The sequence below is a fragment of the Candidatus Odyssella thessalonicensis L13 genome (assembly GCF_000190415.1).
GTDB classification, from domain to species: domain Bacteria; phylum Pseudomonadota; class Alphaproteobacteria; order Paracaedibacterales; family Paracaedibacteraceae; genus Paracaedibacter; species Paracaedibacter thessalonicensis.
The window spans coordinates 345713-390080 of the sequence record NZ_AEWF01000002.1 but is presented as its reverse complement, the minus strand read 5'-3'; the positions used below and the strand labels follow the sequence as shown (position 1 = coordinate 390080).

The 44368-nt window shown below is 43.0% G+C and carries 41 protein-coding genes (1 of these 41 only partly in view); 18 read left to right on the top strand and 23 right to left on the bottom strand.

Annotation, left to right across the window (positions count from 1 at the left end; translation table 11 throughout):
- The 5 genes from HMO_RS0105345 to HMO_RS17220 all read right to left on the bottom strand — a co-directional run.
- The coding region (locus HMO_RS0105345) for a hypothetical protein (protein ID WP_010299714.1) at positions 1 to 1303 on the bottom strand (1303 nt) is incomplete at its 3' end.
- Between the two features lie 13 nt (positions 1304 to 1316).
- Positions 1317 to 2402 carry a hypothetical protein gene (locus HMO_RS0105340; protein ID WP_139016836.1) on the bottom strand — a complete coding sequence of 362 codons (1086 nt, stop codon included), beginning with the start codon at positions 2400 to 2402 and terminating at the stop codon, positions 1317 to 1319.
- Between the two features lie 52 nt (positions 2403 to 2454).
- A complete protein-coding gene (locus HMO_RS0105335) occupies positions 2455 to 4179 on the bottom strand; it encodes a hypothetical protein (protein ID WP_010299712.1) in 1725 nt (574 codons plus the stop codon).
- Between the two features lie 585 nt (positions 4180 to 4764).
- On the bottom strand, positions 4765 to 5187 hold the full coding sequence (locus tag HMO_RS17225) for a site-specific integrase (RefSeq protein ID WP_245528660.1): 423 nt from the start codon (positions 5185 to 5187) through the stop codon (positions 4765 to 4767).
- A 67-nt stretch (positions 5188 to 5254) separates the two neighbouring features.
- A complete protein-coding gene (locus tag HMO_RS17220) occupies positions 5255 to 5905 on the bottom strand; it encodes an Arm DNA-binding domain-containing protein (protein ID WP_217490986.1) in 651 nt (216 codons plus the stop codon).
- Positions 5906 to 6528: 623 nt separating this feature from the next.
- Between HMO_RS17220 and HMO_RS0105325 the strand changes: the two genes are divergently transcribed.
- Complete coding sequence (locus tag HMO_RS0105325) at positions 6529 to 7611, top strand: hypothetical protein (protein ID WP_139016835.1); 1083 nt, start codon at positions 6529 to 6531, stop codon at positions 7609 to 7611.
- 56 nt (positions 7612 to 7667) lie between these two features.
- On the opposite strand, the gene HMO_RS0105320 is transcribed toward HMO_RS0105325, so the two are convergent.
- Complete coding sequence (locus HMO_RS0105320; RefSeq protein WP_010299708.1) at positions 7668 to 8657, bottom strand: sodium-dependent bicarbonate transport family permease; 990 nt, start codon at positions 8655 to 8657, stop codon at positions 7668 to 7670.
- Between the two features lie 102 nt (positions 8658 to 8759).
- On the opposite strand from HMO_RS0105320, the gene HMO_RS0105315 reads away from it, so the two are divergent.
- Positions 8760 to 9614: a LysR substrate-binding domain-containing protein gene (locus HMO_RS0105315; RefSeq protein WP_010299706.1), complete on the top strand. Its 855-nt coding sequence runs from the start codon at positions 8760 to 8762 to the stop codon at positions 9612 to 9614.
- 274 nt (positions 9615 to 9888) lie between these two features.
- Here the strand turns inward: HMO_RS0105315 and HMO_RS13865 are convergent, their stop codons facing one another.
- A complete protein-coding gene (locus tag HMO_RS13865; RefSeq protein WP_010299703.1) occupies positions 9889 to 10287 on the bottom strand; it encodes a KGG domain-containing protein in 399 nt (132 codons plus the stop codon).
- A gap of 335 nt (positions 10288 to 10622) precedes the next feature.
- On the opposite strand from HMO_RS13865, the gene HMO_RS0105305 reads away from it, so the two are divergent.
- On the top strand, positions 10623 to 12119 hold the full coding sequence (locus HMO_RS0105305) for a protein adenylyltransferase SelO (protein ID WP_010299699.1): 1497 nt from the start codon (positions 10623 to 10625) through the stop codon (positions 12117 to 12119).
- 148 nt (positions 12120 to 12267) lie between these two features.
- On the opposite strand, the gene HMO_RS0105300 is transcribed toward HMO_RS0105305, so the two are convergent.
- The 3 genes from HMO_RS0105300 to HMO_RS13860 all read right to left on the bottom strand — a co-directional run bounded on the left by HMO_RS0105300 (position 12268) and on the right by HMO_RS13860 (position 14586).
- Positions 12268 to 12630, bottom strand: coding sequence for a hypothetical protein (locus HMO_RS0105300; RefSeq protein ID WP_010299696.1), 363 nt, complete (start codon positions 12628 to 12630; stop codon positions 12268 to 12270).
- 103 nt (positions 12631 to 12733) lie between these two features.
- Positions 12734 to 13465, bottom strand: a complete 732-nt coding sequence (locus HMO_RS0105295) for a hypothetical protein (RefSeq protein WP_010299694.1) — start codon at positions 13463 to 13465, stop codon at positions 12734 to 12736.
- Positions 13466 to 13728: 263 nt separating this feature from the next.
- Positions 13729 to 14586 (bottom strand): hydrolase, encoded by an 858-nt coding sequence (locus HMO_RS13860; protein ID WP_010299692.1) that lies wholly within the window; start codon positions 14584 to 14586, stop codon positions 13729 to 13731.
- A gap of 320 nt (positions 14587 to 14906) precedes the next feature.
- Between HMO_RS13860 and HMO_RS0105285 the strand changes: the two genes are divergently transcribed.
- Positions 14907 to 15899, top strand: coding sequence for a hypothetical protein (locus HMO_RS0105285; protein ID WP_010299687.1), 993 nt, complete (start codon positions 14907 to 14909; stop codon positions 15897 to 15899).
- 492 nt (positions 15900 to 16391) lie between these two features.
- Positions 16392 to 16559 (top strand): hypothetical protein, encoded by a 168-nt coding sequence (locus HMO_RS16995; protein ID WP_010299684.1) that lies wholly within the window; start codon positions 16392 to 16394, stop codon positions 16557 to 16559.
- A 57-nt stretch (positions 16560 to 16616) separates the two neighbouring features.
- Here the strand turns inward: HMO_RS16995 and HMO_RS0105275 are convergent, their stop codons facing one another.
- Positions 16617 to 17282 (bottom strand): hypothetical protein, encoded by a 666-nt coding sequence (locus HMO_RS0105275; protein WP_010299682.1) that lies wholly within the window; start codon positions 17280 to 17282, stop codon positions 16617 to 16619.
- Positions 17283 to 17702: 420 nt separating this feature from the next.
- Here HMO_RS0105275 and HMO_RS13855 point away from each other — a divergent pair, with 420 nt between their 5' ends.
- A complete protein-coding gene (locus tag HMO_RS13855; protein ID WP_010299681.1) occupies positions 17703 to 18200 on the top strand; it encodes a riboflavin kinase in 498 nt (165 codons plus the stop codon).
- A gap of 337 nt (positions 18201 to 18537) precedes the next feature.
- The gene (locus HMO_RS0105260) at positions 18538 to 19428 is read left to right on the top strand and encodes an SPFH domain-containing protein (RefSeq protein WP_010299662.1); all 891 of its coding nucleotides are present in this window, start codon (positions 18538 to 18540) and stop codon (positions 19426 to 19428) included.
- Positions 19429 to 19644: 216 nt separating this feature from the next.
- On the opposite strand, the gene HMO_RS0105255 is transcribed toward HMO_RS0105260, so the two are convergent.
- Positions 19645 to 21885 (bottom strand): hypothetical protein, encoded by a 2241-nt coding sequence (locus HMO_RS0105255; protein WP_010299661.1) that lies wholly within the window; start codon positions 21883 to 21885, stop codon positions 19645 to 19647.
- 820 nt (positions 21886 to 22705) lie between these two features.
- Here HMO_RS0105255 and HMO_RS0105245 point away from each other — a divergent pair.
- Positions 22706 to 23128 (top strand): hypothetical protein, encoded by a 423-nt coding sequence (locus HMO_RS0105245; protein ID WP_139016834.1) that lies wholly within the window; start codon positions 22706 to 22708, stop codon positions 23126 to 23128.
- Here the strand turns inward: HMO_RS0105245 and HMO_RS0105240 are convergent.
- From HMO_RS0105240 to groES, 3 genes are all read right to left on the bottom strand, one after another.
- Positions 23110 to 23403 carry a hypothetical protein gene (locus HMO_RS0105240; protein ID WP_010299658.1) on the bottom strand — a complete coding sequence of 98 codons (294 nt, stop codon included), beginning with the start codon at positions 23401 to 23403 and terminating at the stop codon, positions 23110 to 23112. The two genes, HMO_RS0105245 and HMO_RS0105240, sit on opposite strands and share 19 nt — an antisense overlap.
- Positions 23404 to 23995: 592 nt before the next feature.
- Positions 23996 to 25648 (bottom strand): chaperonin GroEL, encoded by a 1653-nt coding sequence (groL, locus tag HMO_RS0105235; RefSeq protein ID WP_010299656.1) that lies wholly within the window; start codon positions 25646 to 25648, stop codon positions 23996 to 23998.
- A 115-nt stretch (positions 25649 to 25763) separates the two neighbouring features.
- Complete coding sequence (gene groES / locus HMO_RS0105230; protein WP_010299654.1) at positions 25764 to 26054, bottom strand: co-chaperone GroES; 291 nt, start codon at positions 26052 to 26054, stop codon at positions 25764 to 25766.
- A gap of 198 nt (positions 26055 to 26252) precedes the next feature.
- Between groES and HMO_RS0105225 the strand changes: the two genes are divergently transcribed.
- Positions 26253 to 26450 (top strand): hypothetical protein, encoded by a 198-nt coding sequence (locus HMO_RS0105225; RefSeq protein WP_010299653.1) that lies wholly within the window; start codon positions 26253 to 26255, stop codon positions 26448 to 26450.
- 33 nt (positions 26451 to 26483) lie between these two features.
- Here the strand turns inward: HMO_RS0105225 and HMO_RS0105220 are convergent, their stop codons facing one another.
- Positions 26484 to 27569 (bottom strand): serine hydrolase domain-containing protein, encoded by a 1086-nt coding sequence (locus tag HMO_RS0105220; RefSeq protein ID WP_010299650.1) that lies wholly within the window; start codon positions 27567 to 27569, stop codon positions 26484 to 26486.
- Between the two features lie 311 nt (positions 27570 to 27880).
- Here HMO_RS0105220 and gltX point away from each other — a divergent pair, with 311 nt between their 5' ends.
- From gltX to HMO_RS0105205, 3 genes are all read left to right on the top strand, one after another.
- Entirely contained in the window at positions 27881 to 29278 is a 1398-nt protein-coding gene (gene gltX / locus HMO_RS0105215) for a glutamate--tRNA ligase (RefSeq protein WP_010299647.1), read from the top strand.
- A gap of 109 nt (positions 29279 to 29387) precedes the next feature.
- Positions 29388 to 30230: an SDR family oxidoreductase gene (locus HMO_RS0105210; protein WP_010299637.1), complete on the top strand. Its 843-nt coding sequence runs from the start codon at positions 29388 to 29390 to the stop codon at positions 30228 to 30230.
- The gene (locus HMO_RS0105205) at positions 30197 to 31228 is read left to right on the top strand and encodes a patatin-like phospholipase family protein (RefSeq protein WP_010299635.1); all 1032 of its coding nucleotides are present in this window, start codon (positions 30197 to 30199) and stop codon (positions 31226 to 31228) included. The genes HMO_RS0105210 and HMO_RS0105205 overlap by 34 nt, the downstream gene beginning before the upstream one ends.
- 39 nt (positions 31229 to 31267) lie before the next feature.
- Here HMO_RS0105205 and HMO_RS16990 read toward each other — a convergent pair whose 3' ends face one another.
- Positions 31268 to 31417: a hypothetical protein gene (locus tag HMO_RS16990; protein ID WP_175282089.1), complete on the bottom strand. Its 150-nt coding sequence runs from the start codon at positions 31415 to 31417 to the stop codon at positions 31268 to 31270.
- Positions 31418 to 31451: 34 nt separating this feature from the next.
- On the opposite strand from HMO_RS16990, the gene HMO_RS15495 reads away from it, so the two are divergent.
- The 6 genes from HMO_RS15495 to HMO_RS0105170 all read left to right on the top strand — a co-directional run bounded on the left by HMO_RS15495 (position 31452) and on the right by HMO_RS0105170 (position 38440).
- Positions 31452 to 32372, top strand: a complete 921-nt coding sequence (locus HMO_RS15495; protein WP_010299631.1) for a response regulator — start codon at positions 31452 to 31454, stop codon at positions 32370 to 32372.
- On the top strand, positions 32357 to 33703 hold the full coding sequence (locus HMO_RS15195) for a putative bifunctional diguanylate cyclase/phosphodiesterase (protein WP_280956247.1): 1347 nt from the start codon (positions 32357 to 32359) through the stop codon (positions 33701 to 33703). The genes HMO_RS15495 and HMO_RS15195 overlap by 16 nt, the downstream gene beginning before the upstream one ends.
- A 156-nt stretch (positions 33704 to 33859) precedes the next feature.
- Positions 33860 to 34747: a 50S ribosomal protein L11 methyltransferase gene (locus HMO_RS13850; protein WP_139016833.1), complete on the top strand. Its 888-nt coding sequence runs from the start codon at positions 33860 to 33862 to the stop codon at positions 34745 to 34747.
- Between the two features lie 45 nt (positions 34748 to 34792).
- Positions 34793 to 35305: a SixA phosphatase family protein gene (locus HMO_RS0105180; RefSeq protein WP_010299625.1), complete on the top strand. Its 513-nt coding sequence runs from the start codon at positions 34793 to 34795 to the stop codon at positions 35303 to 35305.
- A 225-nt stretch (positions 35306 to 35530) separates the two neighbouring features.
- On the top strand, positions 35531 to 36955 hold the full coding sequence (locus tag HMO_RS0105175; protein ID WP_010299622.1) for a hypothetical protein: 1425 nt from the start codon (positions 35531 to 35533) through the stop codon (positions 36953 to 36955).
- A 330-nt stretch (positions 36956 to 37285) separates the two neighbouring features.
- The gene (locus HMO_RS0105170) at positions 37286 to 38440 is read left to right on the top strand and encodes a serpin family protein (RefSeq protein WP_010299619.1); all 1155 of its coding nucleotides are present in this window, start codon (positions 37286 to 37288) and stop codon (positions 38438 to 38440) included.
- Between the two features lie 39 nt (positions 38441 to 38479).
- Here the strand turns inward: HMO_RS0105170 and HMO_RS0105165 are convergent, their stop codons facing one another.
- The 6 genes from HMO_RS0105165 to fliG all read right to left on the bottom strand — a co-directional run.
- Positions 38480 to 39214: an alpha/beta hydrolase gene (locus tag HMO_RS0105165; RefSeq protein ID WP_010299616.1), complete on the bottom strand. Its 735-nt coding sequence runs from the start codon at positions 39212 to 39214 to the stop codon at positions 38480 to 38482.
- 223 nt (positions 39215 to 39437) lie between these two features.
- Positions 39438 to 41537 (bottom strand): flagellar biosynthesis protein FlhA, encoded by a 2100-nt coding sequence (gene flhA, locus HMO_RS0105160; RefSeq protein ID WP_033444501.1) that lies wholly within the window; start codon positions 41535 to 41537, stop codon positions 39438 to 39440.
- Between the two features lie 3 nt (positions 41538 to 41540).
- Positions 41541 to 42869, bottom strand: coding sequence for a sigma-54 dependent transcriptional regulator (locus tag HMO_RS0105155; RefSeq protein ID WP_010299605.1), 1329 nt, complete (start codon positions 42867 to 42869; stop codon positions 41541 to 41543).
- 15 nt (positions 42870 to 42884) lie between these two features.
- Positions 42885 to 43259: a flagellar motor switch protein FliN gene (gene fliN, locus HMO_RS13845; RefSeq protein WP_010299586.1), complete on the bottom strand. Its 375-nt coding sequence runs from the start codon at positions 43257 to 43259 to the stop codon at positions 42885 to 42887.
- Positions 43249 to 43854: a FliH/SctL family protein gene (locus HMO_RS0105145; protein ID WP_010299585.1), complete on the bottom strand. Its 606-nt coding sequence runs from the start codon at positions 43852 to 43854 to the stop codon at positions 43249 to 43251. Before HMO_RS0105145 ends, fliN begins: the two co-directional genes overlap by 11 nt.
- A gap of 11 nt (positions 43855 to 43865) precedes the next feature.
- Positions 43866 to 44368 carry the 3' end of a flagellar motor switch protein FliG gene (gene fliG / locus HMO_RS0105140; protein WP_010299582.1) on the bottom strand. Its footprint extends 517 nt past the window's final position, so only the last 503 of its 1020 coding nucleotides appear in the window; its start codon lies off the right edge, out of view; the stop codon is at positions 43866 to 43868.

Here is a 44368-nt window from a genome sequence, read left to right as displayed (position 1 = left end):
GGGCAGCATAGTACTCGACATCGTTTTCCTTGGTGATGGTGGTGCAGCCTTGATTCTGGAGGGTGAAGTGAGTATTCTCTTCCGTTTTATTTTTCCCGTTCCATTTCTTCTTGCGCGTGATGGTTTGCTCGCGCATCCAGTTTTGGACGGTGGTCTCAATCAGCGCTCCACCCGAACGCTTGATTACGCCTTTTAAAGCCTGAGTTTGGAGCCCTTGATCGAAGGCATTGCCGCCTGAAGAGATATAGGCCTGCCCTTCCGCCGCTTTATGATCATAAAAACGGCTAAAGTCTTGCTGTTCATTTTCTGTTAAAAGCACATTAAAGTGATTGAGCTTAGTCTCAGTTTCTTCTTTAAGAACAGCATGACCGCCTTCAACGCCCGCTAAGGTATGCAATAGTGTAATGGGCTCGCCGTCGAAGTCATCTTCATGAATCAGCTCAAAGGCCCCGGTTTGTTTATTCTTAAACATAATCTGCAGCTTTTGCCCCAGTAAGCGAGTCAAGAGATCAAAGGCAGAGCTACTCCGTTTCCATACCCCTAGCCTGGCATCAAATTGATCGGGCTGATAGCCCATCATTTCATTCGTGCCAAGATACCGATAGAGATAACGTTCATAGACCTCGGGCAGCTCAGAAAAGGCCCGCAGTTCAGCATCAAAGTTTAGATAGTGATTAGCTTTTTCCATAAACTCTGGATACTGAGCTTGGAGGTTATGCCTTTGAATAACAGTGTAAGCATCTCTCCAGCTCTGATTTTCCGTCAAGCCCAGAGCTGACCGTAATTGCGTCTTAAATAGGTGGGTAAGGCTTTGAAATAAGCCTAGGTAAGCTTTTAAGCTTTGATAGGCCGGCATATTTGCAAAGCCAGGCAGTCGGTCAAGATCGCCCGCAATATACGCTAAGCGGATTTCCGGGGCCACGAGGCGTCGGGCTTCTTCATTATATTTTTGTTCTAAGAGGAGAACAACGGCTTCATTGCGAGAAATCCCCAGACAATTAAAAGCACAATCATTGCCCTCAGTCGAGACCGGATTCTCGTAATAATCAGTTAAGCTGTCACTGTCACGTGATAGACAGGGCAGGGCGCTGCCTAGTATCCGTGGGGCCGGATCGGCTGCCGTCTCTGTTGCTTGAGTTACCTCAAGGCGTGGAAGAAGATGGGTGCACCACTCGCGGATCGTAGTATCTTTTATCCCCACCTCCTCCGTGCGGCCATGCATGGGCGTCGCCCCGAATTCACGCGGCCCCTCCGCATGAAGATCAATAGAGGTTCCTCGAAACAAGGCACCGGTCGCTTTCATATCACCGGCCACATTAACAAAAAGTCCGGCATTTTGGCTGCGTATTAACGTTCATTTGCTCAGTAAAAGCGATCGCTTCAAGAGCATTATCGAGATAAAAAGGTACATTGGTTGGATAAGTTGTGGTAAAACGCTGAGCCCTTTCATCCCAAAATGGGGCTGTTTTTGTCTCTGTGGGCATAGCCCCTTGCGGATCCATGGTTAAGGTGCCACGCTCGGTGCGTTGAATCACCGGGTTATCCTTTGCTAAGCGCTCTGTAGTTTTATCAAGACCAACGGTGGGCAAGGCAGCTCTAGGCAAAGTAGCTCGCAGTGCTTCCAGATGCAACCTATTTAAATTAACATCAATAAGCTGAGCAGTGACCCCTCCTCCCACGCAGATCAGATCATCCCGGGTTAAGGATAACCCTTGACCACACATCAGCGTTCCTCCGGAAGTGCCCTGTAAGCAGCGCCACTCATTCCTACGGGCCACCACAGCTCTGAAGAGTACTGCTCTTTGTAAATCTGAAGAATTACAGGTTAAGTTCATCTGGTAGCCATCCCGCAATCTGCAGCAATGTTCTAGAGCAGCAACCTTATGATGGCGCTTAATTTCTTCTCCTGAAGTATAATGCTGCCCGTTAAGGCATATACCACCAGCTATCAAGATATCAGCCCCGATTACTTCAAAGGCGGGCGTTGTTGAGGTACAATTTCCCATAATCAAGAGACGGGTAACCTCGGAAGTTTGAAGAGCATATTTATATACATCCCCCTCAATCACGTGACTTGGGGTACGATGATAGAGGACTTTCTGGCTTTGATCTTGCCACTCGCCTAATACGATCCCATGCACATTGAGCCAATTCAGGAATGATGATTGGGTGTAAAGTCCGGCCCCTGCAAAAATTGAGGCAAAGTTGAAATCAAGAGCATCCCTCGCGCTAAGGTTAAGAGCTCCTTGATCAGAAACTAAGTGTGACCCATTAGGTAGATAGAATTCTGCAAACTCTTCTCCAGAGTGGTTAAATGATTTGCAAAACCCCTTAAGCTCATAAGGGTTATTAGTGATTCGTTGCTTGATCTCGCTGATCGGCACCACAATGCGTTCGCCCACCTGAATTTTACCTTGGGGAGCCCTTAAGCTCAAACGGCCCCGAGAGCGCAACTTACCATATTAGCCGTACCTCGCCTAACTCAGCACTGCCTTCATTGGTGAACTGGACCTGGTCCAGGATACTGGTGCTGGCAGTCACTTGTCCCGACTCCGTCACCAAGAGGGAGCCATTAGTGATCTGCACCATCTTGGCGGCCAGCGTGCCCAAGAGCTTGACGGGGCTCTGGTCGAGCTTAAGGAAGTCGACGTTAACCGTGCCTTTGAGATCATTGAATGGTGAGCCGGCGCGGCCAACTTTATGAAAAATCAAGGACACCAATTCAATCGTACTCGCGTGATCGGTGACAAAGTTCCAGAGATTTTCTTGACCCTCGACCCTGCCACCTTGGAGGCGGGCGCCAGGAAAGTCATTATGGAAATCCCGAATGTTGAGGACAGCCTTAGCATCCGTGGTCGCGGTACAATACGTCCCCCTATTAAAAAACTGGCCATTTCCGGACAAGCGACTAAGCCAAATAGTTCCTTGATTGTCAAAGACACTGTCCGGTAGGATCAGCTCAGCGTCACTGAGCTGAAGCTCGCCCGTATTTTCGCCGTCTTCCGCCACAGTCAAAGTGCCCGTACCGGCCATGTAGCCTTGATTGGTTAAGGTGGGGATAACGCTCTGGGTTGCCGGATCAATATGACCTAACAGGAAACGACCCGTGTTCTCCACGTTAACCGTTTGCCAGTCACTGTTTTGCAGAGTGAGCTCGTGATGATTGACCAGTTTAAGGTTTTCAAACCTGCTTTGATGCGCCTGGATCTCCCCAATATTGGTTAAGGTGCCTTGGTCTTGAATCGAGGTGATCAGGAAGCTGCCTTCACTGTTTATTTGGCCGCTGTTCTTGAAGTCATGGCCAAATTGATAATGGCTCTGGTGGCGGCTATGGATCTGGCCTTGGTTAATTAAATTATGGCGGGCATAAAGCCATAAGCTGGCCAAGTCCATCGTCCCTAGATTGTGAAAGTTGTGGGTCGTGATATTGAGCTGGCGACCCTGGATCCGTCCTAAGTTGGAGACCAGTAAGGCTTGCTGAAGCGTCTGCGCCCCCTCTTCCAGGTTCAAGGTTCCCTGATTCACCAAGGAATTGCCGCGCAAGTTCCAAATGCCGCCCCCTTGCCAGTTTATTGTTGACCAGTTTACAAAGCGCCCGTTCTTCAAGATCAGATTTCTCAGCTGCTCCTGGCGATCCCGTAGCGTCGTTAAGGTCAGACCCAGGTTGGCCTTGAGATTGCCAAAGATGTTATTGCCTTTCAAATGCGCGGCATGCCCGGTGAGGTGCAGATTATGGATGGCGCAATTGTGGAGCATAATTAAATGTGAAGTTTTGATCTTAAGGATGGTGGCCGGATGGTGCTGGTTAATTCCCTCGAGCAGCATATTGCCGTTCTGGTCAATCTGAATCACCCCGAACTGAGGCAGACGCCAAACAAACCAAGGCGTGCCATTTCTGGTGATCAGCTTTAGGTTGGGGGTATAGGTGTTGTGAGTTACATTAATCTCAGCTTGAGTGAGTAAGCGCTCGGCTTTGCCCTCCCCCGAGCGGTCTTGCTGAATCAAGCGTAGCTTCATGGCTTGAACTTCGCCATTGCGGCCTAAGGTCGGCTCCAGAGTCACTTTAAAGGCCCGAGTCGCATTATGGAAAGGGGCGTCCATCGCAAAGGAGGACACCAGCGTCATCTTGACATAAGCGATCAAGACCAAAACATTAACAATTTTACGAAAACTAACCATAACCCGACCTCACAACAAAGCCTCCATGACGACGAATCACAGAGGCTGGCAACCGAGCACAAATGTATTTGATGGAGGTTTTAATCTTTTGTTAAGGAAATTACAAGAGGTAAAAATGGGGTTTTTGTTCTTTTTTGCAATAAAAGTGAAAATAATTCAATAAAAAATAAGGTTGTATATTTTTGATAAGAAATTCTATTACTAACTTTTATTTAAATTTTATATTTCTTTATTTAAAGTATATTCTGCTCTTTAAATATAACACAACTGCAATTTTAAGGAAGCATAAAATGATAAGCTTATTTCAATTGACTATGATTATACCTCCCTCGGCCCCCTAGAAACTTCATCTCTAACAAGAAGCTGCTTTTTCAACAGATCCTTTTCTCGGATCATATAGGTTGATACGATAATTTAAGAGTATAAAACAGGGGAGCCTCTCGAATCAGACGAAAGCTTATGGCTAAAGACTAACTAATTCAGTGTATTTAAGCCTAATTAATCTGAAAAGTTTCCTTAGCGCTTTAACTTAATATTATAATATCCACCTTCTTAACTATTTTATTAAGACGACTTCATGCTCCCTTATTTTACAGTAGCACGCATTGCTTGGACAGCCTTATCAACAGACTCTCGGACGGGGTCAAGATTTAGCCTGGCATAAACAGCAGTGGCTTGCTGACTTTTGTGGCCTAAGGATTTCCCGATAACATAGCTATTAGCGCCAGTTGCGGCTTGCCAGCTCCCTAACGTACGTCGAAGATCATGTAGCCGTAAATCAGTTAGATTTGCCCTTTCTAGCACTTTCTTCCAAGCTGATTTCGGTTCTTCAATATGCCCTGATTTACTGGTTGCACTTGGAAATACCCATCTGGACTTACTATTTAATCTCCGTCTTTCAAGGAGGGCCATTACTTCTGCAGCCAAAACTACAACATGCGCTTCCCCATTTTTTGTTTCAGAAATCCGCCAAGTGAGATTGGTAACATTAATGTCTTCCCATTTCATAGATTGCACATTGGATCGTCTTGCCCCAGTTAAAAGACTGACATAAAAGAAATCTTAGGTTCCTGCTCTAAAGCTTCAAAGAGACGAGGCAATTCCTCAGCTTGCAAAATCGTTCACGGCTTTTCTCTTTAAATTTCTGAATTCCTATTATTGGATTTTCGCCATCCCATCCCCACAAATTAGCTTTATTAAAGACTGTCTTCAAAAGAGCCAGAGTACGATTCGCAGCATAAGGTCCATGATCTTTACCAATTTTGGTATGCAATGCTTGAAACATTGAGCGATTAAGGGAAGATAACCGCTTTGTGCTCAATGGCTTTAAATACCTCTCAAATTGGCGCAGATCCTCTTCCCAAGACTTTTTATAAATTTTTGCATGTTGAGTTAGATAACGATCAAATAAATCAGCAAAGGTGAGCTCTGATTTGAGTTTCTGTTTCTCCTGATTAGGATTCATCCCTTTCTCAATCATATGATTTAGCTTCGAGGCTTCCCCTCTAGCATTCTCAATTGATAGATCAGGGAACTTACCTATGCGAATACGCTCAGGCCTTCCAGCTACCTTTCGATACAGATAAAAAGTTTTTACGCCACTTTTGGTCACACAAATAGTAAGTCCATGGACTTTAGTATCATAAAAATATGTTTTGTCTTTATCTATAGAATCAAGAGCTTCTAAAGCTTTCTTGGTAAAGTTAAATTTTCTATTATCGCTCATATAGTGCTACCCTGGTGCTACCATTTACATTAAAAATGGTCAAAATTTATTAAACAAGATAAAAGAGTATTACGATAAAAACCAAGCAATATCAAGGCCTATTAAAGCTAGTAAAATTTAGTAAAGAAAATAACCCACTCATTTGTAATCAGTAGGTCGTTGGTTCAAGTCCGACAACCGGCACCACCCTTTCCTCCTCATACTTTTCTCATCGTATTACTACTCCTCGTGCCCCTATTGCGTTATGAGGCTATTATTGTGGGAATTCCGATTACCTTTGAGAAAACCTCGTGATAATATCATTTGTTCACAAGATATAGTTCTTAACTCTTAGAAGGGTCTCTAGTGATTGCCTGCCCCTTTTTCCACTATCCCTCTAAGAAGTTGACCCTGTTTCAGAGATACTGCATTTATTGAGAAGAAAAGTGAAGAAATGAAAGACCGATAGCTTTGTTCCCCTTTAGCACGGCTGTCTTCGTCTCCTTCAAAAGCCCCTTTATGAATAAGAGAAAGAGATTATCAGTCTCCGCCCTAGAAAAGTGCAGCTTAACTATTAAGAAATGAGGAACTGATTGAGCAGGCTGTTAATTCATGTTCTTCTAAAATAAATAACGGGAGGGCACATGTTAACACACCTTATATATCTGATAATGGCTGTCACCATCAGCTTGCTATCTAACCTTTGCCAAGCCCAGGAAGAGCAAGAAATGGAGACTTTGCCTCAAGGCCATTTAGAGCGACTACAAACTGAGCCTCCTTTAGATCAAGGCTCTATACAAGAGCGACCCATTAGAGCCCCAGAAACAGAGAATGACTCTCTTTATTTAAGCCTATACGATCTTCTGCAACCAATGCTAACAACACTTACCAAGGAGGCAGCCGAGAAAGAGGATCTTGAAGAGCAGATCACTCGCGCCTGCTGCATCAAGTTTTGCGGCATCAAGTGTTTCAGCGAGTTTCATATTCTTTCTCGGGTATTTTGGACTTTTACGCAAGCGGGAACAAGTACCCTTGCCAGTCTTAGCAATTATGGTCGGCGCTCGCTCATCCCTTTAGCAGCCTTTGGCGGCTTTGATGCTGAGGTTAAGGATAATTTACTGTTATGGATTGCGATTTTACAGACGATTGGTGAGACCTGTGAGACCATTCAGGATTATGCGATTACTAAAGCTATCCGCCATCAAAAAAACCTCCGTGATCTAGAAAAGCGATATGATCAAGAAATTGAAAGAAAGCAAACAAAAGCTCTGGCTAAATGCGTTAAAAACACCACACCAAAGCTCCATATAAATGCTCTGACTCCGATCAAATTAGAGGATATTAATGCGCTCAAGCAACTTTATCACCCTCGCTCAGAGCGCATTACCAGTTTAGAAAAGGAAATGCAGCAGCTCACAGATCTGACCCTGTGCGAGAAAATATATTATACAGCTTCTGATCTGTTTTGGCACAACACTTATCCATTTTTCTGGTTTGCCGAGGTTGCTCTTAGTCTGGCCCAACTGGTGATTGTTATTGCTGATTTGTCCAGCGAGGAGGCAGCCTCACTCACTTTATCAATCTTACTCGTGGCTACCGAAGCTGCACAGTATTTTTGTAATAGTATGAAATATTACAGCGAACAAAAAACTTATGAGAATTATAAGTTCAGGAAGAAGATTCAGGATATTGGCCGAGGTATTGATGCAGGCTCAGAGAGTGATTAAAACTGGAATGAAGGTATTTGCCTCTGTGTCTTGCCCTTGATTTGTCAGAACAAATGTTAGAGGACAAGTGCTGCCAATGAATAATAACATGGTATTCCCACCACAATATTAAAGGGAAAAGTAATGACGAGAGCAATCGTTAGGTAGATAGACTCTTGAGCTTCAGGTAATACCATTTTCATGGCCCCGGGCACCGCAATATAAGAGGCACTTGCACACAGAACCATAAAAAGAGTAGCCGTCCCCAAATCATGCTCAAGGACTTTGCTTATAAGAAGACCAATTATGCAGGCTATCAGAGGCATATATACTCCAAATAAAACTAAGGGCAGAGTAAAGCCTTTTAAAGGTGATAATTTTCTGGCTACCTTAACTCCCATGCTTAAAAGAAAAAGAGCCAGCATACCTTGAAACGGGGTCACAAAGACTCCCCCTAGTTTCTCCATCCCTTGGGCTCCAGTCAGATAGCCCACCCCTAACCCGCCTAGCAGGAAAAATACAGCAGTATTGCTTGCTATCTCTTTGATTAGAGGCCGATCAGATAATACATCCCTTGAAGCATGTATTTTATATAGGCGCATAAGCAGTATTGCTGCAATAATCCCAGGTATTTCCATTAATGCGGCCAAAGCAACCATATATCCTTGATAGCTAACTCCTTGTACCTTTAAAAAGCTGATAGCTGAAGTGAAGGTAATAATACTAATTGATCCATAATGTGCCGCGAGCGCAATTGCCGTCATCTTGTCTACCTGGGTAGTAAGTCTTAGCAGCAACACCCCGAATATAGGGATTAGGAACCCAAGTAACATCGACACTAAGAAAGTAAAAATAATATTTCTCTGTAGTAAACAAGGATCAGAAATATTAGCTATAGCGACTCCCCCTTTAAGGCCAACTGCAATCATTAAATAAAGAGAGAGATATCGCTCTAATTGATCAGAGAAATGAATATCAACTTTTGCTTTGCCTGCAATAACACCTAAAACAAAGAAAAGGATAGCAGGTGACAATAAATTACATGATAAAGCGGTTATAATATCCATAACTTTGAAATCAATTAGATTAATAATTAGCCATCATAGAGCAGGGACTATCATAAGAAAAATTAATAGTTTTAATAGTAACTATGAGTTATAATTATAGACATGATGACGACTCTCGACACAGCCTTGTTAAGAAGCTTTATTGCTATTGCCGAAACTGGCACTTTTAGCAAGGCCGCCTATATAGTCGGACGCACGCAATCGGCCCTCAGCCTACAAATTAAACGCTTAGAAGACACTCTTGGTTGCGAGGTCCTCCAACGTCATAGCCGGTCCGTCACCTTAACAGAAAAAGGCGAAATCTTTCTTAATTATGCTAAACAGATTATCCAGCTGCAAGCTGAAGCTTTTAGCCGTCTTCAGGAGCCTGATATTGAGGGTGAAATTCATTTAGGGACTCCTGAGGATTTTGCCACCCATTACTTACCGCAGGTCTTGGCCAACTTTCGTAAGCATCATCCGCGTGTACAGTTAAACGTTAAATGTGATCTAACCCTTAATCTTTTGCAAGGCTTCCACCAGGACGCTTATGATATAGTTTTAGTTAAACGTGATCCTCATCAAGTTAAGGGCGGCACTAAGGTGTGGCGAGAACCCCTTATCTGGGTTGCTGCCCCGCAGTGGCATCCGGAATTTCCTCTCCCTCTCGTGCTATCACCACAGCCATGTATTTATCGCAGTCGAGCTTTGGCTGCTTTGGATAAAGGTAAAAAGTCCTGGCGCATCACCTACACCAGCCCGAGCCTTGCTGGAACTCTAGCAGCCGTTAAGGCAGGATTAGGCATTACCGTTCTCCCGTCAAACATGCTCCCTAATGGCATAGTCCCTCTGCATGAAGATATTAGATTACCCAGACTGAATGATGCAGAAATTGCTCTTCTCAAACGTGATTCCATTTCACGGGCTGGCAAAGTACTAGCTGATTATATTGTCTCTAGTTTAGAGCAGGAGCATTAAGAGATGGGCATCTTCTTAGATCTGGCTCACTTAAGAAGTATCCTTCTACGTTTATTATTATAATATGCTCTAATATAAAAAGTGAAAATCTGAATCTCTCTACCGATCTTTGCGATGCCAACCCTGGCAGTTAAAAGCCTGCAGATGATTGCCGGCATTTGTAGCGCAACTGACACCAGAGCGCTCGTTAAGGCGCGCCCAGTTTTAATCGGAGGGGTTTGTTGGGCACGCCTTAACTAACAACTTTCAGCTTCTCTAGAAATAAGTTCCGCTATTATTCTTTATCTTTAGTGCCGCGTCCACTATGGCTTGCATGCCCGCCTTTACGACCACGCTCAGCCATACCTTCGTGACCAGCTTTTTCAGAGCTTACCTGTCCCCCTTTACGACCACGCTCGGCCATACCCTCGTGGCCAGCTTTTTCAGAACTAACTTGACCTCCTTTACGACCCATTTCGGCATATCCTTCCGAGCCTAGCTCTTCAGCTCTAGCTTGTCCGCCCAAGCGGCCCCGCTCAGCCATACCTTCATGGCCGGCTCTTTCAGCACTGGCGTGTCCACCTTTACTGGCGATCTCTTGGACTTTTTCTTCGGGCATAGACGCGAAACCTTTTTTTGTATTACCATCTTCGCGTTGATCTGTCTTCTTAGTATCATTTGTTTTATTTACCATTGTACTTCTCCCCAATTTTACCTTTCAATTTCTGTATTTTATCTGCATCAATAAAATACAGCTGGTACAACTTTTAATTTAGAAACATAGATGAGTATCGTATAGGTTAATAGAAAGACTTTTTTAATTTAAAGTATTAGCAAGTAAGCAGGCCTCAAAACATAATATCTATGGTATTATTATGCTAAAAAATAGGAAATACAAAATATTATCCTGGTATGGTATATTTCCTGCAGGGTAGCTTTAATAAGAGGACCTATCGAGTACATTGATATAGCGGATCATATTGTCCTTTAACAGGTCCTTAAACTATAAATAAGAGGAGCTAAAGCAAGATGATAGCTTATACTAAAAAACATAATGTGCTAAGATTTGAAAATAGCTACCTAGACTTACCAGATAAATTTTATCAACACATTGCCCCTACCCCTGTTAACAAGCCAGAAATACTGTTATTGAATACAGATCTCGCAGCAGAATTAGGCTTAAATTTACAAACACTGACCACAGATAAGATTACCGCGATCTTCTCAGGCAATCACGTCCCCAAAGGAACCCAGCCCATTGCATTAGCTTATGCGGGCCACCAATTTGGGCATTTTGTCCCCCAACTAGGCGATGGACGTGCTATTTTGTTGGGGGAGATTATTGATATCCATGGCAAGCGGCGCGACATCCAATTGAAAGGATCAGGCAGAACTCAATTTTCTCGACGGGGAGATGGACGCGCAGCGTTAGGTCCAGTCCTGCGCGAATACATTATCAGTGAAGCGATGCAGGCACTGGGCATAACAACCACTCGCTCTTTGGCCGTGATCAAGAGTGGCGAATTGGTTAGGCGCGAAACTCTGCTGCCAGGCGCTGTGTTAACTCGCGTGGCTTCTAGCCATATACGCATCGGAACTTTTGAATACTTTGCAGCGCGGCAGGACGTGGCTGCTTTAAAACTTTTGGCGGATTACGCCATTGATCGCCATTATCCTGACGCCAAGCATGCTGCTAATCCTTATCTTTATTTATTGAAAGCTGTTATTCAAGCTCAAGCTTACCTTGTAGCCAAATGGATGCAAGTAGGGTTTATTCATGGGGTCATGAATACCGATAACACATCAATTACGGGTGAAACCATTGACTATGGCCCATGCGCATTTATGGATACCTATGATCCCAATACTGTCTATAGTTCCATTGATTACTATGGCCGTTATGCCTATGCCAACCAGCCGCCTATTGCGCAATGGAATATAGGGAGTTTGATTGAATGCTTATTATTTATGCTTGCTTTTGAGGAGGATCAAGCCAAACAAACGAAAGCTGAACTCATCCAGCTTTTCCAAACCGCTTACCAAGAGCACTGGCTTAACAATATGGCTAGCAAGCTTGGCCTATCGCAGCCTTCAACTGTGGACCTCCCTCTAATTCAAGAATTTTTGAGATTAATGAGAACCAATAAAGCTGATTACACTCTGAGCTTTTATTATTTACGCCCTGCCATCGACGCTGCTGCTGACAGCAAAGACCTTAAAAATCTCTTAGGTCAAGAGCCAGGGTTGGAGACTTGGCTGAAGGCGTGGCGAGCAAGGCTGTCTCAGGAAAATCAGAACAAGTTACAAACGGTTGCAATTATGGCAGCAGCTAATCCAGTTTTTATTCCTCGCAATCATCGCGTAGAACAAGCTATTAAAGCAGCAGTAGAGCATAATGATCTTTCCTTAGCCAAGCGTTTAATTTCAGTGCTATCTCGTCCTTACGTAGAACAGCCTGAGAATTATGAGTACATGCTCCCGCCTAGTCCCGGCGAAGAAGTTCTGCAAACTTTTTGTGGTACCTGAATCCCAGTTTTAACTGCAGGTTAGTTAATCCTCTAGCGTTTAAGGGATAAAAGTTTAGCTTAAAGATCTTACTGTACTCACTGAGAAAACTTGAGTCCCTCGTAGGCAAAGCTCTTACGGCTTAAAAATTCGAAGTTAACCCCCGAGATTACCCTCCACCACAAGCATCACCGGGGCCAACTTCGCCCCCGGCACCGGGCGCAAAGGGCGCGGTGGTATCCGTATCTATGCTCTTCTGGCCTCGATCCGGCACCATATCATCTGCAGGCACATCAGGTCGGTCATTCTGGTGATCAAGCTTATAATCTTCCCTTTGGGAGCTCTCTTCTTTTTTTAAAGAAAGCAGCTTTTTCACCAATGTCAATTTTGGCTTTCCTTTAGAGACTGGCATGGGATGAATGGAAGAAGTATCCTTATTATTGTGCACTAGTCGAAAGCCGCTATATTGGCCCGGCATTCGAAAAGGCATATTGCGACAGTCGCGAATGCTATTGATCACATTAATTTGCATGATTGGCTCCTCCTTAGTTTATATTGAACCCTATTCCTCTTATCCTTTGAGTGTAAGCTTACCCCGCTTAACTTAGGAATTGCTCACATTTTTATTAAATAGATCAGTTATCGCTTAGTACTTTAACGATGGCCTTATCGGGATTTTCGATCTCCTCAAAACTTTGATTCAGCTTATCGGCGGCCACTTCTTGTAAACACTTCTGAATTTCAGAGCTTTCAGATTCAATATCAGAAGTATTCTTTCCAATAATTAGAAATTCTGCCCCTTCATAATTTAGATACTCTGGCGAGTTAAGCGGAATAAACCGATAATCGCCAAAGTTATTTTGTAGCCCTAAGGGATAGGTCGCTTTCTCTTGGCTCGGCAGACCAGCAGTGGAAGATTTTTGCGGGTTTTTAACGCTGATTAAATAGTCTCCGGAGGGGGTTAAATGAAACTCTTTTGGTAAGTCGCTGGCTGCTGCCATATTTGTCAGCTGGAAGCACAAATGCGTATGCTGCTCATGGTCAAGGAATAAGTATTTTCCCTCGCCAACACATTGGGCCGCACCCACGTCTTTATTTTCCTGCGTTGATGTTTCATAATGTTCCTCCTTAAAGGCCTCTTTTAAGTCCTCCAGCGAAGAGCATACTTTCTCGACAAAAGCAAAATAAGGGGAATCTTCCGGCAATTTCTTTTTTCCTACCCGGACAATAATATATTTATTTAGGTCAACGGGCTTAAACACTAAGAGCAATCCTTGTACCTCATCAATCGTATGAGCAAAGAGATGTTGCACTTTTGGGCGATAGAAAAAATAAATATTACCTTTTTGTAAAACTGATAATTCCATTACACGATTCCTTACTTTATTATTCAATTCAAACGGTATATTACCGCAGCCGAATATTGCAAAGTAATTTCTCCCCACTTTTTATCGTCTAAGACTTAATGGTAGACGCTAGAAGTGTCGTCAAAATGGGAAGATCGTTAATCTTGAGAGGTGGACTTTGATTAAAGAGAGTGCAGGAAAATATATAAGAAAAAGCTAGGGAGCATTTTAAAGATAATTCATGCTCTCTTCAACGCCCCTTAACTTGTTAAGCTGATACTTACCTAAGATTGCTTCCAGAAACTTTGTAGTTCACGTTTAATGAGTTCTTTAGCCGTCAAGCCAACAGAGGATTGACGCGTCACCCCTGTTAAATCGAGATCAGGATCATCGAGATCAAGAGATTGGGCAAAAATAATATGCTGACCGCCTTTCTCAATCCAGCCCACAAACCATCCATCATTGACATGGCCACCGCCGGTTTTACCATAAAGCTTCCAGCCATCCCAGATTTCGCCGCGATCCATAACTTCACGCGTTTTTTCGTGGGCTTCTTTAGAAAAGGGAAGGCGATTAGCTAGAAGCTTTTCAAGGAATTCTACTTGCTCACGTGGGGAAATTTCAAGGGACGTCCCGAGCCAGCTATTGAGCAACCCGTCATCCTTCCCAGGAGTCCCCGCCACATCGCCATTACCATAATTAAGTGACGACACATAGGCTTTGAACTTTTCAGCGCCAAGACGTTGGGTGATTTGATGGGAATACCAAACCGCTGAATATTTTATAAAGGTTGCTGGAGTGTGAGCTTGACACCAACCATAGGCTACCCCTTGCTCATGCGTATACCAGTCTCCAAGATTTTTTTCATACTCTTCTTTAAATTCCAATCTTGGGGAATCTTTATTTTCCAAAATGCCAGCATCAAATCCCATAAGTGCTAAAGGAACCTTAAAGGTTGAAAAAGGGGCACGGCGTTCTTCAAATTTTCCTACTGTTTTGATAACAACACCATCTTGCTTTGCTATAAACCCTGACCTCCCCAGGGGGTTGAGGCTCGAAGCAGTGACTTCCATGGCAAAGGAGGACCCTGTGGCAATGGTAATGCCGGTTATAAGAGTAGAGATTTTTGCAATTATTTTCATTAGTCTTCTCTTTATTGTTAAAAATATTAAATGTAGCTCGCACAATTAAACTTTTATTTATAGATCAAATCATAGAGCAGAGCAAGCTAAATACACCCTAAAGTTTAAGAATACCAATTTATAAATTTTTACTAGTTTGACCTGACATTAAATGGTAATACGGCGGCCATTTTTATCCTCTATTAAAGCAGATAGTATCCCCTAGCCATGCCGTTAACTTTCTTCGCTTATTACTTTAAAGCATGACCAAAATAAAATGCCGTAGCTAAACTAAGGATAGGAAGTATTTCAGAGCTTAATTATTAAGGGGATAAAAAGAGATGTTAAGAATAACCAAACTGCTTAGTTGTCTATTATTGCTCATTACTGTTGCTAAAGGGATCGATGTTATGCCGCAGTCGGATCACTTTAAAAGTGCCCCCACCCTTTCCCATCCTGAAGAGATCCTCCCCGCTGAAGTGTGGGAAAGCATTCTTGACTATTTGCCGGTATCAGGCCAAGCAACCTTAGTGGCTGTCCACCCCTTCTTTAGAGATGACTTTTTCTGGGAGCGCCGTTTTAGGCTTTCTTTCCCCGGTCTTCCCTTACCTATAGCCAACATTAAATCCCTGTGCCGCTATGTGCTGGTCACTCAAGCCATCGACACAAAATTCCGTGATCCGATGGCTATTACTCTAAGACCAGAGACCTATAATTGGATCCTAGAGGCCACTTTTATCGACTCCGTGGCAGAGCAGCTTAAAGAATATGTCACTAAAATTTATGAAGCTCGACAGTTGCTTGAGGAACGTATAGAAACCATAAAAGCACTTGCCGGTAATGACCCAGAATTAAGCAGAACTGAACTTTATCGATGGTATCACAAAGCTTTTACTGCCGAAGAAGGAGGAAACTGCAAAGAAAAATTAACGTTTCTTGAAGAATTCTTAATACCACTGGATCGTTATTCTAGGATTCGTAGTGTATATTTTCAGGACTCTACAAAGGATTACCTTCAATATTGGGCCAGTACGGGGGAGGCCTTTGCCCAACGAGTAATGGCTGACTCCATGATTTCAGGCTTCAGTGTCTATCCCCCAGCAGTCGTCCGAGCTTACTTGAAAAAATATCCTGCCCTCGGATATCGAATAGCTTGGTACCTGCTTAATAGACCAAACCTTGCTGAGGACTTTGATCTGCTTAGTGAAGCAGAAATAAAAGAATACCTTATAGAACGCTCCTATAAAGGAGATCAGCAGACGCAAAAGCTACTCAATTTCGCTGCTTATCGCAAAAGATTAGGTTTTACGAGAGAGACCGGTGGCTGCTTATAGCAAAAAATTAGGATTTACGAAGGAGATCGGTCGAGCTTACTTAGAGGAACGCATTCAAAAAAAGATCAGAATGCCCAAAAGAGACTTAATAAGGCGGCCTTAAAAGAGAAAGTAGGATTTACTGCTGAAACTGGAAGAACCTATTTAGAAAACCAAGCCATCAGAGGGAATTATTGGGCAGAAACTGCCCTCTGTAAGGCAGCCTATAAATTTACATTAGGCTTTACCAGGCATACAGGACGACAATACCTCGAAGCCAAAGCAGCCCAAGGCAGAAAGTCAGCGCGAGAAAGGCTTAACTGGGCTGCATGTGGCGGCTCGCATGGCTTTACCGAGGAAAGTGGAAAAGACTACCTTTTAGAGCAAATCAAAAAAGGAGATGGATTAGCTCTACTACATTTTTATCTGTTTAAAACAATCAGAGAACAGTATGGCGAAACAAGACTTCACCAGTATAGTAATTGCGGCCAGCCCAGAGATGAATTTTTAAGCTTGGTTGACCTACAGGATACTTTTCAAAAAATCAAAACCCGCGACCCCATTGACCAGATTGCCTTTGCCGACTTTATGGCCGAATTCGAGCCCGTTCATGCCATTCCCGTGCGTTGGTTCTTTAGATTCTTTAATATACTATTGGGACGCAATAATGACAATGCTTAGCAAACTTAAGGAGAGCAGAGTCAAAGCTCTCCCTCTAAGTCCCGCAATATTGGCAATTCAATCGGCACTAATCCCCAACAGCCCTAAACCTTGATCTTCACGGCCCTGCCACAGCCACTTATCAAGCTGACGCCTAAACCAACCGCGCTTGCTTAATTTTTGCCGTAACTTTGCAGCATTATGGTCCAAGAAGTCAGGCAATCCTTGCTCCCTTAATTTATTTAATGTTCGCTGGGTGGAGGTCATTGCTTCACCGGAATCCGCCAGAACACTCAGCAAGAATAGCGTCCCACCGAGATAAGTCAGGGCATTTTTATAGGGTTTAATAAACACCTCATCACATATAAAACTATCCCTATCAGAGGCAGGGCAAGCTAGGGTCATAGCGACATTTAAGCAGATCATGCCGACGCCAATGAAGATGAGACTAAATGCATAATGACTCCGCCTCAATGCTTCAGCAGAAAGAGCAGAAAAATCCTCTAACTGTTTTGCTTCAAGCTTTTCGCTAGGGGCATAAATGTTGATACGGACAACCGCTTCGGTGGGCAAGGCCACGGCTAAAGCAGATCTCAAAACCACTGGCTCTACAGCGGCATGAGGATCGCACGCAGAACAAGACCACACCTTAATATTTATCAAGCCAGCTAAAAACCAATGGCTGACTTTTAATAGGTTCTGTCTCTTAAACTTAAAGCTAGATAACAAATTGGTTTCCACCATCCCGACTCCTGCATCACTTTGTTATTGTAACTTCCAAGAATATATTTAATTTTATTTAAATTTAAAGTTTATTTTTTGCGATATCTTAGCTAGAATAGCAGCGATAGTTACTTAGCTCTGAGAGAAGCGGGCCTAGTAACAATAGGTCTTTGACAGAGGCTTTATTAAGAATCAAAGCATGCGCTAAAAGCTTTCTTAGCAAAGCCGCAGTCACGAATACCAAGGACATAATTATGGAGGGCGGAACTTAAAAATAGAGAGAAGCGGGCCTAGTAACAATAGGTCTTTGACAGAGGCTTTATTAAGAATCAAAGCATGCGCTAAAAGCTTTTATAGGGACTTCTTTGAGAGGACTAGAAAATTTTATATCCTTATTACTAGAAGCTTTTACCATTAACACACAGGCAACGGAGAGTTTACTTGCAGAAATATATCCCTTTAATCTTAACCATGGGCCAGATTTTTTTTAATAAGGGTCAATGTACAGAGTTACCGCTGGCCAATACCCCTTATCCACTGGAGCCAGCGCTTTATATCGCTCCTCCTATTTTACCGCTAAAGATTCAAGGCATTGTTCAAGAAGGAAAAAAAGAAGCTAGAACTCTAAATTTTCCAACCGCAAATGTTGCAGTTAGAATAGCGGGGCTCAACTATGGCGTATACAGCTGTCGTGTCCTGGCAAACAACGTGAGCTATGATGGTATGGCTTATATTGACCAGCGGCGACCTGCAGTTTTAGAGGCACATTTGTTTGAATTTGACGGCAATCTCTATGGCAAAGATATCCTTGTCGAACTTAAAACATTTATTCGTGCCCCCCAACACAATCTTTCTTTTGAGGAAGTCAAGGAACTAATTCATAAAGATGCCGCCTTATGTCGGGAAGACTTACAGAAAGTCGCTCATTCTAAAGAGTAGAGTTGTTAACGGGGGGGAAGCTTTGCTGAGACTTACCTGCATCAGCTATTGAAATCCCCCCGCCTGTAGCTAAACAGTCCCTTAAAAGTTTCTTTCCTTTATTGAAATCAAAATAAAAATCTGAACCACACAAACAAGGGATATAGACCACAATAATCATTTTGTGATAACAGCACCTCTACTTATGGTCTTAGACCTATAAATAGTCTTAATTATTGACAGCTAATATTTTGCCACCTGTCTGAACTGTGCTCTAATAAAATTGCAGCACGACCTTATTAGTTGCCGGCTTTCCACCCATCCCAAGATTTCTACTTGCACTTATAGGAAAATATTTATGAAAAGCTATCTAAACATCTTTTTAACCTTTATAGCGCTCAGCAATGGCAGCCATGGGGGAGAGGAACTGGATGAGCTAGAGCCTAAGTTCAAAATCTCTGCCAGTATTTTTTCTCCTTTTATTGAGATTCCCAACGGCTGTGTGGGAGTCGCTGAAAACAATCAGGGAAAGAAAACTATCCTCGAGCCTGGTAAAAATTTTGTTCTGCCTGGCTACTATCAAAAAGTGATATCAGTTAGCCTTGCGCCGCGCCCCATTAACACTGTTCTAAAAGCTCTTCTTTCTAAGGATAACCATCCTCTTACAATCAAAGGGAAGTTTGAGTATCAAATTAAGGATATTCACAAAGCTGCCGCTTACTTGCACGATTTAGAAAATTCGGTGACGGAAGTATTTTGCCACACCCTAGCAGGGATAGTTCGTAGCCGCGATGCATTAGCCGTATTGAAGTTGCAGGAAGATGGCATAGCTCAACTCGCCTTCGAAACACTAAGCAATAATGGGCACCCTTTGCAATTTAAACTTCAAACAATTACTAACCATAAATTAGCACATGACAGAAAAGAGCAAAGAGTCGGACCGGCATCGAAGAAGGTATTTAGCGGCCCATCAGGATATTTTGATACATACGAGCACGGCCCTGAAGCCTATTTCAATCCAGCCGTGACTAAACTATTAGACCTATGGGGAATTAGCATAAACACAGTCGAGATTTTGCGCCTTGTTATTCCTCCTTTTATTGTTGAGCAATATCTCAAAGAGATGAGAAATCCAAGCGAGGTTATAGCGCCGTTTATTCCTGAGGATCATGATCACACGGTTTATGCATTAGCTTTAAATCCCTCAAGTGAGCCCTTAGAGATTCCTAGCGTCTGGCGTGTGGGTTAATAATTGATAGCCAAGATAACACCATAGACGCACCATGGCTGGGTGCTACCTTTTACAATTGCTCCAAGAGAATCTATCATACTCTACCGCCTATGGAGGCCTATTGATTGGAAGCAATAGCTTGCTCGGCCCCCTGCCCTAAGATTTAAACGGTATCATCTGAAGAGAAGAAAACTGTACAGAGATCTACCTTTATAAAAAAAGCGCTCCCTTTCATTATTTAAGGTTAACCTCCTTAAACAGGTGTGAGCTCTCTTCATCACTTAAACCGGCTATCTCCTGCAATCTCACGCTTGCCCTTGCTGGCGTGTGAGCTTTATTATTATCCTTTGTTAGTAAAGTGTGGATCTCCTGAAGCAAGAGCTCTCGTTTATGGTGGGTAATATCAGCAAGTATTTTTAAACATGCCTGAATATCAGGATAAAACTCTTCTTTTAATAACCAGTGTCCATAATCACAGATTAGCGGACGATATTCAGGAAGCGTATCACAAATTAATTGCATCAGCTTTAGAGGATTACTTTTATCACATCCACTGAAAATCATGACACTGGCTGTGTATTGCAGAACATCTTTTCGATTAGGCGCAGGAATTTTATCAAAAGCACTGACAAATTGAATGATCTCCGCCTCTGAAAGATTCAGTTCTGTGATATACTGCTCAAATAACTTACAGTCCTGAGGCGAGGTCCGCATCAAAAATTTGTAGAAATATGACTTACTTAGTTGGCGAAAGCACTGGGAAGGTATCCCCTCCATCACTTCTAATTTTAATGCTAAGTCTGACTGAGAGAGTATTAGCCGCTCCTCCAAACTTAAAGGAAGACCAATAAAAGGGTTAAGAAAGAGTAAGGAAGGATTTTTACTGAGTTCATCTTCCGGGGTCGACTTAAGAATTTTAAAAGCTTTTTTAAGAATTTTTATTCCCCTGTCGGTGGCATATTTGAGTAGAAATTTACGCTTATGAGCCGGTAGCAATGCTATTTCTTCCAAGATCTGATATTGCGGACAAAGCGTAGAAGAGAAGACATGGCTATCCTCAAATAAGCAGAAATCTTTAAAGACCTCTATTCTTTCCTCCACGGGGATGCGGTTATAACAGCTAAGAGATAACCGTCCTATTTTCTCTCCGGGATCTGCCTTTTTCCCGTTGGAAAGAAGGAATTGGCGATAAGAGCTCGGAAGATCTTTTAAGAACCTTAAAGCGGTAATAGGATTACTGGGGCGCCATTTTAAAACGATCCCACGACAAGCTTCTCGGATAACACTTTCGCGCCTATCTTGCTCGATCTCACAAAAGACACACAGAAAATCCTTGACTGAGGCACCGTCATCTTTATCATCTTCCTCTCTAAAGTAATAATTATATCTCTTAAGCTCGTCCAAATCATGGGCACTTAATAAAGTTAACATTTCAATACAGTCCACAAGGATAGCAGCTTCAATCCATCCCAATTGCGAATGAAATAAGCTAAAGGTGAGCTCCCCAATCGTCTCGGCTAGCTCAGGAGGTAAACTACCAATGAGAGAAAATAGCTTCTCTAAGAGAGAAGGATGCTGGTCAAAGTTACATCTGCCAAATATAGGAGCAACCGCAAGGAAAGTACAAACCGTTTGTCTGATCGGCTCTTCTAAAGGAATTATTGACGCGAGGAGAAAGGGAATATCTTTACAATGGTGGGCCCGTGCAAATTCTGCGGCTTGATTGGTTAAGCTTCTTCTTTCTTCTGCTTTTAAAGTTAACAAGATATCCATTAGCTTAATAAGGGTACCATAACTAACTGCGCCGGAAGCCTCTTTTTCCATATAATTATTAACTAATGGGGCCAGGGACTGGATAAGACTAATACGCTCAAAGGAGTTGAAGGCTGCTAAGCTGTCAAGCCACGCGTCGAGATTCTTAGCATTAATTCTTGTCAATCTCTCGATAATTACAGCGAGAGGGGAGAAAATTTTGATTCTTTCGAGCGGAGATTGCTTAACAAGAAAAGTTAAAGTCTTCTCTTGACTCACCGTGCGGAGTTTACGGAACACATTAAGAAATTTTTTATTCTCGACTATTACTTCTAATTCTTCACAGGACAACGGCTGCAGCATATGTGTAAGTTCTTCAACGCTCCGGCAAGTTTCAAAGGGTTGCCACGGTCGATGCCAAGCAATCTTGGTGCAAAGCTGATCAATTTTTATCTCACGCCTGGTTGCTGGACTCAACACTTCACTTTCTTGGACGCTCTGGGGCAACCTCTCCTCTATAACATTTGGCCCAGCGCTTTTAATAAAGCCGCTAACCCAAGAGATTATATTAAATGGCACTTGGGTGAAGGATTGCAGCAAATTAGTGCCGCTTAACGGCTTACTTTCTTCAGTTTCTTCTAGGGAATCCATACTTAAGGCGAGGTGAGTAAAAGTAAATGTTAATACTAATATTCGATAAAAATGTTTTGAATGCTCGCTCATGACCTAATTCTTTCTGAAGAGGGTTAACCTTAAACCCTAAGGCCATCCTGCCCTTATCTTTATTAATGTTAAAAAATCAAAATAATCAGTCATCCACGATACTCTTAAATAAACAAATATTGAATTACTTTTTCCTGGTAAAGAAGGATTACCATATAAGGCACCACGGGAGGCCTTATCTCCCCTAACAAGCGAGCTTGTCCTCTCCATTTTTCATTTGTATCTCTTATAGAAAAAATCTCCCGCCTTGCTTTCCCCCCAAGTAATGGAGTAATAATCAGCTTACATTGCAGGCTTTTATTTCCTTTAAACAAAAAAATGCCCCAGGAGAGCACACCACAAGAAACAATTTAACTTTCTTGTAGAACTGAGATTTGTATGGCTTTTACTCCTCTTGCCTGATGAATTGTATATCAAGGCCTCAGCAAACTTAAATATTCTTATATTGATATATTTTCACCTGCCTGCTTTAATGTCAGCCGTATTAAGGGTTATCAACAAGGATAATTTTAATACTCATCAAATATAAATTATTATAAGAAAGAGAACTTTTATGAATAAGTTTTGTATATTTCTCTGCCTGCTCGCAGGTATAAATTTTCAGCAAGTAGAAGCAAATCAAGAAAATTAAGATTCCAGTACAATCCCCCCCTCACATAGCACGACCATAAATATAAGCCTCTTCAGTATTGTTTCTTTTGGAAACGAGGGAAGTTCGTCGTCCACGCAGCACTTGAATAGTTCCCCTGAGGAGACAGCTAATGCTCTTAATCAGCTTGAGCCCTTCGAGTCCTCCTGTTTAAGAACATTAGGAGTAACCTTGGCAACTGTGCCTAGTTTGAGTGTTGGCCTCATCGGTCATGCAATAGATATAGCTAAATTACCTCTATGGAATTTTCTATTAGTTTCAGTTGGCCATCACTTTCTGCAAGAGAAACTAGGTATCAATCCTACCCCCTCATTCTTAGCGGCAGCTAGTGTAGGTGCTATCATTTATCATGGGGACAACTCAGCAGCATTGCGAGCAATTAAGACCAGCTATGAAGCCTTGACAGCATTAGCACGAGATAGTCGCAAGCAATTTGCTGGGGTAAAGACTATGGATGCATATATTCATCAATTAGAGAGCGATTTATGGAGCTCTTTTAAGGAGTATGCGACGCTTTGGAAATTTGTACTAGCATCTGCTACCCTTATAACTGCCGGACTGTATTTTAATCCGACTCACTCTAAATTGAAGTAATATTTTGAATCATGGAAGCAATAGTTAAATACGTAAGAAACGTCAAAAGTGTTTTCTATTGAATTAATTGCCTTCTCGTGAGCCAGAGTTTTTACTTGGTTAATTTTCTCGACGAAAGCTTGTTTATGCTGAAGTGGAATTTCCGACATCAATTCATCAAATTTCTGCTGACCATCCTTATGCATGGCAGTAAAGGGTTGTTGCTCCAACAGAACAGAATCAGAGGCAGAAGCTGCTAATACCATTGAACTGGCAGCTAAGCATTTTAAAATCATTTACGATCTCCGGTAAAATTGAATACTATAAAGTTCTATACTTTATAGCTCTAGATAGGGGTTCTTATTTTAATATTACAAGAAAAGTATTGCTTCAAGTTATTTATTCCTTAAAACCTATCCTAAAGACTCAGAAGGTGAGCGTTCTATAAATAGTAACGGATTAAAAGAGAGAAAAAGGCTTGAAAAACACTGATATTTTTATCAAATCTAATCAGCAATAGGCGAGCTGATTTCATCCCAGCCTAGCAGCGCTCGACAATCTACCACTTGTTTATATCCTATCAAAGTTCACGCCTCTTGACTCTTATTCTTTCTATTCTTCTTGCATAGGGCCATTAAGTGAATTCCTTTGTCTTTGAAAGCCTTAGCGTATAGAAAGCAATTAACTGCGACTCCTTCCTTAAAAGATCTTGATGTATTACACAGGCCTATTTAGCAGCATTTATAAAAAGAATGGACATCCTTAATTACACATACAACTGATTTATGGAGACAAGCCGTTAAGGCACTAAAACTCTTCCTCAATACAACTTTATAAAAAAGGTACCCGAAGGTACCTTTCTTGATAGCATTATGAAGATGGCTTGGATTAGTAATCCATTCCCATACCACCCATACCGCCCATACCACCCATTCCAGGCGCAGCAGCAGCAGCTTTTGGTTCAGGCTTTTCAGCGATCATCGCTTCAGTGGTAATCAGCAAGCTGGCAACAGAAGCTGCATCTTGTAAGGCTGTGCGAACCACTTTAACTGGATCAATAACACCGAATTCAAACATGTTACCAAAGTTATCATTTTGAGCATCATAACCATAGTTCACGTCATCAGCATCGGTAATCTTACCAACAATGATGGAACCATCTTTACCAGCGTTAAAGGCAATCTGACGGCATGGAGCAGATAGAGCTTGGCGAACAATTTTAACACCAACTTCTTGGTCATTGTTAGAAACTTTAACAGACTCTAGCTTCTTTAAAGCGTACAGCAACGCAACACCACCACCAGGGACGATACCTTCTTCCACAGCAGCGCGAGTTGCATGCATTGCATCCTCAACACGGTCTTTGCGCTCTTTAACTTCGAGCTCAGTTACTCCACCCACACGGATAACAGCAACACCACCACTAAGCTTTGCCAAGCGTTCTTGCAATTTTTCACGGTCATAATCGGAAGAAGATTCTTCAATTTGAGCGCGAATCTGATTGCAACGAGCCGCAATTTCGTCCTTATGACCGGCACCATCAACCAAGGTTGTATCATCTTTGCTGATTGTAACTTTGCGAGCTGTTCCCAGCATCTCCATGGTAACATTTTCAAGCTTGATGCCGACATCTTCAGAGATAACGGTACCACCGGTTAGAACGGCAATATCTTCTAACATTGATTTCCGACGATCACCAAATCCAGGAGCCTTTACAGCCGCAACCTTTAGGCCACCGCGCAGCTTGTTAACAACCAAGGTTGCCAAGGCTTCACCTTCGACATCTTCAGCAATAATCATCAACGGACGACCGGACTGAACCACAGCTTCTAATACAGGCAACATCGCTTGCAGACCAGACAGCTTCTTCTCATGGATAAGAATGAATGGATTGTCGAGTTCACAGATCATCTTTTCAGGATTGGTGACAAAGTATGGACTAATATAACCGCGATCGAATTGCATACCTTCTACAACATCTAACTCAGTGTGCAGAGATTTGGCTTCTTCGATAGTGATAACGCCTTCTTTACCGACTTTTTCGACAGCCTTTGCTAACATTTCACCAATTTCAGTTTCACCATTGGCAGAAATGGTGCCAACTTGGGCAATTTCTTCAGACGTAGAAACTTTTTTAGCGCGTGACTTTAAGTCTTCAACCACGGCATCAACTGCGATATCAATACCACGACGCAGATCCATTGGATTCATCCCGGCCGCAACGGCTTTTACACCTTCACGGACAATTGCTTGAGCCAAAACTGTCGCGGTGGTGGTACCATCACCGGCTAGATCGGATGTCTTTGAGGCCACTTCACGCAGCATCTGTGCACCCATGTTTTCAAACTTGTCAGACAGTTCAACTTCTTTGGCAACAGAGACACCGTCTTTAGTAATTCGAGGCGCACCAAATGATTTTTCAATCACCACGTTACGGCCTTTTGGTCCCAATGTTACCTTTACTGCATCGGCCAGAATATCAACGCCGCGGAGCATACGTTCACGGGCATCAGCAGAAAATCGTACTTCTTTTACAGCCATTATAAAACCTCTTTAATCATAAAATTTCTTAATAACTTCTTTAAGGGCCAAGTATAAATAACTATGCGCTCCATCAGCTTTAATGGAGAGGCTATCCCCACTCGGCTCCCAAAGTTTAGGCAGCTAGAATTCCCATTATATCGGATTCTTTCATCACCAAGAATTCATTGCCCTCAATTTTTATCTCCGTGCCGGACCATTTGCCAAATAGGATCCGATCACCAACTTTTACATCCAGAGGAACAACTGCTCCATCTTCTTTACGCAGACCAGAACCAACAGCGATAACCTCACCTTCTTGAGGCTTTTCTTTTGCTGTATCGGGGATAATAATACCAGATTTAGTTTTTTCTTCGGATTCAATCCGCTTCACAAGCACACGATCATGTAATGGTCTGAACTTCATTATTCATATCTCCTTTGTTTTGCTATCAGCACTCTCACTAAGGGAGTGCTAACTTTATCGCATATCTTTAAAAAGCTGTCAATAGGGCGCAAACAAAAATAACGGATAAAAATTGACCTAAAATTTTAGCCCGATCTAAACCTTTTAAAACCAATTATGTTTTTATTTATAATAGCTTAATAAAGATTGGAGCTAGTTATGTCCCCTTCCCAAGTTTATGCCCATCTGCATGAAATTCTGCAAGCTGCCCAGCGCGAAGGCAATCATCGTCTCGCCCTGCGCGCCATTGAGTTAATCTGTAAACTAAATGGTCTTTTTGATAAGACAGATAAAAAGCTACGCATTAATGATTTAAGTGAGGAACAGATCCAGCAGTTAATTGAACAACTCAGTTAATCCTTAAAGCAGCACGAGTTTATAAGCCTCTCCTTACTTTACGGTTAGCGCATCAAAGAGTTTACGCCGAACGGCAAGAAAGGCTCTAAAGCAGTATTTCCGCCATTCCATATTATCCTTCAGCACGGGCTCGCTAACATTCTGCAATATAATAAGCGACAGGTTCTTTTCTGGATAATAACAGTTCAAACCCATATAACCATAGACATAGCCTGCATGGGAGAATTCTTGCCCCAAGGGCGTGTCGGAAATTTGAATACCATAACCGTATCCCACCCTTCCCGACAAATAATGATCATCATTGGTAGAATAAGGCGTGGTCATGAGGTGTAAGGAAGCTTGATTAACAATTTTCCCCTGAAACAGAGCTTGATTCCAGCGATGCAGATCTGAGACGGTGGTGATGACGCCAGCGGAGGCAGGATATAAGTAAGGAAACGGCCTAACAGCCTGGAAAGGATGCTGCTTTGGCAGCCAATAGTTGGTGCCGTAAACTCTCATATATCCTGGAACTAAACCATTAACTGCGCGCAAAGACGACAGCTCGTCACCCGCATAATAGCTTGTGTCTGACATCCCTATCTCTGCAAACAATTTATTCAAATTCTCTTGCAGCGGCTGATTCATAACTTTTTCTAAAACGTTCCCGACTAAATGGTAGCCATAATTGCTGTATGAAAATTGTTGATCAGGATCACTGACGAGCTTCCCCTTAGAATCAAATGCGGCTCTATGGCTCAGGAGGTGATGGCAAGTGATCGCTTTTGACCCGGGGGTGCTTGCTGTGACACCATAATCTGTGATGGGTTTATGAAGATCTAATCTACCCTCTTCAACCTGTTTTAATGCCAGAGCAGCGACCATCTGCTTCGTGATCGAACCGGCAATAAATTTATTTTCTAATGTTAAAGAGGTTAAACCTTCTTTATCGGCAGAACCAGACTCTAGACTAAATAAAACCGCTTCATTCTTCTTAACCAGCAACACACCATTAAACTGGTAAGAGGGGGCTTGAACAACTGTCGAGACTTCCTCCCAACCCATATTGTGACTCTGCTCACTGGCGGTACTCCACCCTGTAATTAAAATAGTTATAACAGCCGCTATGCTCTTTATCATTTTAGCCTCATGGATGTGACAGCGTTTCTTGAAAGACGACTGTAAATAGTGTTTAGAGGTTAACTAACTTGCCCTCTGTCTTAGAGGGTCGTTAGCCCTTACCAACATTCAAATCTTGCAGAAACTATAACCTCTAAAAAAGACGGGCAAAACGGGAAAAATGTGCCTGATTTAAGCATAACAAGACTGAGCAAGCTTATTTTTAAGGCTAAAAATCCCGCTCTTTATGGCTTCCCTGATTCGCTACTAGAAAAAACTGTAAATTTCAGCTACTTTCAATCCATATTTAACTGATTATTAAAGCTATACTAATGACTGTAATTACGCGCTTTGCGCCCTCTCCGACGGGTTATCTTCATATTGGTGGCGCCCGAACTGCTCTATTTAATTACTTATTTGCCAAACATCAGGGCGGTAGGTTCTTACTTCGCATTGAAGATACAGACCGAGCCCGCTCTACTCAGGAAGCTGTCGACACCATTATTGATAGTATGAAATGGTTACAATTAGATTGGGATGAAGAAATTGTTTACCAATTTGCGCGCGCTGAACGACATGCAGCTGTAGCCAGAAAGCTTCTTGAAGAAGGCAAAGCATATTATTGCTATTGCTCGCCAGAAGAACTAGAAAAAATGCGTGAAGAAGCAAAGGCGAATAATTTACCGCCTCGCTATAACGGCTATTGGCGTGACCGTGATGCTGCTCAGGCACCCGCCGGAGTTGCTCCTGTAATCCGCTTTAAAGCGCCGCAAACGGGGGAGACTCATATCGACGACCTGGTTCAAGGGCCGGTAACTTTACAAAATACACAGCTGGACGACATGGTTTTATTGCGTGCTGATGGCACCCCCACTTATATGCTCTCAGTGGTAGTAGATGATCACGATATGAATATTACCCACATTATTCGCGGCGATGACCATTTAACAAATGCGTTTCGCCAATATCATTTATACCAGGCTTGCGGCTGGGATGTTCCCGCGTTCGCTCACATTCCTTTAATTCACGGCCCTGACGGTGCTAAGTTGTCGAAACGCCATGGAGCCTTAGGGGCAGAAAGCTACCGGGCACTGGGCTTTTTACCGGAAGCCATGTGCAACTATCTTCTACGACTCGGCTGGAGCCATGGCGACGATGAAATTATTAGTCGCGAACAGGCCATTGAGTGGTTTAATATTGATGCCATCGGCCGCTCACCAGCACGCTTTGATCTAGCCAAGCTCACTAATTTAAATGCTCACTATATGCGTGAGGCTGACAATGGGCGCTTGCTGCAACTTTGCCAACCGTTGATTGAAGAAAAGTTGGGCGTAAAATTAACACCAGCTGAAATTGAGCGAATTTCGCAAGGAATGAATGGTTTAAAGCAAAGAGCAAAAACTGTGCTCGAATTGGCCGACAACTCCCTTATTTATATCCGTGTCGCTGAAGCTGATGAAAAAGCGCAAAAGTTTATCTCAGAACCTAACCAGAGGCTTGTCGAGGCGGTGATACAGGATATGAAAACGTTGGCTAGCTTTACAGAGCAGGATTTGGATGCAAAGGTTCGCGAAACCGCTGAACGCTTGGGGGAGAAACTAGGTAATATTGCTCAACCTTTACGTGTGGCTTTAACAGGCAGCACAGTCTCGCCCAGTGTTTTTGAAGTGATGGCCGTGCTAGGTAAAGAAGAAACTATAAAGCGCTTAGAGAGCTTTATACGCTTATAAAAGCAAGCTGATATTAACATCTCGATGAGGAGTATTTTTACCCAACCGGGATGTTAATTATTTTACCTCTTTCCCACCACTATTTCCCCCACCCTCTTATGAATCAAGCATGACACCCGCAAATCTATTTTTCTTTGGTTATGGCTATGTGGCCCAACGGTTAGATCACCTCTTACCGTCCGTGACGAAAACTGCCGGCTGCACCCGCAAGCCCTTACAGCAAGAATCCCTCTTCCCGTTCGCCAATATTCCTTACCCTATCCTTGATCAATTTGATAATTTCCTTATCTCGATTCCGCCAGATGCTGAAGGAGATATTACATTACGGCATTATAGTTCTTATTTTAAAAACAGAGCCAAGCCTATTAAATGGATAGGTTATCTTTCAGCCACGAGTGTTTATGGAGATCACCACGGCAACTGGATTGATGAGAATACACCTGCCATGCCCTGTTCGCCCCGTGGTCATTATCGTCTAACAGCAGAGCAGCATTGGCAACAGTTAGGTTTCCCCTTAAGCATATTACGGCTTTCAGGTATTTATGGGCCCGGTCGTTCAGCGATTGAGTCCATCCTAAATAATAAGGCTCAACTTATTGAGAAGCCAGGCCATGTCTTTAATCGCATTCACGTGGATGATATTTGCCGCGTCATCTTAGCCAGCACGACGATTCAGCCTAAACTGGCCAATCTTGCTGACGACTGCCCTGCGGCCCTCGTCGAAGTCTATTTATATGCTTATAAACTTCTCAGTTTACCGCCAGCTCCAGTGCATATCTGGGAATCAGTTCCGCTGTCTGCAATGATGCAAGACTTCTTTTCAGAGAATAAGCGAATTAAAAACACGCTAATTAAGAAAATATTAAAGGATGATCTGCTATACCCGTCCTATAGAGAAGGCTTGGGCGATTGTCTGAAATGGCATCAAAAAGGACGAGCAAGGTCAACTTAGCCCTTCAAGGTGGCGGTGCCCATGGCGCTTTCACCTGGGGAGTCTTGGACCGGTTGCTAGAAGAAGAAGATGTAGAAATTGAAGGTATCAGCGGCACCAGTGCGGGGGCCATGAATGCTGTTGTGCTCGCTTATGGATATGCTTTAGGCAAACAAGAAAAGGCAAAAGAAACGCTCCAATCATTCTGGTGGGAGATAAGCCTTCTGGGAAACGTCTTCAACCCAATTCGTCCGACGCCCGCTGAAAAATTAGATAACCCTTGGAATTTAGACTGGTCTTTAAGTTATACTTATCACGAATTGTTGAGCCGCCTCCTCTCCCCCTATCAACTAAATCCATTAAACTTAAATCCCCTGAGATGGGTTCTGGAAAAGACCATCGACTTTGATTTACTCGCCAAGTCCGACGTTCAGCTCTTTGTCGCGGCCACGTCGGTTAGATCAGGTCAACCTCGGATATTCAAGCAAGGAGAGATCACCTTAGATAGCCTTCTGGCTTCAGCGTGTATTCCTTTTATCTTTCAAGCCGTTAAAATTGATGATGATTATTATTGGGATGGGGGCTATATGGGAAATCCTGTCTTATGGCCACTAATTTATAACACCCACAGCCCTGATATCATCTTAGTGCAGATCAATCCTCTTTATCGTCAACAAATTCCGCACACTGCCAACGATATTTTCAACCGTTTAAATGAGATCACGTTTAACTCCAGCCTTATTGCTGAAATGCGAGCTATAAACTTTGTCAGTCGGCTTATTGCTCGGGGTAAACTCGACGCCCAGGACTACAAGGACATTAAAATGCATATGATCACAGATTGCCAAGGAATGTTGGACTTAAATGCTTCAAGCAAGCTCAATACAAGTTGGGATTTTTTCCTACATCTTAAAGATATTGGGCGTCAAGCAGCTGAGTCTTGGCTCATTGATAACAAAGACGCCATCGGAAGGAAATCATCTTTAGATATTTTTGAAACATTTTTAAGAAAGAAATAAGTTTCATCAGCTTACTATAACTCTAAGCTGTTAAATACTCTAAAGCTCATTTTGAAAAGACTGATGAGGCGAATAATTAAATTGAGGGACAACGGAATGAATAATTTTAATGGAAATGACCCTAACGGTATAGACCAGACGATGATTAGTACTGTTATTTTCCATAGGCGTCTGAAATCTCTCAAACATTATATGCGATCTAATGAGATAGTTGGAGAAGAGCATGTCCCATAAATTGAAATTTAAACTCATTATGATTGATTATAACTCTAAAAATCATGAGAGTTTCCGTAAAATTCTCAGCCATTACCCGCATGACCCGGCCGGAATGCACTTAACAGAGATCCCCGACTCAAAGATACCTGAGCAAATCAACGCGTCCCTAGAAATAGATTCTGCCTATTCAGAGTCTCAAGGGGCACGGCAAATTATCAAGGCTTATAAAGCAGGCGACCCTTATGCCTTGGTGCTGATCGATATTCAAATGTCGCGGGGCTGGGATGCCATCAAGACCATCAAAGTTATCTGGGAGTCAGATCCTGATATTCAAATTGTCATCTGTTCTGATAGCTCCTATTATGCCTATCTCAAAATTGTTAATATCTTAGGCTTAACTGATCGGTTGCTAATCCTAAGGAAGCCTTTTGATTACATTGAGGTAAAACAGCTGATCAGTGCCCTTTTATCGAAATGGACTATGACCAGAGAGATCAAGAGATATGCGCAACAAATGGAACAAATTGTTGATGAAAAGACCACAAAGTTGAGCCAAGCGCTGTTATTAGCGCGTGCCACCCTTGACTCTTCGCAAGAAGGAATCTTAATGCTAAGCCCGACGAAGGAAATCCTTGCTTGCAACCAAAAATTTATTAACATGTGGCTTATTCCGGCCCAGTTAAGCCAAAAGATGACTTTAGCTCAACTCAATGAGCATACCAAACACCTTACCTCTAATAAGGAAATATTCGATGACGCGCTTTTATCGCACTCAGGAATAACTCCAGAGATCACGCTCACAAATGGAAAAACTTATGCGCTTAGTGTGCGCGATTACAGCCACAACAATGAATCGATGGGAATCATTGTCACCACTCTTGATATCAGTCAAAAAAAACTGATAACAAAGAGCTGTCATACGAGTTAACCCATGATTACTTAACTGGACTACCTAACCGGACCCTGTTAACTGATCGGTTAACAGAAGCCCTAATATCCTCGCACCACAATAACAGGGATGTCGGTGTCATCCATTGCAATGTCGATCGATTTAAATATATCAATGATACCCTCGGACACGGGGTGGGTGACGGGGTACTCCAGGGAATTACGGCTCGCCTCAGGAGCAGCATTCGCGAGAATGATACCCTGTATCGCTTAGGTGCCGATGAATTTATTATTGTCATTGAAAATGTGCAACATAAGGATGAACTTCTCGAAATTGCTCAACGTATCAAAAAGGATTTCAGTTTTCCCTTCTGCTTTGCGGACCACGAACTTAAAATTGATTGTAGTATGGGCATTGCTTTATCGTCATTGGCGGAAGAAAACCCTACCAATCTCTTGAAATGCGCGGAATCGGCGCTGCGTCACGCTAAAGACTCAGGACTGGGAAGTTACTGTTTTTACATTGATGGAATGGAACAAGAGAACATGAAGCAAGCTGAGATAGAAAATCAGCTTAAAGCTGCGCTCTTGGAAAATGAATTCCAGCTCCATTATCAGCCCATTGTGGATTTGCGCGCCGGAAAACTCGTCGGTGTTGAAGCTTTACTCCGCTGGACAAACTCTCAGCTTGGGAGTATCTCTCCTGCCGAATTCATTCCCATTGCCGAAAGAAGTGGGCTGATTATCCCCATTGGCGAATGGATCATTAATACGGTCAAGGATCAACTTTTAGAATGGGAAAAATTAAAAATTGATTTGTTTGTTTCAATGAATGTTTCCAGCATCCAATTGAAGAATCCTGACTTCTTAGACAAGTTTTGCCATGTAATCTCAGAAAATAAGCTTAATCCAGCTAAAATTGAACTCGAACTTACTGAGTCCATTCTTTTAGAACAGAGTCCCCACATTACTGAATCTCTGGCTAAATTAAGATCCTTGGGAATCCGAATCTCACTTGATGATTTTGGTACTGGCTACTCCAGCTTAACCTATCTACAACGTTTTCCTCTTAATAAAATTAAAATTGAGCGAAGCTTTATTACTAATATTGAGACCCAGAAGGATTCTCAAGCGATTGTATCCGCCATCGTTGCTATGGCCCATAAGTTAGATCTTGAAGTGGTGGCAGAGGGGATTGAGCGACCGTCAACAGTTGGTTATCTCAAGCAAATGTCAATTGATTACCTGCAAGGATACTATTTTAGCCCCCCTGTGGTGGCCGACTCCATTACGCAGCTAGTTTTAGGATCAAAAGTTGAATCTTTATTGATGGCTGTTTCATCTAATCAGCAGCCAAACATCCAAACTTAAAAGGTTGACCGTGAAATTATAAGACCCCCTATAAAAAGAAAAAATTCAAACATCTTAAGCACAATATCAGACTTTTTTGCACCCTTGGCTCGTTAAAAGCGTGCCGTAAAATTCACAGGACTTTCTGCTGAAAATCTTGAGTTTCCAGCAGATCCAGTGTACAACAATGTCATGAAACTATATAAATTATCTTTCCCTACAACCTCTAAGGCTGCCCCTATCTTTGGTGATGTCTTAGCAGAAGTTGTCCTCGCCGTCTCGTGGTATGAAGTGGATGAAGACACCGACCATTGGATTTTTGAATGCACTTTAAATAACGAGACAAGTCACCAGAATTTACGCGAATTAATTACTGAGACTGCCCAAAGTCATCATTTGCCTGTTCCTGAAATTGAGGTCTGTGACCTCCCAGATACCGACTGGTTAGAACAAACCTGGAAGAACTTTCCCGCGCGTCAGATCGGTAAATTTTTTATTTATGGCAGTCATTCTAAAACTGATATTCCGGTGGACTTAATCGGCTTAGAAATTAATGCAGCCACAGCATTTGGATCAGGCGAGCATGAAACGACAACAGCATGCATTGAAGCCCTAACAAAGATGCATGCTCAAGGCTGGCAAACTCGTCATCCGCTTGATATGGGATGTGGTTCGGGTATTTTAGCCATGGTTATTGCTAAACTTTGGCAGCTGCCCGTGTTGGCCGTTGACAATGATCCCGAATCGGTACGCGTGACCCAAGCCAATGCTCAGATTAACAACTGCGCCGACACCATTACTGCGCTTTGTAATGAAGGATTTGATGGAAATGCTGTAAAAAGCAAGGGCCCATTTGATTTAATTGTCGCCAATATCTTAGCAGCCCCTTTGTGTGATATGGCACCTGATATGGCCCAGTCGATCACTCCCAAAGGGCGCGTGGTGCTGTCAGGATTATTGGTTCGACAGCTCAATGAGGTGCGCCAGGCTTATGAAAAGGTTGGTTTCACTTTAATAGACCAACATATTATTGGCGATTGGGCAGCACTTGTTTTTGAGCAATAAAAAGCTATCCTAATTACTAGAGCAATCTTTTAGGGGAAGAATAATATGCACTCGGGCATGCCTTCTCGTCCTCCCTCTTCATCCAAAATGGCTTGGAAGCGTCTTTATATCATGCGTCATGCTGCAGCATCCCACAGCAAGCAAGATAAAGAGCGCTCTCTTTCCTTTGAGGGGCGCAAACAGATTGACGAGCTTCTGACTCGGGCCCTGGGCCTCTTTGATCAAGTAACGCATGTCCTATGCTCGACCGCCCTACGTACGCGCCAAACCTGCATCGGATTAGAGGAAATTCTTCCTCCCCGCATTAATTATCAGTTCTTAGACAGCCTTTATCATGCGCCTGCTGAAGACATTTTAGAAGAAATCAGATTACTTCCGGTCCACGCTCAAGATATCCTTATTATCGGTCACAATCCAGGCGTTTCACAGTTCTTAGCTCGTACTGCTGCGGGCAGAGACAGGACAATGGGCACCGCGCAAATAGCGGTTTATGATATCCATGGTTTAGAATGGCAAACTCTTAACTTCCAAAATTGTAATCTCAGAGAAATTCTTTGAGGCTATACTGAATCTCATTATAGATTTTAGGGCTCACACTTCTCCTATTATTCAATAAAAAACAAAATCTTAACAAAAATTCAACTTAAAGTTGAGTAAAATTTTGTAGTATTTTCACCTTGCAGTGGTATAAATATTACTTATTGCGAGGTATGAGCATGTCTACCTGGCACCCAAACGATTCATTCCATTTTATCATTACAATTATTAAGTGTGAGCATTACGATGAAAACGAAAAATATCTTGCTTCCTTTGCTAACCCTATCTTTATTTTTTCACTTTTCTCCAGCGCTTTGTTCTGAACAAGAAGAAATCTTAGCCGACGGCGTCTACACTACTTTTACGCCTCAGCTAACAACGCCTATCGCAGCTAGCATAGATAACAATGGACACCTCTATATAGAGCCTGAAAGGACTTCTTTTTTACAAGGGCAAGTATTGGTAGATTTAACCAACTTACCAGCGGACGCCTTATCTTTCCAGGCTCCTGCTTATACACCTCGCCCTTATACCCCTCGCAAAAGAAAAGCTAGGTCTAAGCCGCCTGCCTCAGAAAGGCAAGCAAGACCTAACAAAAAAGCTTCCGCTCAACCAGATAAAGAAACAGTCGATTTACCACCTAAAGATTCTGCTCAACCAAATCCAGCTAGCCTAAGCGAGAGCAATAAAGAAAATATTGAGAATCGCTCCTTAAATTGTCCTTTACCACTCAATGTGTTGCCTCTCCATTTATTGTTAGGGAGGCCAGAACAGCCTCATTTAAGTGGCACATTTACACCTATCTCTCGACATAGAATGGCGACATCTTATCGCCTGCAGCCATCCTATATAGCGCCTGACTTCTCAGGGGGACAATATCCTGGCGGAATTCCTTTAGGTTATTCTCCATCTTCTACAGAAGAATTTAAGGTGAGAGTCGAGAACTATTATCAGCTAACCCACAAAGCAGAAGCTAAGAATTATTTAGACGCTTTCGAGGCAGCCAAAGAAGATTATAGCTTACCGTTGACTTATCGAAGCCAAGCAGCTTGCTATATAGAAGAAATATATATTTTTATGCAGCAACATGATGCTCGAGCGTTCAATAATCTTGATAAATTATCTAGAGCACACAGGATTCATCCTTCTGTTCTTCATATGGCTAATTTTTTAAAAGCATTCTTAAGATGTATGAATCGCACCCTTGAAATTACTGATAGCCAAGCCGTGGTATATTTGAACACAGTTATAGAGTCTGGAAATCTCCCCGACAAATATACTCTTGCAGCGAAGTTTCTAAGAGGGATGTTACATTGCCTAGAACGCCAAGAAATGAGCAGCGACACTGCGGCCATGTTCGAGCTCGAAAGATTTTTTGATAATGAGGCTACTTCTTTTAGTAATATATTCTTGCAGCAGCTAGACCCCAAAAAAGTCAATTATATGAGATTATGGTTCAACTTCTATCACTCACTTCAGAATCAGAGGCAAGAGTCAGGTATCACTATTAATGTGCCGCATATCAATGTGAATAAGCGAGATACTAAATTTCTTATTGAATTTCACCAGCAAGGCAATCTTGATTTGAACCTTAAGATTGCAGCAGCAAAATTAGCAGGGCTTTACTTAGAACACCAAGTTAAAGAATCAACAAGGAAGTCTATTTTATAAGCAGCTCATAATTATGGTGAGGGCCCATCTCTCTCACCTTTTTAATGTTCCCTTCATAGATCTCTAATTTATTGGGTTTATATTAGTACAGATCCCATCAAGCTAATCTATCTCGGGCTATTTCTGCTAACATTTCAGACGTTTCTGCAGAGCAATCACGCAGAGTAAAGATTGCCGATGTTGTACTTTACAATCAAAAGAAGCCTCTGTTTCACTCTTACACTTTTATAGCACTTACCTAAAGTTTTAATTTTATTTTTAGATAAATTTTATGTAATAGTCTTGGGGGTATGAACTAGAATGCCGCTAACCTACCCAGGAGAAACTTAAGTGATAAAAATTTTTCGCTTTATGACCGTTTTAGGTCTGTCCACAGTCCTCTGTGAAGCTCGGGACGATTTTTTGAGGGGATTATATACAACATCAGCTCAACTTCAACAAAGCACCCCGCTCCAGGAAAGCACAGCAATCTGTGCTTTGGGCACCAATCTCACCTTGCAAGCGGTAGGCTCTATCATTGCGCCCGAAGAGGAAGATTTACTCACCCAACTCACTTCCCATACGCACACAAGTGTTGATGCCGCCAGCCTCGGCGCTTTAGTCCATCACTTGAGAGAACACCTATCAGTTGGAATATATGTTTATACGGATAAAGCAGAGCCAGCCCATGCAGAAGCGATAACTGAGCTCGTAAAAACGGGTACTCAGAACATTGTCGTCGATTTTAAGCAACCCTCCCAAGCTGCTCAAATCATTAACAACCAAGTCGACAAGGACACTAAAGGAGAAATAAAGGACCTTGTTAGTGAAGACGACATTAACGATGATACTTGTCTGGGGTTACTGAATACTCTTTCCATTGAAGCTAATTGGCACGGCGAGTTTTATGAGAAGGAGATGGTTTTCAAGATTGGCAAGCAACGCCGCTCAGTCCAAGGCTTTGTTGGTACCGAGAAAATAAGGCTCCTGGAAACGCAGCAAGCTCATCTTATTGAACTGACAACCAGCCAAAATACGTTCTCCCTATTCATCAAGCGTCCGAAAAAGCGTCAAGATCCAGTGACCCCCATCACTTATAGAGAAGTTAATCGTTTGAAAGAGCAAGGAACAATCCTTGCCCAAGTTATCCTGCCTAAGGTAGAAATCGCCTCTACGAATGATCTTAAGGATCAACTAAAGCTCAAGTTACCGATTCTCTTTAGGGGTCAGAACTTCTTTACCACCGCCTTTGAGCATCCGGTTGTGGTTAATGCTTTTAAGCAGAAATGTCTTGTTAAATGGGATCAGCATGGATTTAAAGGGAGTGCAGCAACATTTATGGGCATGTGTTATGAATCCGCCCCGCGCCAGCCGCAAAGGATCGTTAACGTTAATCGCCCCTTTTCCTTTATATTTGCTTTAAATGCTACCCACACGCTTCCAGAGACAACCGTCATTTTCTCTGGCCAAGTGGCTGCTTTTGAAACCTTAAGCGTTATCAAGTAAGCCTTGGTGAGCAGGATATATTTATTCTGCTCAGATTTTCTATCCAATCACTTCTTGCCATATAACCTTCAACTGCTCTGGCTGACTGAGGCGGTGATCCGCATCTTTCAACAATCGCACTTGTACATCCGTTGAGGTTAACAAATCCATCAGCTTCAACGCGAATGGATAGGGCACGTCCTTATCGGCAGTGCCATGGATCAGTCGAATCGGCACTGAGCATTCTATGGGTTGTCTTAGTAAAAGGTTCTGGCGGCCATCTTCTATTAACCCATAGCTTAACGGGGTGCCGATATCATTGTAGTCACTGGGCACCCTTAAAGAGCCTTGAGTTTGAAGGATTTGTTTCTGCTCTGCTGATAAAACCGGCCAGATTAATTCTTCTGTAAAATCTGGAGCCGCAGCAATTCCGACCAAGCGACGGATAAGGGACGGCTTTTTAAGCGCCAAGAGCAGCATTAACCAGCCGCCCATACTCGACCCTACAGCAATTAGATTATCGGCTTGTGTGACCTCTATAACGGCGATCACATCCTCTAGCCATGATGAGATTGTCCCTTTAAAAAAATCTCCTCCTGACTGGCCATGGCCTGAGTAATCCAGGCTTAAGAATCCATAACCATTGTCTGCGGCCTGCTGCTTTAAAAATAAAGCTTTGGTGCCTGACATATCCGAATAATAACCGGGTAAAAATAAAATTGTCGGTCGGTTAGGGATGGAGTGAAACACATAAGCGAGGTTGTAAGAGTTACGGCTAACAAAATGAACGGTCATAACTGTCATCCTTGATTCATGAAGGTTTGCCTTATTGTTGCATAAAACGGTGCAAATTGCATGACTGGAAAAATGAACGTAGCCTGCAATACGGGATTCCTTTAAAATCACTTAAGACACGCGACTTATAGTAATTAACCATCATAAAGTAATGGCAAGAGCTGAAACCCCTTGCCAGTTATATTTTCTCTTTGGGGATTGGCCTGCTTAGCAGTTATATTCCTTAAACTTGGCCAACATTTTGGATTTGCGCAGAAGGGTGGATTTCATTTTGCCCGAGAACCATAATCGATGGCCGTACCCGTGCAACAATTGAGCGCACATAGGGACGCAACGTGGGATTAACCACCAGCACTGCTTGTTCACCGCTCATGGCAATACGATCAAAGGTTGTTTTAAAGTCAGCGATAAACTCTTGGATTTGGCTCGGTGACAATGCTAACTGGCGGATCTCGCCTTCACCCACCAAGGCATCCTGCATGGCTTGATCCCATTTAACCGTTAATGGCACAATTTTAAGCGTATAATTTTCGTCGAGATTACTATGGGTAATCTGGCGAGAAAGCCGCTGACGTACATGCTCTGTGATTACAGACACATTACGAGAGTAACCACATCCTTCAGAAATTGCCTCAATAATAGTGGCAAGGTCACGAATACTAACCCGTTCACTCACGAGATTCTGAAGAATTCGCTGAATCCCCCCTAAACTAATTTGTGTTGGAATCAGATCATTTAGAAGTTTCTTATAAGTGTCGCCTAACTCATCCAACATTTTCTGCGTTTCAACATAGGTTAACAGTTCGGCTAAGTTATCCTTCACAATTTCAGTCAGATGGGTGGTTAATACTGTGGCAGCATCGACAACAGTGTAGCCCAGACGTTCTGCCTCGAGCCGTTTATCTTCGGTAATCCAACGGGCGGGTAAGCCAAAGGTGGGCTCTAACGTGGTTTCCCCATCAACACGGATATCTTCGCCACTGGGATTCATCACTAAGTAATGGTCAGGACGGAGATCGCCGCGACCGGCCTCCAGTTCTTTAACACGGATCAAATAAGACATTCCGCCAATTTGGATATTGTCCTGGATCCGCACTGACGGCAGAACAAAACCAACTTCTTGAGCAAGCTGCTTACGCAGGCTTTTAATCTGATCTGTCAAACGAATGCCTTTATCGCCATTAAGAATGGTTAGCAAACCATAACCAATCTCAATTCGCAAATGGTCAATATGGCCTGGGATAATCTTAGGTTCCTCGCCAATGGCCACTTCTTCTTTAGCGGCTGCTGCTTCCAGTTCATTGGCGGCTTCTTCCTCTTTGGCTTTAATCTGGGTCTGAGTGACGCGCCAGGCCCCAAAGCCGCATCCTAAAGCCAAAACAAAAAAGGGTAGACCAGGGAGACCGGGCGTTAACGCCATCACCATCATCAAAAATGCACTTAATCCCAGCACCGTCGGATTACCACTTAATTGTGCTACTAAGGCTTTATCGGCTGAACCTTCAACACCTGCTTTTGAAACAAGCATACCTGCAGCCGTAGAAACGATTAATGCAGGAACCTGAGAAACTAAGCCATCGCCAACCGTTAAGATGGTATAAGTTGTTAAAGCCTCGGTGAAGCTAAGATCCATTTGACCGACCCCGATAATGAGTCCGCCAATGATATTGATAAAGGTAATGAGCAAGCCGGCAATCGCGTCACCACGCACAAACTTTGCCGCCCCATCCATTGATCCATAAAAGTTACTTTCATCTTCTAAAAGTTTACGACGGCGTTTTGCTTCAGCTTCGTTAATTAAACCCGCACTTAAATCAGCATCAACGGCCATCTGTTTACCAGGCATCGCATCTAAGCTAAAACGAGCTGAAACCTCGGCAATACGTCCTGAACCTTTGGTAATTACTACAAAGTTAACAATGATAAGAATGGTAAAGACGATAATACCAATCACAAAGTTGCCGCCCATCAGGAAGCGGCCAAAGGCTTCAATCACCCTCCCTGCCGAATGGGCTCCTTCATGGCCATGGCTTAAGATCACCCGGGTAGCTGCCACATCTAAGGCCAAGCGTACCATGGTGGAAACTAATAAAACCGTGGGAAAAGAGCTGAATTCTAAAGGGCGCTCAATGAACAGCGCCGTAAATAAAATCATAATCGAGAAAAGGATGGAGAGAGCCAGCGACATATCCAGCAAGATGGTGGAGACTGGCATAAATAACAATATGAGTACTGCAATTAAAGCCAGGGCGAAACCAATATCGGTTCGCCCTGTCATGCTAGCCATTGAGAATCCTTGCGGTGCACTGGACGAAGTGGCCATGCTTTATGCTCCCATCAGTTCGGATTGATCAGTGCCGATTGTTTCCCCGTATTCTTTCAGCTTATTTCTTAGTGTCCGGATGGAAATACCTAAAATATTAGCTGCATGGGTGCGGTTGCCGGCACAATGGGCCAAAGTATTAAGAATTAACTCTTTTTCAACACTGGCAACAGTGCGCCCAATCAACAGGACTTTCTCAACATTATTCTGAGCTGCCACTTGCAGCGATTCCTGCGTGATCTGATCAAACAGATCACTTGCTTCAATCAGTTCGCCTGAAGATAACAAGACAGCGCGGTGAATAGTGTTCTCCAACTCTCTGACGTTCCCTTGCCAGGGATGGCTTAGTAAAGCTTGACGAGCAAGAGAGGAAAAGGTTTTCTTACCCACTCCATTGAGCTGCGTAAATTTATCAACGAAGAATTGGGCCAAAGCTTCAACATCTTTTGGACGTTGTCGCAGTGGTGGCAACTGCAAATTGATAACATTCAAACGATAATATAAGTCTTCTCGGAAAGTTCCCTCTTTATAGGACTGAACCAGATCGCGGTTAGAGGTGGCGATAATACGGATATCAACCTTAACCGGTTCTGTGCCCCCTACTCTATCGATAACCCGTTCTTGAATGGCCCTTAATAGCTTGGCTTGGAGACGGATGTCCATTTCGCTGATTTCATCAAGCAGCAGGGTGCCGCCATTGGCTTCTTCAAATTTACCAATACGACGGGCAACAGCCCCTGTAAAGGCCCCTTTTTCATGGCCAAACAATTCAGACTCCAAAAGGTTTTCCGGTATAGCGGCACAGTTAACGGAGATAAAAGGTTTTTTAGACCGGTTCGATTTCAGATGAATATGGCGAGCCATTACCTCTTTACCGGTACCAGACTCTCCCGTAATGAGGATATTTGCTTCACTGGCGGCCACCTTGTCAGCCATTTCGATCCACCTAAGCATAGAGGGATCGCGAGCGATCATTTCATGATGGGGCGTAGTAATTGCCGACAAGATGGCAGCAATCATTGAGGCTTCAGGGGGGAAAGGTATATAATCAATGGCACCCGCCCGAATCGCAGCGGCGGCTTTTTCCGGATCAGCTTGAATACCACAGGCTACCACAGGAATATTAAAATGCTCTGCTTTAAGCTGGCGGATCAGTGATTCTACGTCATGAAGGACATCAATAAATAAAAGGTCGGTTGTTTGCCCTTTACGCAAGATCTCCAGCGCTTCTCTTATTGTTGCTGTCATTGTCACCTTAGCACCTTTTGCCGTAGCTAATCTTGCTGCTTCACTGACTTGACCATCAAAGGCACTAATAATCATTACACGCATAAGGGTGGCTCCTCTTTATCTTTCTGATTTAATGATTTCCGTCATGGTAATACCAAGACGTTCATCGACAATAACAACTTCACCTCTGGCGACTAAGCGGTTATTGACATAAATATCCACCGACTCACCGACACGTCGATCTAATTCGACCACAGCACCTCGGCCTAACTTCAACAGTTGGCTCACAGGCATGACGGCGCGTCCTAAAACCGCTGAAATTTGCACGGGAACGTTATATACTGCCGAAAAATCATTAACATCGCCTAAAGTTTGGCTCGGAGCCTCTTCAGCTTTAAGCTCACTAAAATCTGAGTCTGCCCGGCGTTCTGCTTCATTTGGGGCCTCTGTTTCTGGGGACGAGGTACCCGATAAATTCTCGTCATTGTTCATGCTCAACCTCCTCTGTATAGCTTATTTCATTAATAAGGCGATCAACCTCATTTAATGTATTTCTTAAAACAACCTCTGCGCCGCCCGTGGCCCAGGTAAACCGGCAATCCATCAGCCCTAAGGCTTCGTCGGCTTTAACTTGGATATTACCCGTGGCAATGAGGTCTTTGATCCGCTCGCTGAGTGACTGGCTTAATTGAGGATTCACACTAATCGCCATCGCGGGTTTCGTCAGCAAAGCTTGGTTTACCTTTTCCATACACGTCACCACCCGATCAACAGAGTTCTTTTCCGAGTCTGTTAAACAGATTTTTAAGGCGACCGTCTTTGCTAACTGTGCTGCTTCGTGATGGATCACCCCACGCTTTTCAGTTTCAGCATTTATAAACTCCAGGAGATGGGCTTCAAACTTCCCTAGGGCAACGGCCAGATCAGCCTCAATGGCTTGCCTCTGCTCAGCTTTACCGGCTTCAAAGCCTTGGTTATAAGCCAGTTCTCGTATCACGCCCACTTGATCCTCATTGTATTTCGGAGCATTCTCATCTACGGGTTTGGGCTTTTCGAAATCATGATTAAATGTAAACTTTTGAACCATTTTCTTACGTCCTACTCAATCAAAGCGTCTTCGGCTTCGTTACCTTTACGGATAACAATTTCACCCTTGTTTGCTAGATCTTTGGTGGTAACCACGATATAGCTTTGGGCTTCATCCACATCTTTAACCCGGACCATTCCCATGGATTGCATATCTTCACGCATCAGTTTGCCCGCGCGTTCAGACATATTGCCAAAGAATTTCTCTTTAATAGCTTCACTGGCACCCTTCAAGGCGAGAGCAAGTTTCGTCTTATCGACGACACGAATTACAGATTGGATACCTTGATCATCAACCTTAACCATATCATCGAAGGTGAACATTAGATTTTTAATCTTCTCAGCGTCATCAGGGCTGCTATCTTCTAAATTACCAATCATCTTAGCTTCAGTTTGTCGATCCAGATAGTTAAAGATTTCTGCCACGAGTTCATAGGAGTCGCGTTTGCTTGCCTTAGCAATATTGCTCATGAATTCAACGCGTAATGTGCGCTCGATATCATCTAATATTTCTC

What these genes read in the sequence shown, in the direction of transcription:
- HMO_RS0105300 (WP_010299696.1), bottom strand. Translation starts at nt 12,630, where the DNA reads ATGCAAATTAATGTGATCAATAGCATTCGCGACTGTCGCAATATGCCT.
- HMO_RS0105295 (WP_010299694.1), bottom strand. Translation starts at nt 13,465, where the DNA reads ATGGAATTATCAGTTTTACAAAAAGGTAATATTTATTTTTTCTATCGC.
- HMO_RS0105260 (WP_010299662.1), top strand. Translation starts at nt 18,538, where the DNA reads ATGAAAAGCTATCTAAACATCTTTTTAACCTTTATAGCGCTCAGCAAT.
- groES (WP_010299654.1), bottom strand. Translation starts at nt 26,054, where the DNA reads ATGAAGTTCAGACCATTACATGATCGTGTGCTTGTGAAGCGGATTGAA.
- HMO_RS0105220 (WP_010299650.1), bottom strand. Translation starts at nt 27,569, where the DNA reads ATGATAAAGAGCATAGCGGCTGTTATAACTATTTTAATTACAGGGTGG.
- HMO_RS0105305 (WP_010299699.1), top strand. Translation starts at nt 10,623, where the DNA reads ATGATAGCTTATACTAAAAAACATAATGTGCTAAGATTTGAAAATAGC.
- HMO_RS17220 (WP_217490986.1), bottom strand. Translation starts at nt 5,905, where the DNA reads ATGAGCGATAATAGAAAATTTAACTTTACCAAGAAAGCTTTAGAAGCT.
- HMO_RS0105165 (WP_010299616.1), bottom strand. Translation starts at nt 39,214, where the DNA reads ATGACCGTTCATTTTGTTAGCCGTAACTCTTACAACCTCGCTTATGTG.
- HMO_RS15495 (WP_010299631.1), top strand. Translation starts at nt 31,452, where the DNA reads ATGTCCCATAAATTGAAATTTAAACTCATTATGATTGATTATAACTCT.
- HMO_RS0105205 (WP_010299635.1), top strand. Translation starts at nt 30,197, where the DNA reads ATGGCATCAAAAAGGACGAGCAAGGTCAACTTAGCCCTTCAAGGTGGC.
- gltX (WP_010299647.1), top strand. Translation starts at nt 27,881, where the DNA reads ATGACTGTAATTACGCGCTTTGCGCCCTCTCCGACGGGTTATCTTCAT.
- groL (WP_010299656.1), bottom strand. Translation starts at nt 25,648, where the DNA reads ATGGCTGTAAAAGAAGTACGATTTTCTGCTGATGCCCGTGAACGTATG.
- fliN (WP_010299586.1), bottom strand. Translation starts at nt 43,259, where the DNA reads ATGAACAATGACGAGAATTTATCGGGTACCTCGTCCCCAGAAACAGAG.
- HMO_RS0105210 (WP_010299637.1), top strand. Translation starts at nt 29,388, where the DNA reads ATGACACCCGCAAATCTATTTTTCTTTGGTTATGGCTATGTGGCCCAA.
- HMO_RS0105155 (WP_010299605.1), bottom strand. Translation starts at nt 42,869, where the DNA reads ATGCGTGTAATGATTATTAGTGCCTTTGATGGTCAAGTCAGTGAAGCA.
- HMO_RS0105275 (WP_010299682.1), bottom strand. Translation starts at nt 17,282, where the DNA reads ATGGTGGAAACCAATTTGTTATCTAGCTTTAAGTTTAAGAGACAGAAC.
- HMO_RS17225 (WP_245528660.1), bottom strand. Translation starts at nt 5,187, where the DNA reads ATGAAATGGGAAGACATTAATGTTACCAATCTCACTTGGCGGATTTCT.
- HMO_RS0105255 (WP_010299661.1), bottom strand. Translation starts at nt 21,885, where the DNA reads ATGAGCGAGCATTCAAAACATTTTTATCGAATATTAGTATTAACATTT.
- HMO_RS0105285 (WP_010299687.1), top strand. Translation starts at nt 14,907, where the DNA reads ATGTTAAGAATAACCAAACTGCTTAGTTGTCTATTATTGCTCATTACT.
- HMO_RS13860 (WP_010299692.1), bottom strand. Translation starts at nt 14,586, where the DNA reads ATGAAAATAATTGCAAAAATCTCTACTCTTATAACCGGCATTACCATT.
- HMO_RS0105320 (WP_010299708.1), bottom strand. Translation starts at nt 8,657, where the DNA reads ATGGATATTATAACCGCTTTATCATGTAATTTATTGTCACCTGCTATC.
- HMO_RS0105325 (WP_139016835.1), top strand. Translation starts at nt 6,529, where the DNA reads ATGTTAACACACCTTATATATCTGATAATGGCTGTCACCATCAGCTTG.
- HMO_RS0105175 (WP_010299622.1), top strand. Translation starts at nt 35,531, where the DNA reads ATGAAAACGAAAAATATCTTGCTTCCTTTGCTAACCCTATCTTTATTT.
- HMO_RS0105240 (WP_010299658.1), bottom strand. Translation starts at nt 23,403, where the DNA reads ATGATTTTAAAATGCTTAGCTGCCAGTTCAATGGTATTAGCAGCTTCT.
- HMO_RS0105225 (WP_010299653.1), top strand. Translation starts at nt 26,253, where the DNA reads ATGTCCCCTTCCCAAGTTTATGCCCATCTGCATGAAATTCTGCAAGCT.
- HMO_RS0105145 (WP_010299585.1), bottom strand. Translation starts at nt 43,854, where the DNA reads ATGGTTCAAAAGTTTACATTTAATCATGATTTCGAAAAGCCCAAACCC.
- HMO_RS16990 (WP_175282089.1), bottom strand. Translation starts at nt 31,417, where the DNA reads ATGTTTGAGAGATTTCAGACGCCTATGGAAAATAACAGTACTAATCAT.
- flhA (WP_033444501.1), bottom strand. Translation starts at nt 41,537, where the DNA reads ATGGCCACTTCGTCCAGTGCACCGCAAGGATTCTCAATGGCTAGCATG.
- HMO_RS0105180 (WP_010299625.1), top strand. Translation starts at nt 34,793, where the DNA reads ATGCACTCGGGCATGCCTTCTCGTCCTCCCTCTTCATCCAAAATGGCT.
- HMO_RS0105315 (WP_010299706.1), top strand. Translation starts at nt 8,760, where the DNA reads ATGATGACGACTCTCGACACAGCCTTGTTAAGAAGCTTTATTGCTATT.
- HMO_RS0105335 (WP_010299712.1), bottom strand. Translation starts at nt 4,179, where the DNA reads ATGGTTAGTTTTCGTAAAATTGTTAATGTTTTGGTCTTGATCGCTTAT.
- HMO_RS13865 (WP_010299703.1), bottom strand. Translation starts at nt 10,287, where the DNA reads ATGGTAAATAAAACAAATGATACTAAGAAGACAGATCAACGCGAAGAT.